The organism is Spirillospora sp. NPDC048819, from assembly GCF_040650055.1.
Taxonomy (GTDB): Bacteria; Actinomycetota; Actinomycetes; order Streptosporangiales; family Streptosporangiaceae; genus Spirillospora.
In genome coordinates, this window is the sequence record NZ_JBEZGN010000004.1 from 1 (window position 1) to 57,064 (window position 57,064).

Annotated in this window: 53 protein-coding genes and 2 pseudogenes (1 of these 55 cut by a window edge); 31 read left to right on the forward strand and 24 right to left on the reverse strand. The window is 69.7% G+C overall.

Annotated features, from left to right (window positions below; all coding sequences use genetic code 11):
* Positions 1-135: 135 nt before the first annotated feature.
* The gene (locus AB0C35_RS07890) at positions 136-1,821 is read right to left on the reverse strand and encodes a hypothetical protein (RefSeq protein WP_358451849.1); all 1,686 of its coding nucleotides are present in this window, start codon (positions 1,819-1,821) and stop codon (positions 136-138) included.
* A 228-nt stretch (positions 1,822-2,049) separates the two neighbouring features.
* Between AB0C35_RS07890 and AB0C35_RS07895 the strand changes: the two genes are divergently transcribed.
* Genes AB0C35_RS07895 through AB0C35_RS07910 form a run of 4 tightly spaced genes read left to right on the forward strand, consistent with a single transcriptional unit; the run spans position 2,050 to position 6,566 of the window.
* Positions 2,050-3,426, forward strand: a complete 1,377-nt coding sequence (locus AB0C35_RS07895; protein WP_358451851.1) for an aminotransferase class V-fold PLP-dependent enzyme — start codon at positions 2,050-2,052, stop codon at positions 3,424-3,426.
* 13 nt (positions 3,427-3,439) lie between these two features.
* Positions 3,440-5,125: a nitrite/sulfite reductase gene (locus tag AB0C35_RS07900; protein WP_358451853.1), complete on the forward strand. Its 1,686-nt coding sequence runs from the start codon at positions 3,440-3,442 to the stop codon at positions 5,123-5,125.
* Positions 5,122-5,829, forward strand: a complete 708-nt coding sequence (locus tag AB0C35_RS07905; protein WP_358451855.1) for a phosphoadenylyl-sulfate reductase — start codon at positions 5,122-5,124, stop codon at positions 5,827-5,829. Before AB0C35_RS07900 ends, AB0C35_RS07905 begins: the two co-directional genes overlap by 4 nt.
* Entirely contained in the window at positions 5,826-6,566 is a 741-nt protein-coding gene (locus AB0C35_RS07910) for a CbiX/SirB N-terminal domain-containing protein (RefSeq protein ID WP_358451857.1), read from the forward strand. The genes AB0C35_RS07905 and AB0C35_RS07910 overlap by 4 nt, the downstream gene beginning before the upstream one ends.
* A gap of 50 nt (positions 6,567-6,616) precedes the next feature.
* Here the strand turns inward: AB0C35_RS07910 and AB0C35_RS07915 are convergent, their stop codons facing one another.
* Complete coding sequence (locus AB0C35_RS07915; protein WP_358451859.1) at positions 6,617-7,345, reverse strand: 2OG-Fe dioxygenase family protein; 729 nt, start codon at positions 7,343-7,345, stop codon at positions 6,617-6,619.
* 241 nt (positions 7,346-7,586) lie between these two features.
* Here AB0C35_RS07915 and AB0C35_RS07920 point away from each other — a divergent pair, with 241 nt between their 5' ends.
* Positions 7,587-8,009, forward strand: coding sequence for a nuclear transport factor 2 family protein (locus AB0C35_RS07920; RefSeq protein ID WP_358451860.1), 423 nt, complete (start codon positions 7,587-7,589; stop codon positions 8,007-8,009).
* Between the two features lie 55 nt (positions 8,010-8,064).
* Here AB0C35_RS07920 and AB0C35_RS07925 read toward each other — a convergent pair whose 3' ends face one another.
* A complete protein-coding gene (locus tag AB0C35_RS07925; RefSeq protein ID WP_358451862.1) occupies positions 8,065-8,670 on the reverse strand; it encodes a TetR/AcrR family transcriptional regulator in 606 nt (201 codons plus the stop codon).
* 161 nt (positions 8,671-8,831) lie between these two features.
* Here AB0C35_RS07925 and AB0C35_RS07930 point away from each other — a divergent pair, with 161 nt between their 5' ends.
* Both AB0C35_RS07930 and AB0C35_RS07935 read left to right on the forward strand, forming a co-directional pair.
* Entirely contained in the window at positions 8,832-10,283 is a 1,452-nt protein-coding gene (locus AB0C35_RS07930) for an MFS transporter (protein WP_358451864.1), read from the forward strand.
* A 378-nt stretch (positions 10,284-10,661) separates the two neighbouring features.
* Positions 10,662-11,405: an AfsR/SARP family transcriptional regulator gene (locus AB0C35_RS07935; protein WP_358451866.1), complete on the forward strand. Its 744-nt coding sequence runs from the start codon at positions 10,662-10,664 to the stop codon at positions 11,403-11,405.
* Positions 11,406-11,487: 82 nt separating this feature from the next.
* Here the strand turns inward: AB0C35_RS07935 and AB0C35_RS07940 are convergent, their stop codons facing one another.
* From AB0C35_RS07940 to AB0C35_RS07950, 3 genes are all read right to left on the reverse strand, one after another.
* Positions 11,488-12,495: a ParB N-terminal domain-containing protein gene (locus AB0C35_RS07940; RefSeq protein ID WP_358451868.1), complete on the reverse strand. Its 1,008-nt coding sequence runs from the start codon at positions 12,493-12,495 to the stop codon at positions 11,488-11,490.
* A gap of 457 nt (positions 12,496-12,952) precedes the next feature.
* Positions 12,953-13,582 carry a ScbR family autoregulator-binding transcription factor gene (locus AB0C35_RS07945; protein ID WP_358451870.1) on the reverse strand — a complete coding sequence of 210 codons (630 nt, stop codon included), beginning with the start codon at positions 13,580-13,582 and terminating at the stop codon, positions 12,953-12,955.
* A gap of 202 nt (positions 13,583-13,784) precedes the next feature.
* Positions 13,785-14,195 (reverse strand): organic hydroperoxide resistance protein, encoded by a 411-nt coding sequence (locus tag AB0C35_RS07950; protein ID WP_358451872.1) that lies wholly within the window; start codon positions 14,193-14,195, stop codon positions 13,785-13,787.
* Positions 14,196-14,277: 82 nt separating this feature from the next.
* Between AB0C35_RS07950 and AB0C35_RS07955 the strand changes: the two genes are divergently transcribed.
* From AB0C35_RS07955 to AB0C35_RS08030, 16 genes are all read left to right on the forward strand, one after another.
* Positions 14,278-14,892, forward strand: coding sequence for a TetR/AcrR family transcriptional regulator (locus AB0C35_RS07955; protein ID WP_358451874.1), 615 nt, complete (start codon positions 14,278-14,280; stop codon positions 14,890-14,892).
* Between the two features lie 139 nt (positions 14,893-15,031).
* Positions 15,032-15,832, forward strand: coding sequence for an SAM-dependent methyltransferase (locus AB0C35_RS07960; RefSeq protein WP_358451876.1), 801 nt, complete (start codon positions 15,032-15,034; stop codon positions 15,830-15,832).
* An 8-nt stretch (positions 15,833-15,840) separates the two neighbouring features.
* Positions 15,841-16,842 (forward strand): sugar ABC transporter substrate-binding protein, encoded by a 1,002-nt coding sequence (locus tag AB0C35_RS07965; protein WP_358451878.1) that lies wholly within the window; start codon positions 15,841-15,843, stop codon positions 16,840-16,842.
* A gap of 33 nt (positions 16,843-16,875) precedes the next feature.
* A complete protein-coding gene (locus AB0C35_RS07970; RefSeq protein ID WP_358451880.1) occupies positions 16,876-17,832 on the forward strand; it encodes an ABC transporter permease in 957 nt (318 codons plus the stop codon).
* A 271-nt stretch (positions 17,833-18,103) separates the two neighbouring features.
* A complete protein-coding gene (locus tag AB0C35_RS07975; protein WP_358451882.1) occupies positions 18,104-19,165 on the forward strand; it encodes an ABC transporter substrate-binding protein in 1,062 nt (353 codons plus the stop codon).
* 71 nt (positions 19,166-19,236) lie between these two features.
* Entirely contained in the window at positions 19,237-20,067 is an 831-nt protein-coding gene (locus tag AB0C35_RS07980) for an ABC transporter permease (protein ID WP_358451884.1), read from the forward strand.
* On the forward strand, positions 20,064-20,891 hold the full coding sequence (locus AB0C35_RS07985) for an ABC transporter permease (RefSeq protein WP_358451886.1): 828 nt from the start codon (positions 20,064-20,066) through the stop codon (positions 20,889-20,891). Before AB0C35_RS07980 ends, AB0C35_RS07985 begins: the two co-directional genes overlap by 4 nt.
* A 1-nt stretch (position 20,892) precedes the next feature.
* The gene (locus AB0C35_RS07990; protein WP_358451888.1) at positions 20,893-21,990 is read left to right on the forward strand and encodes an ABC transporter ATP-binding protein; all 1,098 of its coding nucleotides are present in this window, start codon (positions 20,893-20,895) and stop codon (positions 21,988-21,990) included.
* Between the two features lie 19 nt (positions 21,991-22,009).
* Complete coding sequence (locus AB0C35_RS07995; protein WP_358451890.1) at positions 22,010-23,611, forward strand: thiamine pyrophosphate-binding protein; 1,602 nt, start codon at positions 22,010-22,012, stop codon at positions 23,609-23,611.
* The gene (locus AB0C35_RS08000) at positions 23,608-24,618 is read left to right on the forward strand and encodes a C-terminal binding protein (protein ID WP_358451892.1); all 1,011 of its coding nucleotides are present in this window, start codon (positions 23,608-23,610) and stop codon (positions 24,616-24,618) included. The genes AB0C35_RS07995 and AB0C35_RS08000 overlap by 4 nt, the downstream gene beginning before the upstream one ends.
* A 36-nt stretch (positions 24,619-24,654) precedes the next feature.
* Positions 24,655-25,269: a TetR/AcrR family transcriptional regulator gene (locus AB0C35_RS08005; protein WP_358451894.1), complete on the forward strand. Its 615-nt coding sequence runs from the start codon at positions 24,655-24,657 to the stop codon at positions 25,267-25,269.
* 128 nt (positions 25,270-25,397) lie between these two features.
* A complete protein-coding gene (locus tag AB0C35_RS08010; RefSeq protein ID WP_358451896.1) occupies positions 25,398-26,564 on the forward strand; it encodes an acyl-CoA dehydrogenase family protein in 1,167 nt (388 codons plus the stop codon).
* Positions 26,561-28,666: an acetate--CoA ligase family protein gene (locus tag AB0C35_RS08015; protein WP_358451898.1), complete on the forward strand. Its 2,106-nt coding sequence runs from the start codon at positions 26,561-26,563 to the stop codon at positions 28,664-28,666. The genes AB0C35_RS08010 and AB0C35_RS08015 overlap by 4 nt, the downstream gene beginning before the upstream one ends.
* Positions 28,663-28,851, forward strand: a complete 189-nt coding sequence (locus AB0C35_RS08020; RefSeq protein ID WP_358451900.1) for a hypothetical protein — start codon at positions 28,663-28,665, stop codon at positions 28,849-28,851. Before AB0C35_RS08015 ends, AB0C35_RS08020 begins: the two co-directional genes overlap by 4 nt.
* Positions 28,848-30,317 (forward strand): aldehyde dehydrogenase family protein, encoded by a 1,470-nt coding sequence (locus AB0C35_RS08025; protein WP_358451902.1) that lies wholly within the window; start codon positions 28,848-28,850, stop codon positions 30,315-30,317. The genes AB0C35_RS08020 and AB0C35_RS08025 overlap by 4 nt, the downstream gene beginning before the upstream one ends.
* Positions 30,318-30,323: 6 nt before the next feature.
* Entirely contained in the window at positions 30,324-31,367 is a 1,044-nt protein-coding gene (locus tag AB0C35_RS08030) for a DMT family transporter (RefSeq protein WP_358451904.1), read from the forward strand.
* Positions 31,368-31,541: 174 nt separating this feature from the next.
* Here AB0C35_RS08030 and AB0C35_RS08035 read toward each other — a convergent pair whose 3' ends face one another.
* The 8 genes from AB0C35_RS08035 to AB0C35_RS08070 all read right to left on the reverse strand — a co-directional run bounded on the left by AB0C35_RS08035 (position 31,542) and on the right by AB0C35_RS08070 (position 38,826).
* Complete coding sequence (locus tag AB0C35_RS08035; protein ID WP_358451906.1) at positions 31,542-32,339, reverse strand: tripartite tricarboxylate transporter permease; 798 nt, start codon at positions 32,337-32,339, stop codon at positions 31,542-31,544.
* Positions 32,336-32,878: a tripartite tricarboxylate transporter permease gene (locus AB0C35_RS08040; RefSeq protein WP_358451908.1), complete on the reverse strand. Its 543-nt coding sequence runs from the start codon at positions 32,876-32,878 to the stop codon at positions 32,336-32,338. Before AB0C35_RS08040 ends, AB0C35_RS08035 begins: the two co-directional genes overlap by 4 nt.
* A 414-nt stretch (positions 32,879-33,292) precedes the next feature.
* A complete protein-coding gene (locus tag AB0C35_RS08045) occupies positions 33,293-33,895 on the reverse strand; it encodes a hypothetical protein (RefSeq protein ID WP_358451910.1) in 603 nt (200 codons plus the stop codon).
* The gene (locus AB0C35_RS08050; RefSeq protein WP_358451912.1) at positions 33,892-34,740 is read right to left on the reverse strand and encodes an AAC(3) family N-acetyltransferase; all 849 of its coding nucleotides are present in this window, start codon (positions 34,738-34,740) and stop codon (positions 33,892-33,894) included. Before AB0C35_RS08050 ends, AB0C35_RS08045 begins: the two co-directional genes overlap by 4 nt.
* A gap of 15 nt (positions 34,741-34,755) precedes the next feature.
* On the reverse strand, positions 34,756-36,912 hold the full coding sequence (locus AB0C35_RS08055) for a tetratricopeptide repeat protein (RefSeq protein WP_358451914.1): 2,157 nt from the start codon (positions 36,910-36,912) through the stop codon (positions 34,756-34,758).
* Positions 36,909-37,481: a sigma-70 family RNA polymerase sigma factor gene (locus AB0C35_RS08060; protein WP_358451916.1), complete on the reverse strand. Its 573-nt coding sequence runs from the start codon at positions 37,479-37,481 to the stop codon at positions 36,909-36,911. The genes AB0C35_RS08055 and AB0C35_RS08060 overlap by 4 nt, the downstream gene beginning before the upstream one ends.
* A 1-nt stretch (position 37,482) precedes the next feature.
* The gene (locus tag AB0C35_RS08065; protein WP_358451918.1) at positions 37,483-37,764 is read right to left on the reverse strand and encodes a hypothetical protein; all 282 of its coding nucleotides are present in this window, start codon (positions 37,762-37,764) and stop codon (positions 37,483-37,485) included.
* Between the two features lie 114 nt (positions 37,765-37,878).
* Positions 37,879-38,826, reverse strand: coding sequence for a YafY family protein (locus AB0C35_RS08070; protein WP_358451920.1), 948 nt, complete (start codon positions 38,824-38,826; stop codon positions 37,879-37,881).
* 190 nt (positions 38,827-39,016) lie between these two features.
* Between AB0C35_RS08070 and AB0C35_RS08075 the strand changes: the two genes are divergently transcribed.
* The 3 genes and pseudogenes from AB0C35_RS08075 (at position 39,017) to AB0C35_RS08085 (ending at position 41,249) form a co-directional block, all read left to right on the forward strand.
* Positions 39,017-39,442, forward strand: a complete 426-nt coding sequence (locus tag AB0C35_RS08075; protein WP_358451922.1) for a VOC family protein — start codon at positions 39,017-39,019, stop codon at positions 39,440-39,442.
* Positions 39,443-39,547: 105 nt separating this feature from the next.
* Positions 39,548-40,856: pseudogene (locus tag AB0C35_RS08080) on the forward strand (ISL3 family transposase).
* An 81-nt stretch (positions 40,857-40,937) separates the two neighbouring features.
* A complete protein-coding gene (locus AB0C35_RS08085) occupies positions 40,938-41,249 on the forward strand; it encodes a hypothetical protein (protein WP_358451924.1) in 312 nt (103 codons plus the stop codon).
* 139 nt (positions 41,250-41,388) lie between these two features.
* Here the strand turns inward: AB0C35_RS08085 and AB0C35_RS08090 are convergent, their stop codons facing one another.
* The 3 genes and pseudogenes from AB0C35_RS08090 to AB0C35_RS08100 form a co-directional block, all read right to left on the reverse strand.
* The gene (locus tag AB0C35_RS08090; RefSeq protein WP_358452415.1) at positions 41,389-42,819 is read right to left on the reverse strand and encodes a HEAT repeat domain-containing protein; all 1,431 of its coding nucleotides are present in this window, start codon (positions 42,817-42,819) and stop codon (positions 41,389-41,391) included.
* 27 nt (positions 42,820-42,846) lie between these two features.
* Positions 42,847-43,170: pseudogene (locus tag AB0C35_RS08095) on the reverse strand (ADP-ribosylation/crystallin J1); the annotation flags it as partial.
* A gap of 296 nt (positions 43,171-43,466) precedes the next feature.
* On the reverse strand, positions 43,467-45,050 hold the full coding sequence (locus tag AB0C35_RS08100; RefSeq protein ID WP_358451926.1) for a hypothetical protein: 1,584 nt from the start codon (positions 45,048-45,050) through the stop codon (positions 43,467-43,469).
* A gap of 416 nt (positions 45,051-45,466) precedes the next feature.
* Between AB0C35_RS08100 and AB0C35_RS08105 the strand changes: the two genes are divergently transcribed.
* Positions 45,467-45,973: a hypothetical protein gene (locus AB0C35_RS08105; protein WP_358451928.1), complete on the forward strand. Its 507-nt coding sequence runs from the start codon at positions 45,467-45,469 to the stop codon at positions 45,971-45,973.
* Between the two features lie 651 nt (positions 45,974-46,624).
* On the opposite strand, the gene AB0C35_RS08110 is transcribed toward AB0C35_RS08105, so the two are convergent.
* On the reverse strand, positions 46,625-48,250 hold the full coding sequence (locus tag AB0C35_RS08110) for an acyl-CoA dehydrogenase family protein (RefSeq protein WP_358451930.1): 1,626 nt from the start codon (positions 48,248-48,250) through the stop codon (positions 46,625-46,627).
* Between the two features lie 184 nt (positions 48,251-48,434).
* Here AB0C35_RS08110 and AB0C35_RS08115 point away from each other — a divergent pair, with 184 nt between their 5' ends.
* On the forward strand, positions 48,435-49,139 hold the full coding sequence (locus AB0C35_RS08115) for a DUF1707 domain-containing protein (RefSeq protein ID WP_358451932.1): 705 nt from the start codon (positions 48,435-48,437) through the stop codon (positions 49,137-49,139).
* On the opposite strand, the gene AB0C35_RS08120 is transcribed toward AB0C35_RS08115, so the two are convergent.
* From AB0C35_RS08120 to AB0C35_RS08140, 5 genes are all read right to left on the reverse strand, one after another.
* Positions 49,140-49,361: a hypothetical protein gene (locus tag AB0C35_RS08120; RefSeq protein WP_358451934.1), complete on the reverse strand. Its 222-nt coding sequence runs from the start codon at positions 49,359-49,361 to the stop codon at positions 49,140-49,142.
* Positions 49,362-49,402: 41 nt separating this feature from the next.
* On the reverse strand, positions 49,403-50,266 hold the full coding sequence (locus tag AB0C35_RS08125; RefSeq protein WP_358451936.1) for a sirohydrochlorin chelatase: 864 nt from the start codon (positions 50,264-50,266) through the stop codon (positions 49,403-49,405).
* A gap of 8 nt (positions 50,267-50,274) precedes the next feature.
* On the reverse strand, positions 50,275-50,985 hold the full coding sequence (locus AB0C35_RS08130) for a phosphoadenylyl-sulfate reductase (RefSeq protein ID WP_358451938.1): 711 nt from the start codon (positions 50,983-50,985) through the stop codon (positions 50,275-50,277).
* Between the two features lie 205 nt (positions 50,986-51,190).
* Positions 51,191-52,843: a nitrite/sulfite reductase gene (locus AB0C35_RS08135; protein ID WP_358451940.1), complete on the reverse strand. Its 1,653-nt coding sequence runs from the start codon at positions 52,841-52,843 to the stop codon at positions 51,191-51,193.
* A 287-nt stretch (positions 52,844-53,130) separates the two neighbouring features.
* On the reverse strand, positions 53,131-53,292 hold the full coding sequence (locus tag AB0C35_RS08140) for a hypothetical protein (RefSeq protein WP_358451942.1): 162 nt from the start codon (positions 53,290-53,292) through the stop codon (positions 53,131-53,133).
* Positions 53,293-53,533: 241 nt separating this feature from the next.
* Here AB0C35_RS08140 and AB0C35_RS08145 point away from each other — a divergent pair, with 241 nt between their 5' ends.
* The 3 genes from AB0C35_RS08145 (at position 53,534) to AB0C35_RS08155 (ending at position 56,709) form a co-directional block, all read left to right on the forward strand.
* On the forward strand, positions 53,534-54,721 hold the full coding sequence (locus AB0C35_RS08145; RefSeq protein ID WP_358451944.1) for a YhjD/YihY/BrkB family envelope integrity protein: 1,188 nt from the start codon (positions 53,534-53,536) through the stop codon (positions 54,719-54,721).
* A gap of 39 nt (positions 54,722-54,760) precedes the next feature.
* The gene (locus AB0C35_RS08150) at positions 54,761-55,879 is read left to right on the forward strand and encodes an aryldialkylphosphatase (protein ID WP_358451946.1); all 1,119 of its coding nucleotides are present in this window, start codon (positions 54,761-54,763) and stop codon (positions 55,877-55,879) included.
* 125 nt (positions 55,880-56,004) lie between these two features.
* Entirely contained in the window at positions 56,005-56,709 is a 705-nt protein-coding gene (locus AB0C35_RS08155) for a phosphoribosyltransferase family protein (protein ID WP_358451948.1), read from the forward strand.
* A 286-nt stretch (positions 56,710-56,995) separates the two neighbouring features.
* Here the strand turns inward: AB0C35_RS08155 and AB0C35_RS08160 are convergent, their stop codons facing one another.
* On the reverse strand, positions 56,996-57,064 hold the 3' portion of the coding sequence (locus tag AB0C35_RS08160) for a WhiB family transcriptional regulator (RefSeq protein ID WP_021600082.1). 228 nt of this gene lie beyond the right edge of the window; the window shows 69 of its 297 coding nt (coding positions 229-297); its start codon lies beyond the right edge, outside the window; its stop codon occupies positions 56,996-56,998.

Consider the following 57,064-nt stretch of genomic DNA (forward strand, 5'->3'; position numbering starts at 1 on the left):
CGATTCCAGGGGGTGCCCTCGGAATGGGGGTCCCGAGCTCAGAGGTGAAGAGCACGCGCATTCCCGTGGATGCGGACGTCACCGTGACGGCCAAGGCCGGGGCCCGCACGAGCACGGCGGCGGCAGGCGATGCGGTCATCGCAGAACTCTGTCGCTGACCGCGAACAGGACGCCGTGCGGACGGGCGTCACCGAAGTCGCCGTGCGGCCAGGACCGGCGGTTGAACTCCACGCACGGACGGCCGGTGTTCTCGTCGCGGAACCGGCTGTCGAGCCTCACGCCGCCCCACCGGCTCAGGTCGTGCATGCACACCTTGTGGTTGCCGTCGCCGCCGAACGCCCCGGCGATGAAGTAGTTGGCCGTCGCGATCCGGCGGATGTGCTCGGTCTCGCGGTAGAAGCCGCGGGGGTCGCGGCGGAAGTTGTCCATCGCGCCCCAGTGCGTGCCGCCGTCGGTGGTGTCCCGGATCATCTGGACGCCCACCACGGCGGGACAGTCCCGCTCGATCCCGCCGGAGTAGACCTCGGAGAGCCTGTCGACCTCGCACCGGGGATCGTCGCCGGCGGCCAGCAGCTTCCGGATGTCGAGGACGTAGAGCATGCCGCGGGTCTTGTCCAGCGGCTTGCCGTAGGCCTTCGGATATCCCATGACCGTGTGGAACAGGAAGCGGTCGTCCGGGCTGACCATCAGCCAGCTGCCGTTGTCCCCGCCGCCGGTCAGATCATCGGCGCCTGCCTTGCGATAGGCGGTCGTGTCGTCGAAGACCTCCCGCCACCTCGGCTTCTTCGCCGTGATGTCCGGAGTGTAGAAGACGGAGCCGCCGGTCATCGACGACACGAAGGCGCCCTTGTGGTGGCGCTTGTGGGGCAGCGCCGGTTCCATGATCACGCGGGACTCGGCCCAGATCGGGTCGTTCTCCAACTGCGCCCGGGGGCCGTCGTGCACCTTGGAGACCGACAGCAGCTTCGGGTTATTGCGGTTCTCGATGTCCCAGACACGTACGGTCTGGCGTGTCAGGTCCTCCCGCAGGGCCACGTCCGGGGACCCCCAGTGCCTCCCCTCCAGGAAGTCACTGGCCACCATGATGTTGCGTTCCTCGTTTACCATGATGCCGTGCGGGTTCGCGCAGGTCGCCTTCTCCAGCGCGGGCTCATTGGCGCACTGCTCGGGGTCCTCGCCCTCCGCGGTGGCCGCGGGGATCTCCGCCAGGACCTTGCCGTTCTCGTCGAACCGGACGATTTCTCCGGGCGAGCCGGTGGCCCCGTTGCCGACCCGCACCTCGCCGTTGGTGTAGGTGCACGGGCCGGGCACGGGGCCGGAGCCGAGGAAGGTGCCGTAGGCGGTGCCGTCCCGCAGCACCTGGAAGGCATCGGGCGCCGTGCCGCACGGGGTGTCTCCGGGAGCGGCGACGCCGACGAGCTTCAGCTCGGGAAGCGCGCGGGCGTCGAGGACGAACACCGTGTCCGAGAACAGGCCGCCGGCGTAGATCCGGTCGCCCTTGTGCCAGACGTACTGCATGTGGTGCGCCTCATTGCCGAGGCCCGGCCCCATCGTGACGGTGTTGACGACCTTGCCGTACGACCGAGACTCTCGGGTGGCGTCGATGACGGCCATGAAGTCGGGCTTGGTCGGGTCCGCCGAACCCGCCCAGGTGAGCAGCCATTCGCGGCCCCTGCCGCGGCCTTCCCGGACGAGATGGTTCGTCGCCGTGTAGGTGACGCCGTCCGAGCCGGTGACCGAGGTGGTGGACTCGGCGACGGCGTCGGCCATGGGACTCGCCGCGGTGAAAGTGGCGGCGGCCAGCGCCACCGCGGACAGCACGGAGATCCAGCGTATTACCGGTCTTTGTGGTCGAAGTCTCGGCAGTCTCATACCGCTACGCCCTCTCGTGGAGCGATCTTTTGAGCCTTCGGCTCAGATGGGTGCCAGAACATTTTGACCAGCCCCCGCTGACAATGGACTGACGCCCGGCAATGCGCGGTCAGCCTGTTGTCAGCGGCGCTGAGCTAGCTTCATGCCATGACCAATGCGGATGCATATAAAGCACCGTTGAATCTCGCCTATAGACAGGCCATTGATTATCTGACGACCCTGCGGGAACGGCCGGTGGGCGCCACCGCGGATTCGGACCGGCTCCTGAAACTCTTCGACGGCCCGATGCCCGCCCGCCCGAGCCCGGCGGCCGGCACCGTCGAACTGCTCGGACGGGCCGTGGCCGAGGGCGGCGTGCCCGCGGCCTCCGGGCCCCGCTTCTTCGGGTACGTCACCGGCGGGACGCTGCCCGTCGCGATCGCCGCGGACTGGCTCGTCGCCGCCTGGGACCAGACCGCCAGCCTGTACGACCTCGCGCCCGCCATCTCGGTCGCCGAGCACGTCGCGGGGCGATGGCTGGTCGAGCTCTTCGGGCTGCCCCCGGACACGTCCGTGGGCTTCCCCACCGGTTGCACGATGGCTCACCTGACCGCCCTCGCGGCGGCGCGGCACCGCCTGCTCGCCGGGGTGGGCTGGGACGTCGAGCGCGACGGCCTGCGGGACGCGCCGCCGGTACGGATCATCGCCGGAGCGCAACGGCACATGACGATCGATCTGGCGCTGCGCTACCTGGGGTTCGGATCGGGCGGGACGCATCTGGTCAGCGTCGACGGCCGTGGCCGGATGAACGTCGACGCGCTCGAGGAGATGATGGCCGGCCACGAGGGCCCCACGATCGTCTGCACCCAGGCCGGGGACGTCAATTCCGGAGCCATCGACCCGGTCGGCGAGATCTGCGACGTCGCGCATCAGCACGACGCATGGGTTCATGTCGACGGCGCGTTCGGGTTGTGGGCGGCGGCGAGCCCGTCGCTCCGCGAGCTGCTCTCGGGCGTGGAGAAGGCGGATTCTTGGGCGACCGATGCCCACAAATGGCTCAATGTGCCGTACGACTGCGGCATCGTGCTGGTCGCGCACGCCGACGCGCATCGGGCCGCGATGCTCAACGAGCGCGCCGGTTACCTGCCCGCCGGGACGCCGGGTGAGCGCGACGCCATCGAGTGGGTACCGGACTTCTCGCGCCGGGCCCGCAGCCTGCCGGTCTGGGCCGCGCTCCGGACCCTCGGCCGCGAGGGCGTGGCGGACCTGGTCGAGCGGTGCTGCGCGCTGACCCGGCGGTTCGCCCGGCTGATCGCGGCGATACCGGGCGCCGAGCTGCTCAACGAGGTCGTCCTCAATCAGGTGATGGTGCGCTTCGCCGATGACGACGCGGCCACCAGGGACGTGATCGCCCGGGTGCAGGCCAGCGGTGTCTGCTGGTTCGGCGGGACGAACTGGTACGGCAAGGCGGCCATGCGGGTCTCGGTGGTCTCGTGGCAGACCACCGAGGAGGACGTGGATCGCTCCGTCGAGGTCATCCGGGCGGCCGCGGCGTCGGCCGGGCGGCCCTCATGAGGAGGTCACCGAGATGACGAGTGGAACGGTGCGCCCGGCGGCGACCGGGCGGCGGACCGGCCGCAGCGAAGGGCAGTGGGCCCGCGGACAGCTCGCGCCGCTCAACCCCAATGAGGAGTTCAAGCAGGAGGAGGACCCGCTCCGGGTACGCGAGCGGATCGAACAGGTCTATGCGCGCGGAGGCTTCGCCAGCATCGACCCGACCGACCTTCGGGGCCGTTTCCGCTGGTGGGGGCTCTACACCCAGCGCAGACCCGGCATTGACGGCGGCCGGACCGCGACGCTGGAGCCCGAAGAGCTCGACGACGAGTTCTTCATGCTCCGTGTTCGCGTCGACGGCGGCCAGCTCGACCTCGCGCAGCTCCGCACCATTGCGGGCATCTCGACCCGCTTCGCGCGCGGCACCGCCGACATCACCGACCGGCAGAACATCCAGCTCCACTGGGTGCGCATCGAGGACATGCCGGAGATCTGGCGCCGCCTGGAGGCGGTCGGGCTGGCCACGACGGAGGCCTGCGGCGACTGCCCGAGGGTGATCGTCGGGAGTCCCGTCGCCGGCGTCTCGGCGGACGAGATCATCGATGCGACCCCTGCGATCAGGGAGATCGCCGCCCGATTCGTCGGCGACCCCTCCCTGTCCAACCTGCCGCGCAAGTTCAAGACGGCCGTCGCCTGGCTTCCCGATGTGCCGTACGAGGCCAACGACGTCGCGTTCATGGGGGCCGTCCATCCCGAGCACGGCCCGGGCTTCGACCTGTGGGTCGGCGGCGGCCTGTCCACCTCGCCGATGCTCGCCCAGCGCGTGGGCGCCTGGGTGCCGGCCGCCGAGGTCCCGGACGTGTGGGTCGCCACGACCAGGCTCTTCCGCGACTACGGCTACCGTCGGCTGCGCAGCCGCGCGCGCCTGAAGTTCCTGGTGGCCGACTGGGGCGTCGAACGCTTCCGCGCCGTGCTGGAGGAGGAGTACCTCTACCGTCCGCTCATCGACGGACCGGCGCTCGAACTGCCGGCAGCGCCCATCGACCACATCGGCGTCCACCGGCAGAAGGACGGGCGCCACTACGTGGGCGCCGCACCCGTCGTGGGGAGGCTCTCCGGCTCCCGGCTGGCCGCCCTCGCCGACATCGCCGAGGCCCACGGCTCCGGCCGGATCCGGCTCACCCCGTACCAGAAGCTGCTGGTGCTGGACGTCGCGGATCCGGAGCCGCTGGTGCGGGACCTGCAGAAAATCGACCTGGCGGCGAACCCGTCGCCGTGGCGGCGCAACACGATGGCCTGCACCGGCATCGAGTACTGCAAGCTGGCGATCGTCGAGACCAAGGAGCGCGCCGCGGCCCTGGTGGCGGAACTGGAGTGGCGGCTCGGCGACGAGGCGGCGGGGCTGAGCATCAACGTCAACGGCTGTCCCAACGCCTGCGCCCGCACCCAGGTGGCCGATATCGGGCTCAAGGGGCTGATAGTGACCGATTCGAACGGCCGGGGCGTGGAGGGATTCCAGGTTCATCTCGGCGGCGGGCTGGCGCTCGCCGACGACGAGACCGGAACGTTCGGAAGGAAGTTGCGCGGATTGAAGATCACGGCGGACGAACTGCCCGGCTACGTTGAGCGCTTGACCCGGCGCTACCGTGCGGGCCGCGAAGGTGAGAACGAGTCGTTCGCGCGGTGGGTGCTGCGAGCAGATGAGGAGGAGCTGAGATGACGTGGGCGCGGACACCGGCCGAACTGGCCGAACTCGCCGCCGAGGCGGGACACGACCTCGAAGGGGCGGCCGCCGAGGCCGTCGTGGAGTGGGCCGCGGAGACCTTCGGCCGGCGGTTCTGCGTGACCAGTTCCTTCGCCGACGCGGTGCTGGTGCACCTCGCCTCCCGCGTCGTCCCGGACGTGGACGTCGTGTTCCTCGACACCGAGCTGCACTTCCCCGAGACGCTGGCGGTGCGTGCCCGGGTCGAGGCCACGATGCCGGTCCGCGTGCGGTCGATTCGCGCGGAACAGACGATGATCGAGCAGGACCGCGAGCACGGCCCCGAGCTGTACGCGCGCGATCCGGACCTGTGCTGCTCGCTGCGCAAGGTCATGCCGCTGGCGGGCGCGCTCGCGGACTACGACGCCTGGGCCGCGGGCCTGCGCCGGGACGAGTCGCCCGCCCGTGCCGGCACACCGGTGGTGCATTTCGAGGCCGCCCGCGACAAGGTCAAGGTGAACCCGCTGGCCCAGTGGACGCGGGTCGACGTGGCGGAGTACATCGCGCGCCACGACGTGCCGGTCAACGAGCTGGTCCACCGGGGGTACGCGTCGATCGGCTGCCGGCCGTGCACCTCGCCGGCGGAGCGGGTCGGGGACTCCCGCTCCGGTAGGTGGCCCATGTTCGACAAGACCGAGTGCGGGCTGCACACCGGCGGATGATTCCCCTCGTCCTGGTGGCGCACGGGAGCCGCGATCCGCGCGGTAAGGCCGCGACCGGTGCGCTCGCGCGGGAGGTCGCGGCGCTGCGGCCGCATTCCGACGTCCGGCTGACCTATCTGGGCCACAACGCGCCGGCGCTCGGCGCCGGCCTCCGCGCGGTGTCCGCCGCCGGGCACGGGTCCGCGGTCCTTGCGCCGCTGCTGCTTACCGAGGCCTACCACGACCGGGTCGACATCACGGCCGCGCTCGCCGAGCTCAGGGCCGCCGGGACGGCGCCGCTGGTGCACCGCGCCCCGGTTCTCGGTCCACGGTCGGCCGGCCCGGTGGACGACCATCTGCTCGCGGCGCTGTGCCGTCGTCTCACCGAGATGGCCGTGCCGTACGACGCGATCGTGCTCGCCGCGGCCGGCAGCCGGTTCGAGGCCGCCCGGTCGTCGGTGGCGACGGCGGCCGCCGCGCTCGGTGACCGCCTCGGAGTCCCCTGCACGGCCGGGTACACGGCGTCGGCGCCGACCGTCTCGGCGGCGGTCTCGGCCCTGCGCCGGTCGGCGGGGAGGCGGCGGCGAATCGCCCTCGCGTCGTACTTCCTCGCCCCCGGGGTGCTGCACGACCGGGCGCGCATAGCCGGGTTCGGGGCCGGCGCCGTGGCGGCTTCGGCACCCCTCGGCGGCACGCCGGAAATGGCCCGCCTGGTCCTTGCTCGCGCCGACGCGGCCGTCGGCGAACCGGCCGGCTGAGCCGGACCGTTCAGAGTGCGCGGGGCGCGGGGCCGGGTGGCCGGCGGTGCTCAGTCTCCCTCCCGCAGCCCCGGTGAGCATTTGTAGCCGAGGATCAGTACATCCCTGATCGCCGGCAGGCCCGGGTACAGGGGAGTGATGGGCGTCACCGCGTGGAGGACCTTCTGGTCCGCCCAGTACATCGTGTCCATCGGTTCGATGAGGCAGAACTCGTCCAGGAGCCGTGTCGGGTCGCGGTACGCCTGTGAGCGCCCGCCTTCCGCGTTCGTCCGCGACATCAGGTGTATCGCGCCGAAGTCGACCTCGTCGCGGTGCGGGCCCTCCGGAGTCGGTTCACCGACCTCGGACGGGACGCCGAGGATGCGGAACTGGTGACACTGAACATCCCAGGGCAGGCCGACCCGGTCCGGTGTCACCGGGAATCGGGCGAAGTTGAATTCGATGAGGAATTCGAGGAGCGGGTTGTTCAGGACGGCTGCGGTCAACGGCGCGATCTCGCGCGCGATACCGCCGGCGTATTCGTTCGCGTCCGTGGACTGGAAGTACGCCTGGTGCGGTCGCAGCTGGATCCGATGGTCCCTGGGAAGGTAGTAGAAGCGGTCGTAGCGGCGTTCCCGGAAGCGGGCGCCGTCCTTCAGATACGGGTCGGTGACGAGGTTCTCCCAGGTTGCGGCGAGCGCGCCTGCATGCCGCCGCATGGGTTCGTCGATCGGCAGGTCAACGCCACGTACCAGCGAGTATCCCTTGGTGTGCAGGTCATCTCGAACTGCGGTCGGCATCGCCTGGTCCTCCGGTGGTCGCGGTCGGAAGGCAGTCTGAACCTCAATGTTCCCGCATGCCCGCTGATACGTAACTGATGTCCTGCGTCAGGTGCCTGTCAGCAGATCATCAACGACTCGATGCTTGACTCGGACCGATGACCGACATTTCAAGTGAACACTTTTCATCCCCGGTGGTTCGCACCGGGTGACGGATCCGGCGGCGGGCCGGAGGAGATGTTCAGTCCTCGCCGGAGGGGATATGCGGTTCGAGTCCAGTGAGCTGGTGGCTCGGCATATGGCGATCTGGAACGAGCCCGATGCCTCGTTGCGGCGGCGGGGGGTCGTGGCGATCTACGCGCCGGACGCGGTCCTCGCCTGCCATCCGCTGGACCCGGTCTGCGGTCATGCCGCCATCGTCGAGCGGATGGCCGGTCTCCGGGGACCGAGCGGGCCGGTCGCGGCGGAGCGCCGGTCGCTGTACACCGCGGACGGCCGCTACGACATCATCAGGCTCGACTGGGTGACGACGCGGGGCGCACCCGCTGGGACGGCGGTCGCGGGCCACGGCGTCCTGGTGCTCGACGCCGACGGGCGGATCAAGGTGGAGTACCGGTCGTTCGACCGGGGCCGGGGGCCGTCCGGCCGCGACCCGGGAGACGGGGAGAACGGCGGCCCTGTCTGAGCCACGCGAATCGGCCCCCGGGTGCGGCCGCGTCCCGGCGGGCCCGGATCGCTCGTCAGCGGGGGAGACGGGAATCGCCGGCCGGAGCCTGACAGTGCGCCTCGATGAGTGTTCTCGCGCTGGCGAGCGCGGCGGCGGCCGGGCCGGTGGGACCGAGGACGGACGTGCTGACGTAGACGCCGCCCATCAGCAGCATGAGCGCGTCCGCGAGTTCCTCCGGCGCCTCGGCCCCGGCGGCACGTGCGAGCGAGCGGAGCCGTTCCCTCATGCGTTCCAGATGCGCCCGCGCCTCGCGCCGGCCGGGATGCTCCGCGTCACGGAACTCGCTGGCGGTGTTGTAGAAGACGCATCCGTGGAAGTCGGGGGACCGGGCGATCTCCAGGGTCAACTCGACGATGGCGAGCATCTGCCGCGCGGGATCGCCGTCGTGCCGGCGCAGTTCGGCCTCGACCTTCGTCCACCACGCGGCGTCGCTCGCCCGAAGCCAGGCGCCGACGAGCTCGTCCTTGCTGGAGAACTCCCGGTAGAGAAGGCTCTTCCCGAGGCCCGTCTCGTCGATGACCTGTTGCAGCCCGATGGCCCTGACGCCATGCCTCTGGAAAAGGCCGGACGCCACCCGCAGGATCCGGTCCCTGGTGCCGGGCGCCGGTCGTCGTGCCACCCCGGGTGCTCCTCTCTTCGGTCGGCGGACACGCCCATTGTTGCACGAGAACGTTTGACCGCCGGTAGGTCGCTGCGATATAGCTGGACCAATCAGTCCGGGACTGGTCGGTCCGGGACTGACTGGTCCACATTCGCGAACCCCCGAGTCGGAGCGTGATCATGACCGAAGCGTCTTCTCCGCCCGCGGCCGGGCCGGACCCCGTCAAGACCGGTCTCGGCGCCTCCGCGGGCACGGGACGGGTCAGGAACGCGGCCCTGCTGCTCTTCGTCGTCTGCGCGGTGCAGTTCCTCGATGCCATGGACATCGCGAGCATGGGCCCGGCGCTGCCGCAGATCCAGGCCGACCTGCGCATGTCACCGGACGCGCTGCAATGGGTGGTGAGCGCCTACACGCTGGGCTTCGGAAGCGTCCTGCTGCTGGGCGGCCGGCTGGCCGACCTGTTCGGCCGCAAGAAGCTGCTGGTCGGCTGGCTGGCGGTCTTCGTGGTGGCCAGCCTGGTCGGCGGGCTGACCGACGGGAGCTTCGTCCTCGTGGTCGCACGCCTGCTCAAGGGCATCAGCGCGGGGTTCACGGCCCCGGTCGCGATGGCCATCCTGCTCGATGCGTTCCGCGACGAGCAGTCGCGCAACCGCGCCCTCGGCACCTTCCTCGCCATCACCACGGTCGGCTACTCGATCGGGCTCGTGATCGGCGGCCTTCTCGCGGAGGTCACCTGGAGGCTCGTGATGTTCCTCCCCGCCGCCGCCGGCGCGATCGTGGTCGTCCTGGCACTGGTGGCGGTGCCGCGCGACCCGGGCCGCGAGGAACGAGGCCGGCAGCGACTCGACGTCCTGGGCGCGGTCCTGGTGACGGGGAGCGCGATCGCGCTCGTCTACGGGGTCAGCCGGGCCGCGGAGGTGGGCTGGGGCGATGCCGTCATCGTCGGCACGCTCGTGGCCGCGGCCCTGCTGCTCGCCGCGTTCATCCTGGTGGAGCGGTCGCACGAGAGTCCCCTTGTCCCGTTCGCCATCTTCACCCGGCCCCAGCTCACCCGCGCCAACATCTGCATTCTCATGTTCGGCGCCTATGTCAGCTTCCAGTTCGTCCTGACGCTCTACTACCAGAACACGCTCGGCTGGTCGCCGATCGAGGCCGGGCTGGCGTTCCTCCTCGGCGCGGCGCTCACGGGAGTCACCGCCCGGTTCGGGGCCGCCGCCGTGACGAAGTACGGAGCGTGGCCGGTCGCCACGGTGGGCCTGCTGATGCTGACCGCGGGCTACCTGGCCTGGGCCGTTCTCATCGGCCACACCAGTCCGCTCGTCGTCCTCCTCATGCAGCAGCTGCTCGGCGGCATCGGGTTCGCGGCCGCCTACCCGGCGCTCAACATCGCGGCCGTCGGACATGCCAGGGAGGACGAGCAGGGACTGGCGTCGGGTCTGTTCAACGCCTCCAGCCAGATCGGGGCCGGGATCGTGCTCGCCGTGACCGCCACATTGCTGGCCACGTACACCGACCAGGGACTCGGCGGCTATCGGGCGGGCCTGTGGACGATCACCTGCCTCTCCGTGGCGATCACGCTGCTGGCCGGCGCGGGCATCCTGCGCGGCCGGCCGGGGACACGTCCCTCCTGACCCCGCTCGGTGACGGGGGCCGGCGCGGCCCCCGTCACGGCGCGGCCCGTCACGGTCCGGCCTCGAATGCCCGGTGACGACACCCGTCGTCGCCGGGCATTCTCGCGCGCCCAGGGGCGAGCCACAAAGGGCTGACCCGCCTCCTTCGGTCGCCAATTCGGCCGCCATTTATATGACACTTCCAGTGAGTGTTGGAGAACTGATGGTAAGTGTCCATCTCCTTAATTCTTGAACATGGACGATCATGTCGGCCTGATGTTAGCCTGACATCAGAAACGGGGAATTACCTGGCCAACAGGGGGAATGTTGCTAGCCTTTTCCGTACTCGGTGCCGTGGAAGTGTCCCGGAACAACGGCGTTTTCAGGATCGGCGGGGTCATGCAGCAGACGCTGCTCTCGTCGTTACTGGTCTGCGGCGGGTCGGTGGTCACCGTCGACTCGCTGATGGAGGAGCTCTGGGGCACCACGCCCCCGGTGAAGGCGGAGAACGCGCTCCAGGCGCAGATCAGCCGGCTGCGGCGCCGGCTGGCGCAGCTCGAGCCCGGCCGCGCCGAGCCGCGCCTGACCACGCGCGCCGCCGGATACCTCTTCGAGGTGGACCGGGCCGAACTCGACGCCTGGATCTTCCTCGACACGGTCGACGCCGTTCGCGGCAGAATGCCGGAGGACAAGAGCGAAGCCGCGTCTCAGGCGGACATCGCACGTCTGCGAACGGCGCTCGGTCTCTGGCGCGGCCCCGCGCTCGGGGGCCTGACCGGCGGTCCGATGTGCCAGACGGCGGTCAACAAGCTCAACGAGGCGCGGAACGCGGCGCTCTGCCTGCTCTATGAGATCGAATTGAAATTCGGGGGGCATATGAGAATAATTCCCGAGCTGTCGGAGGTGTGCACACAGAATCCGATGCAGGAACAGTTCTGCCTGCTCTCGATGATCGCGCTGTATCGCTCGGGACGCCAGACCGACGCGCTGGAGGTCTATCGGCGGTTCCGGCGGCGTCTTGCCGAGCAATTGGGCATAGAACCCTCCCCGGCATTGGCCAGGTACGAACGGGCGATCCTGACGCACGACCCGCTGATGCTGACGGACGAACCGTCTCTCAGCATCTACTCAACGGTCGGCTGAACGCCGGGACTTCGTCCGCGCCCGGCGGGAAGCCGGAACGCGACTGCGCCGCCCCGGCCGTGCGGGGCGGCGCAATCCGCCGTCACAGGCCGTCCGCGGTGCCGGCCGGCCGTGCGATCACCTCATCCGCGGGGTAGACGCCCCCGGCGCGGTTCTCGAGCTCCAGCGCCAACTCGTTCCACGTCGTCGCGCAGGCTCTGGCCAGCTCGGCGACCATGCCCGCGCAATGGCTGGGAATGGCGCTGACCAGGCCGGACCAGTCACCGGTGAAAACGGCTCGTCCGTGCAGCCAGCGAAGCAGCTCGCGTCCCACATCGCTGTGGCGCAAGGACGGGTCCTTCTTCAGCTTGCGCAACAGCACCGCATGCTGCGGCTCGCCCGCGCCGAAGGCGCCTCCCGGGCGTCTCGCAGTCTCACCACGCGATTCCCGGGCCCGGCCGGAAGGAGACGCGACCCGCGGCTTGCTCTTTGCGGCCCTTCCACCGGTGAGGACCGGATCCTCGCCTCGGTGCATCCGCTTGCGCACGTCGTGTGCGGTGCCCACGGAGATCGCGGCGGTTCTGGCGATCTCCCGAAGCGACGCGTCCGGCTGCGCCATGATCACATCGGCGGCGCGACGCCGCCCGTCGGTGCCGTTCAGCGGACGGACCCGGTTGTCGGCACCGATCCTGACGTTCGACTGGGGCTGTTCCCCATTTGAGCGCCGTCGCAGGGTCCTGACCGTCTTGGGCGAGAGCCCCGTCCATCTGCCGATCGCCCGATCGGAGGACTCTGGGCGGGATCGGATGATCCGGGCGGCCGCCGACCTGCGTTCGGCGAGCGAGAGCGGCAGGCCGTGCGACACGTTCTCCTTGACCGCGCGGACGAAGGCCTCGTCCTCGCTTCCGTCGAAGAAGATCACTTTGATCTCGGTCTGGTTCCGCAGCATCGCCGCCCCGAGGCGATGCGTCCCGTCGATGACCCGCATGGTGCGCCGGTGCACGAGTATCGGCGGAAGGTCGGTCTCGGCTTCGGCGAGCTTGCGAATGTGGTCCTCGTCCTCGCCGGTGAGCCGCGGCGTGTCCGCCGGCCGCAGCAGTTCGATCGCCACGTGACTCACCTTGCCGGCCACGTGGCGCGGCGGCGGGTCGGAAGTGAGTCTCGAGGGTGGGCTGTGGTGCGTGGCCATCGCAATTACCCCCTGGATCATCAACGTCTGGCACGGTCCACGATTCGAAGGGCTGCCCGGTACCTTCTTCGTCCGGCCCCCGGGCATGGCTTTCTCGCCCTGGTAAAGAATACCGGGGGGTCAGTTTCCGGCAACATTGTAAGTCAAGTCTGACTTGCCGAGCGGTACACGGCTCTGTTAACCTGATCTTGGAGTATCCTGGACGAAGGCCGTTGACATTTAAAATGAACATTCATCGTTGATCAGCGGTGACTGTGAGTCAGTCGCGCAACCGGCGAAATGACTCAGCGAAGGCCGCGGCCACTATCCGTATCGGGAACCGGGCCGGCCGTCGCCGCGGTGGGCGACTGGGGGACGGCCGTGTTGCCGATAGCGGCCATTAGGCCTCGTGGTCCCTCGTGGCGATTCCGGCCATGTCCGTGACGCACCCGGTGTTGACGAGACGCGGCAGCACGCAACGCCATGCCGCCGTCACCCGCCGGGGAAGATCGCATCGCTCGATGCCGCGGTCCAGGACGATGTGCAGGCCGCTGAACGCCGCGACGAGGAGTTCGGCGGTCTCCCGAGCGTTCACGTCCGGCAGCAGATCCCCCTGGTCCCGCGCATCCTTCAGCAGCGACTCGACGGTATCGGTCCAGTAGGTCAGCGGTGACGGCGCGGGCTGGCTGATGGCATCGCGTTCGAACATGAGCCGGATGCCCGCCCGCATCTTCACATCCGTGCAAATCAAGCGCGCGACCTGCCACGACAGTTCCATCAGGAGATGTATCGCCCGGGGATGGAACTCCCGGAGCCGGGCGACCATGGGAGGCCAGGAATCGCGCTGCTCCTGGATGATGGCGACGGCCAGGGCCTCCTTGGACTGAAAGTGGAAATACAGCGCGCCCTTGCTGATATCGCGCCGCTTCACAATGTCCTGAAGGCTGGTGCCCAGGTATCCGTGATCGTCGAAACTTTCCGCCGCGGCCCGGAGGATGGCATGCCGGGTCCGGTTAGCTCGGTCCTGCATTTCCGACGCCAGTCATATTCGTGGAATGTCGTTTCAGAGGCCGGCCATTGTTCGGCCGTCGGGCGGCGGCGCGCGGAACCCGGCCCACGGCTGGTCGAGCGGTGGACCGGGTGTTCGCCGGAGTCGTGCACCGGAGTCGTGATGACGAGCGGTCGGGCCGCCTGTCAGCGGTGTACCGCCCGGTCCACGCGCCGTCCGGCTGTCACACGATGGTCAGTTCGACCGGGATGTTGCCGCGGGTGGCGTTGGAGTAGGGGCACACCTGGTGGGTGGCATTGATGAGTTCGCGTCCGGCCTCGGCGGAGAGGCTGTCCGGCAGCTTGGCCCGCAGGGTCACATCGAGCTGGAAACCGCCCGCGCCGTTGGGGCTGAGGCCGACTTCCGCGGTGATCGACATGCCGGAGACGTCGATCGCCTTCTTCTGCGCCACCAGCTGCATGGAGGTGGCGAAGCAGGCGGCGTAGCCGGCCGCGAACAGCTGCTCGGGGTTGGTGCCGTCGCCGTCGCCCCCGAGTTCCTTCTGCAGGGCGAGCTGGACGTCCAGCCGGCCGTCCGAGCTGAAGGCGCGCCCGTCCCGCCCGGTGGAGGTGGCGATGGCCGTGTACTGCCTCATGTTCTGCCCTTCGATAGGTAGACAGACAGATCTGTACGGATGCTCCCCGAGCGTAGACAGGTCTGTCTGGTAACGTCAAGGCGTGACCACGAGACCGCCGGCGCCTCGCCGGCAGGGTGCGGCCTGGACCCGCGTCTTCGAGGCCGCCACGCGCCTGTTCTACGCCGAGGGCGTGCACGCGGTGGGCGTCGACCGGATCATCGCCGAGGCCGGTGTGGCGAAAGCGACCTTCTACCACCACTTCCCGGGCAAGGACGACCTGGTCCGCGCCTACATCGTCGAGCAGAGCCGGCTCCAGCGCGCCATCGCCGATCAGCCCGGCTCCGCGTCGCCCCGCGAGGTGATCGTCGCCGCGTTCGAGCGGATGTGCCGGTTCGGCGCCGACCCCGGCTACCGCGGCTGCCCGTTCGTCAACACGGCGGCCGAGTACCCCGACGCCGCCCACCCCGTCCGCCGGGCCATCGACGAGCACCGGAACTGGTGCCGCCGCCTGTTCCGCGACCTGCTGATCGCCGACGGCCACCCCGACCCGGACCGCACCGCCCAGACGCTCCTCCTGCTCAAGGACGGCCTCGGGGTCGGCTTCGATCTCGACGACCCCGCCGTCGTCGGCGCCGCGGTCCGCGAGGCCGTCACCAGGCTCCTGGACGCCGGGGCCCACTCCGCCGAAGTCCGCGCCGGCGACGGCGCACGCTGACCGGCCCCGACCGAAACCCGCAAAGGGGTCGTGCGGTAAATCCCCTTATTCAGTGCTTTCCCGTAAGAGTTGCTTGCTTGTGATCTTGTGGGTAATACGCTCGCGTGGCACGCGTCGTCGGCCATGCGAAGGGGCATCGGTGACAGGAGAGGAATTCACGCCGTACGAACCCGACGTGGAAACGCCCAACGCCGCCCGGATGTACGACTACTACCTGGGCGGAAAGGACAACTATCCGGCCGACCGCGAGGCGGCCGAGAAGATCATGGCGCTGGGCCCGAGCCGGGACATCTGCATCGCCAACCGCCGGTTTCTCGGACGCGCCGTCCGGCTCGCCGCCGAGAACGGCATCACCCAGTTCCTCGACCTGGGCACGGGCCTGCCGACCCAGGAGAACGTGCACGAGGTGGCCAAGCGGGTCCTGCCCGACGCGCGGGTCGTCTACGTCGACTACGACCCGGTCGTGCTGGCCCATGCCCGCGCGCTCCGCGCCATCGACGCAACCACCACCGTCGTGCAGCGGGACGTCCGCCGACCCCGCGAGATCCTGGAGGATCCCGAGGTCCTGCGGCTGATCGACTTCTCCCGGCCGGTCGCGGTGCTGTTCGTGGCCATCCTGCACTGCCTCACCGACGACGAGGATCCGTGGGGCGTGGTGCGGAGCTTCGCCGGACGGATGGCGCCGGGCAGCCACCTGATCGTCACGCACCTGACCGACGACGCCCACCCGGAGGTCGGCGCGGCGGCCAGGGAGGTCTACGACGACGCCACCGCCCCGCTGATCCACCGCGACCACGCGGCGATCTCCCGGTTCTTCGAGGGATTCGAACTGCTGGAACCCGGGGTCACGGTGGTCAACGAATGGCGCCCGGACGACGACGAGGACCGGGAGCGCCCCGGCGGTGAATGGTTCTACGTGGGAGTAGGGCGAAAGGCATGAAAAGGCGAATGGTGAGAGGACACTGGGTCTTGGCCGCGGCGGCGCTCGCCCTCCTGACGTCGTGCGCGGACCCGGACGACGGCGGCGCATCCGGCGGTGCCGGCGGCGACGCCAAGAGCATCGCGTTCTTCGGCTTCGCCAAGGCCAACTCGTTTTCGCAGGCCACATTCGAAGGCGTGAAGGAACAGGCGGCCAAGGAAGGCGGGAAGGCGGAGTTCTTCGACTCCAATTTCGACGCCCCGACTCAGGTCCGCCAACTCCAGGACGCGATCACCTCCAAGCGCTTCGGCGTGTTCGTCCTTCAGGCCAACGACGGCGCCGCCGTCGTCCCCGCCGTGCGCGAGGCCGTCCGGAACGGCATCGCGGTGGTGGTCCAGTTCACCCCGGTCGGGACGCGCTACGACACCGCCGAGCCGCAGGTGCCGGGCACGATCTCGCTGGTGGACGTCCCGACCCGCAACGGCGAGCGCCTCGGCCGCCTCGGCGCCGGCGCCTGCGAGACCGTCGAGGCCGAGCCCTGCCAGGTCGCCTACCTGGAGGGCCTCAAGACGCTGCCGCTCGACAACGCGCGCACGAAGGCCGTCGTGAAGACCCTGGAGAACGCGCCCGGCGTGAAGGTCGTCGCGCAGATCGAAGGCGGCTACACCCGGGACTCGGGCCGCAAGGCGATGCAGGACCTTCTGCAGGCCCACCCCGACGTGGACGTCGTCATCGGATCGTCGCAGGCCCTCTTCGGCGCGGAGAACGTGGCCAAGGGCAAGGACATCCTCTACGTCGGGAACGGGGCGTCGCGGCAGGCGGTGTCCGCCGTCCGCGAAGGCCGCTGGTACGGCATCCCCTACCTGCCGGTGCGCACTGCCGGAGCGAAGGCGGCCGAGCTCGGGCTGGCCGAGGCGCGCGGCGAGAACGTTCCCGCGTCGACCGAGATGTCCTCCCTCGCCCCGAACGACGGCGTGCTCACCAAGGACCTGATCGTCTCGTCCGGAATCACCGGCGAGTACGACGAGTAGACGCGTGGACGTCCTGACGCCGGCGGGCCCGCGGTGAGGTACGGCGCGGTCCGCGACCACGGCATCGTCGTGGCCCTCGCCGGCATCGTCGTGGCCCTGTCCCTTTCGACCGGGACGTTCCTCACCACGGGCAACCTCGTCAACGTCCTCGACCAGGCCGTCGTCGTCGGACTGCTGGCGTGCGGCATGACACTGTGCATCATCTGCGGCGTGTTCGACCTGTCGGTCAGCGCCGTCCTGGCCGTCAGCGCGGTCGTGGCCGTCCTGGTCACCCGGTCCGCGGGGGCGCCCGCCGGATACGCGGCGGGCATCGCGACCGGCACGCTGATGGGCACCGTCACCGGCCTCGTCGTCGCGCTGTCGCGGGTGCACTCCTTCATCGCGACGCTGGCGCTCAGCATCGTGTACCGCGGGCTCGCCGTCGTCATCACCGGCGGCGCCATCGTCTACCCGCACGCGCGCCAGCTGGACGCGTTCCAGACCCTGAGCCTGCCGACCGTGCTCGGCGGCGTCACCGCGCCCACGCTGATCCTGGCGGGCGTCGCCGCCGCCTGCTGGCTGCTCCTCGCCAGGACGACGTTCGGCCGCGCCGTCCACGCCGTCGGCGGCAACCCCGAGGCCGCCCGCCTGTCCGGCATCAGGATCGCGCCGGTCCGCGTCGCCGTGTTCGCGATCAGCGGGGCGTGCGCCGGGACGGCCGGCCTCGTCCTGACGACCCGCGCCGGCTCCGCGCAGGCCGGCCTCGGCACCCTCCTGGAGCTGACCGCGATCGCCGCGGTCGTCATCGGCGGGACGAGCATCCTCGGCGGCGAGGGCGCCGTGTGGCGCTGCCTCGTCGGGGTCGCGATCCTGACCCTCATCTCCAACGGGTTCAACCTGCTGGGCTGGGACCCCACCTACAAGCAGGTGATCGAGGGCCTGCTGATCCTGGCCGCCGTCACCCTCGACCGGCTGCCGCGGCGCCGGGCTTGGACGTCTCCCGGCCGATGACGAGCCGAGGCCCACACCGACGGGCAGGTGCCGAAGGCGGCGACTGAGCGTCTCAACGAATACCCACATGACCGCTTGACCTGCATGGACGGGCGCTTTCGGTGTGCGCGGCACCGGCCTGGAACGCCCCTCGCCGGCGCCGTGGGCCTGACGTGACGGAGCGCGTCCGGTGGTGGGGAAGTTGCTCGGGAGCTCTTGACAGCGAGCGTGCGGCCGGTCACGGTGTACCCCATTAACTGACGCATCAGTCAAGAATCGCACTGGAGGGGCATTGAAGATCACGAAGTCGCTCGCCATCGCCTCGGCGGCGGGGCTGGCCGTCACGTTGAGCTCCTGTGGCGGCAGCGGTTCGGGTGCATCAGAGTCGTCGCTCACCGTGACCATGTGGGGCGGCGCCGCTCAGAAGGCGCACGTCGACTCCTACTTCACCCCCTGGGCCAAGACCAAGGGCGTCACCATCAAGGAGGGCTCACCGACCGACTACGCCAAGATCAAGGCACAGGTGGAGGCCGGCAAGGTCACCTGGGGACCCACCGAGGTGGAGCCGAACTTCGCGAACACGGCCTGCGAGGCGGGCCTGCTCGAGAAGCTTCCGCAGGACATTCTCGACAAGGCCAAGGCGACCGGCGTCGCCGAGGAGCAGATCGGCCCATGCGCCATCCCGATCCTGCAGTACTCCTTCACGATCGCCTACAACTCCGGCGCCTTCTCGGGGACGCACCCGACGACGTGGGCCGAGTTCTTCGACACGAAGAAGTTCCCCGGCAAGCGAGGGTTGTGGAAGTACGCGACCGGCGGCATGTTCGAGGCCGCGCTCCTCGCCGACGGCGTTGCGCCGGACCAGCTCTACCCGCTCGACATCGACCGGGCCTTCAAGAAGCTCGACTCGATCAAGAGCGACATCGTCTTCTTCGACACCGGCGACCAGATGACCCAGATGCTGGCCAGCGGCGAGGCCCCCCTCGTCCAGGCCTGGAGCGGCCGGATCTTCCAAGCCCAGCAGGCGGGGGAGAAGGTCGCCAACGAGTGGAACGACAACCTCGTGTCGTACGACCAGATCGTGGTGCCCAAGGGATATCCGAACAAGAACCTCGCCTTCGACTGGATGCGCTGGTTCCTCGACAACCTCAAGGCGCAGGCCGCGGACGCCGAGGCCTCGATCTACGGCCCGGCCAGTGCCAAGGCGCTCGAGTTCGTGCCCGAGAACGTCCGCAAGGAACTGCCCGGCTTCCCGGCCAACGAGGAGCGCTCCGCAGGCCTTGTCGACTACGGCTACTGGGCCGAGAACTACGACGGCGTCACCGAGCGTCTTAACGCGTGGATCGCTCAGTGACCTCGGCCACCGCAGACTCTCCGACGGGCGGACTGCGGGGCCGGCTCCATCTGTCTCGGCTGTCCCGTTGGATGCGTTTCGACGGATGGGGCGCCTTGATCCTGCCGCTCCTCGTCTTCCTCGTCCTCGTCTTCGGGCTGCCGCTCGTCGTCATGCTGTCCCGCAGCCTGACGGACCCGAGTCTCGGCCTGCAGAACTACCGCGACATCTTCGCGAACGCCGTCTACCCGCGCGTTCTCGGCAACACGTTCCTCATCGCGGTGATCGTCACAGCGGTGACCCTCGCGCTCGCCTACCCCTACGCCTACCTCATGACCCTCGTCGGCCCCGTCTGGCGAATGATCATGCTCGGGCTCGTGCTCGTCCCGTTCTGGACGAGCATCCTCGTGCGCAGCTTCGCGCTCGTCCTCTTCCTCCGGGACACCGGCGCCTTCAACTCCACGCTCGAGACGGCCGGCGTGATCGACCAGCCGATCCCGCTGATCCGCACGCTCACCGGTGTCGTCTTCGGCATGGTCCAGGTCGCGCTGCCCTTCGCGGTCCTGCCCATGTACGCGACCATGCAGGGCATCGACCGCCGACTGCTCCAGGCGGCCGAGTCCCTCGGCGACCGTCCCGCCGGCGCCTTCTGGAGAATCTTCGTCCCCCTCAGCGCTCCCGGGGTCGCGGCGGCGGCCCTGCTCACGTTCATCCAGGCGCTCGGGTACTACATCACTCCGGCGCTTCTCGGCGGTCCGAAGAACACGATGATCGGCGAGTTGATCGTGCAGCAGGTCAGCACCGTGCTCCGTTTCGGCTTCGCCGCGGCCCTCGCGACCCTGCTCCTCCTCACGACCCTTCTCCTGCTCGTGATCGCCGGCAGGTTCGTGGACCTCCAGAAACACCTGATGAGGCGGCCATGACCAAGACCCTCACCCGCACTGGGCTCGTGGCCCTCGCCGTCATCATCGGCGCCTACCTCATCCTGCCGGTCCTCATCGTCGTTCCGATGTCCTTCTCGGACAGTTCCTTCCTCACCTTCCCGCCCGGCGAGATGTCGCTCCGGTGGTTCCATAACATCCTGGACGAGCCGGTCTGGCTCGACTCGGCGCTGGCGAGCCTCCAGGTGGCACTCCTGTCGGCGGCGTGCGCGGTCGTCCTGGGCGTCCTCGCTGCTCTCGCCTTGGTGCGCGGCCGCATTCCGTTCCGCAACACGATCACCGCGGTCCTGCTGGCTCCGCTCATCGTCCCCTACGTCATCATCGGCCTGGCGTCCTATATCGCCTTCCTCCAGCTCGGCCTCACCCAGACGACACTCGGGTTCGTCCTGGTCCACACGTGCCTGGCCGTGCCCTACGTCGTCATCAACGTCGCGGCGGGGCTGGTCTCGGTCGACCGGCGGCTCGAAATGGCCGCGATGAGTCTCGGCGCGGGACCGGTCACGACCTTCTTCAAGGTGACCCTCCCGCTCATCCTCCCGAGCGTCCTCGCCGGCGGACTGTTCGCCTTCTTCATCAGCTGGGACGAGGTCGTGACCGCGATCTTCCTCTCCGGCCCGGACATGACGACCCTCCCGGTGCAGATGTGGTCCGGCATCAGGGTCCAGATCGATCCCACGGTCGCGGCCATCTCGACGCTCGTGCTGCTCGTCATCTTCGGCTCGTTCATCGTCCTCGGCCTGACCCGGCTGATCCAACGACTCGTCCGCCGCCGCATGGCAGATCCCGCAACGAACACAGGTGCATGACATGACCGCAGCCCTCGAGACGCCCGCCCAGACGTCGACCGGCGCCCCGATCTCCATCAACGCAGTGAGCAAGAAGTACGGCGACAACACCGTGCTCGAGGCGGTCGACCTCGACGTCCGCGCGGGCGAGTTCCTCACCCTGCTCGGCGCCTCCGGCTCGGGCAAGTCCACCCTGCTGAACATCATCGCCGGCTTCACGCAACCCACGGGCGGCACCGTCACGGTGGACGGCCGGGACATCACCTCTCGGCCGCCGCACAAGCGCGGCTTCGGGATGGTGTCCCAGCACTACGCGCTCTTCCCGCACATGTCGGTCGCCGACAACGTCGCGTTCCCCCTCAAACGGCAGAAGGTCGCCAAGGGGGAGATCCGGCGACGGGTGGCCGAGGCCCTCGAACTGGTCGAGCTCGGCCACCTCGGCGGCCGGCGTCCGTCCGAACTCTCGGGCGGTCAGCAGCAGCGCGTGGCCCTCGCCCGGGCCATCGTCTTCCGCCCCCGTGTCCTGCTCATGGACGAGCCCCTCGGGGCCCTCGACAAGCTGCTGCGCGAGCAGCTCCAGCTGGAGATCCGGCGGCTCCACCAGGAGATGGGCATCACCTTCGTCTTCGTGACGCACGACCAGGACGAAGCGCTGACGATGTCCGACCGGATCGCTCTGCTGCGCCATGGGCGCATCGTCCAGCTCGGCACACCCGAGCAGCTCTATGCCGAGCCGAACTGCCGCTACAGCGCGGAGTTCGTCGGGGTCTCGAACATCTTCACCGGCACGGTCCAGGGAAGGACCTTCGTCGACGGCGTCAGCGGGCGGAGCTATCGGCTCGAGGGGGCCGCCGGCCAGCACGGCAGTTCCCTCATGGTCCGGCCGGAGCGCCTCAACATCGCCACCGTGAGCGCCCCCGTCCCCGACGACATGGACCATGTCGAGGCGACCGTGGACGACTGCATCTACCTTGGCAGCAGCCGCACCGTGCAGCTGTCCACCGACGCCGGCCTGCATCTGGTCGCGCGCACTGAAGTGCCCCGCTCCCCGGACGGGGTCGTTCCCGGAGCGCGAGTGAACGCGTACTGGGACGTCCGCGACGCATGCGTCCTCGACTGACCCGGAAGGACGGAGCAGCATGGCAACGATGACAGGCGGCGAGGCGCTCGTCGCCGCACTGGCCGCCCATGGCGTGGACACGATCTTCGGGATTCCCGGCACGCACAACCTCACGGTCTACGCGGCCATGGACCGGCACGGGATCCGGCACGTCTCGCCTCGGCACGAACAGGGCGCCGGTTACGCCGCGGACGGCTACGCCCGGTCTTCCGGACGGCCGGGCGTCTGCCTGACCACGACCGGCCCGGCGATCCTCAACGCGGCCGCGGCCGCGGCACAGGCGTACTCGGACTCGGTGCCGGTCCTCTTCGTGTCACCCGGCATGCCGCTGCGTCATCCGGGGCGGGGCAACGGACTGCTCCACGAGATCAAGGACCAGAGCGGCGCCATGGCGGCCATCCTCGGCCTGAGCCACCGGGTGACGAGCGTCGAGGAGATCCCCCTCGCGGTGGCCCAGGCATGGACCGACCTGACCTCCGGACGACCGCGTCCGGTCCATCTGGAGATCCCGCTCGACCTGCTTGAAGAGCAGGCGGACGTGACCGTGGTCGGCCCCGTCCCCGCCGCGGCCCGCACTCCCGCGTCAGAGCCGGTCACGGAGGGCGCGGCGGCCTGCGCCGCCGCGCGGCGGCCGGTCCTCCTCGTCGGCGGGGGAGCGGCGCGGGCCGGCGGCGAGGCGGTCTCGCTGGCGGAGACCGTCGGCGCCCCGATCGTCTCCACCGCCAACGGAAAGGGGATCATTCCCGAGGACCACCCGCTCTTCGTGGGCGCGGGCCTCCAGCACCAGTGCGTCCTCGACCTCATGACCGACAGCGACCTGGTCATCGCGGTGGGAACCGAGTTCGCCCCCTCCGACTGGTGGATCGGCCTGCCCGACCTCTCCGGCAAGGTGCTGCGCGTGGACGTCGACCCGGCGGCGATCATCACCAATGTGGTGCCGGAGGTGTCCCTCGTGGGAGACGCCGCCATCACGCTCCGAGCTTTGCGGGCGCAACTCGATCTCTCGACGCCGCCTGACGGAGCGCGACGGGCCGCGCGGTGGCGGGACCTGCACCGGGCGGCCGCCCGGGCCGAGGGCGCACCCTGGCTGCAGATCATGTCCGCGATCGCGGAGGCGCTGCCCCGCGACGCGATCGTGGCGACCGACAGCGCGATGGCGTGTTACTACGGCGCACTGTCGAACCTCCCCCTCTACCGGCCCGGCGCCTTCCTCTACCCGACCGGGGGCGGCACGCTCGGCTTCGCCCTGCCGGCGGGCATCGGAGCCAAGATCGCACACCCCGACATCGCCGTGATCGCCGTCCAGGGCGACGGAGGCGCCATGTTCACCGTCGCCGAGCTCGCCTCGGCGGCCGAACTCGGAATCGCGCTGCCCGTCATCGTCGTCGACAACGGGGGCTACGGCGAGATCCGCAACGAGATGGCGGACAGGAACGAACCGGTCCACGCCGTGGCTCTCGGCCGAGCCGACTTCCCCTCGCTCGCCCGCTCGCTGGGCTGTCACGGCGTCCGGGTCGAAGTCGCTGAACTGACCGGCGAGATCAAGGTCGCCTTGGAAGCGGACCGGCCCACGCTGATCCACATCCACGAGGAGAGCCGAGCCGCGGAGGGCATGTCATGAGGAAGCCCGTCGCGGTTTACACCGACCTTGTGGACACGGACCCGGCTCCGGGCGTCGAGCTGCTGGAGCAGGCCGGATTCACGGTGCGGTTCGCGCGCAGTCCTGCACCCGCGGACATCGTGACCGTCGCCGAGGATGCCGTCGCGCTCCTGCTCGGCTACGCCGAGGTCGGCCGGGCGCTCCTGGACGCCCTCCCCAGGGTGCGCCTCGTCGCCGCGCAGTCGGCGGGTTACGACATGGTGGATCTCGACGCTTGCCGGGAACGCGGCATCTGGGTCACCAATGTTCCGGGAGCCGCGACCGAAGAAGTCGCGTCGCACGCACTCGCCATGACGCTCGCGCTCCTCCGGGGACTGCCTCAGCTGCATCACGACGTCCGGGCGGGTGTGTGGGACGGGACCAGGCACGAGCTGCGTCGGCTCTCGGAGGTGACCGTCGGTGTCATCGGGCTCGGACGGATCGGACGGCGCTACGCGGACTGCGTTCGCCCGCTCGTCGGCCGCGTCGTCGGTCATGACCCCGTCGTCACCACCGTGGACGGCGTCGAATCGCTCGGGCTCGACACGTTGCTGGCGTGCAGTGACGTCGTCAGCCTGCACCTGCCCCTCACCGACGCCACCTGGGGCCTGCTGGACTCGCGGCGACTCGGCTTGATGCGCAAGGGCGCGTCGATCGTGAACGTGTCACGCGCCGGCCTCGTCGACCATCGCGGGCTCATGCAGTGCCTGGAGGAGGGGCGCATGTCCGGTGCGGCCCTCGATGTGCTGCCGCAGGAGCCCCCGGAGCCGGACGACCCGCTCGTTCGGCACCCGCGAGTGCTGGCTACGCCGCACGTGGCGTACCTGTCGGCGGCCAGCAGCCTCGATTATGTACTCGAACAGGCTCGAAACGTCGCCGAATGGCACATCCATGGCCGGCCCGTCTCCGTCGTCATCGAGGGAAAGCCGACGGTGACGGGCGGACATTCCCTAACGAAGCCGGTGCTGGACCGAGCCAAGGCGCTCTGACAACCTGACCACTACAGCCACACGAGGTGAGAACGGATGCCACGACCGAGCGTCGAAGCCGAGCGCCGCGAACAGATTCTGCGGGCGGCTTGCGCGGTTGTCAGTGAGAAGGGCTACAAGGCGCTGCGCGTGACTGACGTGGCCAGGCACGCCAAGATCAGCACCGGCTCGGTTCACTATTACTTCGAGACCAAACGCGACCTCGTGCACGCGGCATTCGAATGGAACTTCTCCCGATCACTGGAACGGCGTAAGTCGATCCTGGCCAGGCACGACAACGCCCGGGACCGGCTGCACGCTTTCGTCGACTCCTATCTTCCGCACGACGAGGAGACCGCGGCCGCCTGGCGTGTCTGGGCCGAAACCTGGGTCGAGGCACTGCACGTCCCCGATCTTCGCGAACTCAACGAGCGGATCTACGGCGAATGGCGCGGCGTCATCGCCGAGATCATCCGCGCCGGCCAAGCCGAAGGACTGATCATCTCCGGGGACCCGATCGTGCTCGCCAACACCCTGGTCAGCATGATCGACGGCCTCGCGATCCAAGCCCTCGTCGGTTCGCGGCACATGACGATCCGCCGGATGCGGAGCGTCTGCGACCACCTGCTCGAGATGATGTCCGCCGAGCCGGCTCAAGCCGCCATCGGCTGAGCACTTCGTCCGACCGGGGGGCCGAGCAAACCGGCCCTTGAATCCCTTGACAGCGTATTGAGCGCTGTCACATGATCATCAATATATAACTGACGGGTCAATCAAATATTCGGATTGGGAGCCCAATCGTGTCCTACGACCTCACCGACGGGATCGAGCTGAGCGACGAACAACGCGAGTTCGTCGCCCTCGCCCGCGACTTCGCCCGGAACGAGATCCGCCCGCGCTCGCGCGCCATCGACGAGGCGGACACAGAGGCGCCCATGGACCTGTGGGCCAAGGCCGCCGAGATCGGCCTCGCCGCCTACATGCTGCCCACCGAGTACGGGGGCGGAGGCGTGACCGACCTCGTGACCCAGTGCCTCGTCCAGGAGGAGCTGTGCCACGGTGACATCGGCATCGCCAACTTCCTCACGTCGAGCTCGTTCTTCGCCGACCCGATTCTCTCCTTGGGCACCGACGAGCAGAAGAAGAAGTGGATCACCCCCCTCACGGGATCCACACCGCCGGTGACCAGCGTCGCCGTAACGGAGCCGGACGTGGGGTCAGACGCGGCCGGCCTGCAGACGCGCGCGGTCCGCGACGGAGACCACTACGTCCTCAACGGGCTGAAGACGTGGATCTCGAACGCCCCCCTGTCGCAGTACTTCGTCGTTTTCGCCACCTTCGACCCCGGCCTGCGCTCCCGCGGGGTGACCGCGTTCGTGGTCGAGCGCGACCGCGAGGGCGTCACCGTCGGCGCCCCCATGAAGAAGTACGGCCAACGGGGCACCCTCAATGCGGAGGTCTTCCTCGAGAACGTCCGTGTGCCGGTCGAGAACCGGCTCGGTGAGGAGGGCAAGGGCTTCTACGGGCTCATGCACACCTTCGACGCGTCCCGGATCCTCATCGGCGCGGCCGCGACGGGCCTGTCCCGGGCGATCCTCGAGGACGCGGTGCAGTACGCGCGGGAGCGCACCCAGTTCGGCAAGCCGATCATCGAGCACCAGGCCGTGGCCTTCCGGCTCGCCGACATGGCCGCGAAGACCGACATCTCCCACGTCGTCACCATGCGGGCCGCCCGTCTGCACGACGCGGGCAAGCCGGCCACCGCCGCCTCGGCGATCGCGAAGCTGACGGCGTCGGAGAACACGACGTGGGTGGCCAACGCGGGACTGATGACGCACGGCGGCTGGGGCTACTCGCGGGAGTTCCTCGTCGAGAAGTGGCTGCGGGACGCCAAGCTCGAGGAGATCGAGGAGGGCACCTCCGACATCCAGCGCCTCATCATCTCGCGGGCCGTGGCCGCGCGATGAGCGACTCCCTGTCGGTCTTCTCCGACCCGAAGTCGGTCGCCGTCGTCGGCGCCTCGCCCGATCCCGCCAAGTGGGGCTATTGGATCGCCCGCGGGGCCCTCCGCGGCGCCCACCGCCGGGACGTGCACCTCGTCAACGCGAAGGGCGCCGTCATCGACGGCGTCCAGTCGGCGCGCTCGCTCGCCGACCTGCCCTCCGTGCCCGAGCTCGTCGTCCTGACCGCCCCGGCGAGAACGATCCCCGCCGTCGTCGACGGGGCACTCGCCCTGGGGGTCAAGGGCTTCCTCGGGATCACCGCCCACATCGATCTCGCCAACGGCGAGCCCGGGCTGGAGGAGCGGCTCGCCGGCCGGATCCGCCGGGCCGGCGCCCGCATCGTCGGGCCGAACTGCCTCGGCTTGTATGACGCGGAATCCGAGCTCGAGCTCGCCTGGGGCTCCTTCGTCCCGGGCAGCATCGCGATCGTGTCGCAGTCCGGCCAGCTCGGTCTCGAACTGGCCGGGCTCGCGGCCCACGCGGGACTCGGCGTCTCCCGGTTCGTCTCGATCGGCAACCAGATCGACGTCACCGCGGCCGACCTGCTCGCCGACCTCCTCTCACACGACGCGACCCGGACCGTCGTCCTCTACCTTGAGAGCTTCAGCGCGGGCCGCGAACTCGTGGACGTCATGACCCGGCTCCGCGCTGCGGACAAGCGGGTCATCGTCCTCACGGTGGGCGCCAGCGACGCCAGCCGCGCCGCGGCCCGATCCCACACCGGGGCGCTCACGGCGTCGACGGACGTCGTCGCGGCGGCCTGCCGGGCCGCCGGCGCGGTCCTCGTCGAGACCCCGGCCCAGGCGATCGACCTCGCGCACATGCTGGCCGGCAGCCCCCTCCCGGCCGGCGGCCGCGTCGCGATCGTCAGCGACAGCGGTGGCCAGGGAGCCATCGCCGCGGACACGATGGCCCGCCACCGGCTCGCCGTTCCCCGGCTCTCGGACCCGACCCGGGCCGCCGTCTCCGCCCTGCTGCCCGAAGGCGCCGGGGCCGCCAACCCCATCGACCTGGCCGGAGCGGGGGAGCAGGACCTCGACACGTACGCGCGGATCGTCGACGCGCTCGTGCGCAGCGGCGAAGTCGACGCGGTCGTGCTGTCGGGCTATTTCGGCTGCTACGGCGCGGACACCCCGACGCTCGTGGAGCGGGAGCTCGAAGTCGCCGCGGGCCTGGCGTTGTCCGTCGCCGAGCACGGGTGTCCCGTGATCGTCCACAGCATGAGCCACGATTCCGAAGTGGTGCGGGAGCTGCGCGCCCGCGCCGTCCCCGCGCTCTTCACGATCGACGCGGTGGCCCGGTCCCTCGGGCTCGCGGTCGATCTCGTACGCTCTGCCCCGCCGGACACTCCGCAGCCCCCCGTCCCCGCCATACCGCTCAGCGAGGTCGGTGAGGCACTTCCCTACCTTGCGGGTCGCGACATCCTCGCCGGCGCGGGCCTCAACTACCCGCGCGCCGTCCCGGTCCGGACTCCCGAGGACGCCGGCGCCGCGGTGCGAGCCATGTCGGGTCCCTTCGTCCTGAAGGCCGGCTGGCTGGAGCACAAGACGGACGTCGGCGGCGTGGCGGTCGGCCTGTCCAGCCCGGAAGCCGTCGGCGCCGCCCTCTCCGACATGGTCGCCCGGCTGGGGGAGGGCGACTACGTCCTCGAGGAAATGGACGCCCGCGCGGACGCCGTCGAGCTCATCGTCGGCGCCCGGCGCGACAGCGCTTTCGGGCCCGTCGTCCTCGTCGGGATCGGCGGCGTGCAGGCCGAGCTCTACCGGGACGTCGCTCTCGCACTCGCGCCCGTCGGCGTGGGCGAGGCCCGCCGCCTCGTGGAGTCGCTCGTCGGCCTGCCCCTGCTCACTGGATTCCGTGGGCGCCAGGCCGTCGACCTCGATGCGGTCGCCGAGAGCATCGCGGCCGTGTCCCGTCTCATCGCAGAGGACGCCGGCGTCGTCGAGTGCGAGGTCAATCCGCTCCGAGCCGGCCCCGAGGGCGCGATCGCCGTCGACGCCCTCGTCCTGGCCGCCGCGCCGAACCCGCACAAGCCCACCGGCCCAGTGAAGGAAGTCGACCCGTGATCGAGAAGTCCCCGCTCGCCGAGTTCACCGACCGGGTCGCCGTCGTCACGGGAGGCGGCTCGGGCATCGGCCGTGCCATCGCCGTACGCTACGCCGCCGGGGGAGGGAACGTCGACGTGCTCTCGGTCGACGGCGGCCAGTGGCTCGGCAAGGCCGTCTACTCCGGCTCCTCGGGCCGGGCGTGAGCACCCGGCGGCAAGACGCCGGGGCGGTCGACGGTGACCGCCGCCCCGAGTGGGCCCGATCGGCGGTGTACGTCGACGGCCGGTGGCGTGAGACAGCGGGCGGCCGGATCCTGGAGGTCGAGAACCCGGCGACCGAAACCATGATCGGGGCCGCCGCGGACGCCGGCGCCGAGGACGCCGAGGCGGCGATCTCCGCGGCGGGGGCGGCCTTTCCCTCCTGGTCGGCCATGCCGTTGCCCGAACGGCTGGCCGTGCTCGAGCGGGTCCGCACCGGACTCGAACGCCGACGGGACCTGCTCCTGGAGACGATCGTCGCCGAGATCGGCGCACCCGTCCGCGTGGCCCGAGAAGCGCACGTCGACCCAGGTCTGGCCGTTCTGCGCGCCTATCTCGACGCCGCCGAGAGCCTGGCGTGGGAGGAGCGCGTCGGGAACTCCCTCGTCCTGCGCGAGGGCATCGGCGTCGCCGCCTGCATCACGCCGTGGAACTACCCCTTCTACCAAGTCCTCGCCAAGATCGGCGGCGCCCTCGTCGCCGGCGCCACCGTCGTGCTCAAACCGGCCGAGTTGACGCCGCTGTCCGCATACCTGATCACCGACGCGATCGACGAAGCGGGCGTCCCCGCAGGGGTCTTCAATCTCATCCCCGGTCCGGGACGGGTCGTCGGAGAGGCACTCGCCGGCCATCCGGCCGTCGACGCGATCTCCTTCACCGGCTCCACCCTGGTCGGCGCCCGCGTCGCGGCCCTCGCCGCAGCGAGCATCAAGCGCGTCAGCCTCGAACTCGGCGGCAAGTCCGCGAGCGTGATCCTCCCCGGAACCGATCTGGAGCCGGCCGTACACGCGTCCGTCGAAGCGGCCATGCTCAACTCCGGCCAGACCTGCACAGCATGGACTCGGCTCCTCGTGCCGCGCACAGACCTCGAAGCCGCAACGCAGCTTGCCGCAGCGCGTGCCGGTGCGCTCGTCGTGGGTGACCCGACCCAGCCCGAGACGGACCTCGGGCCCGTCGTGTCGCCGGCCCAGCGGCACACCGTCACGGGCTTCATCGAGCGAGCCGTGGCCGATGGCGCCCGGATCGTCACCGGCGGGACGGAGCGCCCCGCAGGCCTGACCCGCGGCCACTACGTGTGGCCGACCGTCGTCACCGACGTCGCGCCCGACGCGGAGATCGTCCAAGAGGAGGTGTTCGGACCCGTTCTGACCATCCAGCCTTACGACAGCATCGAGGAGGCGGTCGCACTCGCCAACGCCACGCCCTACGGACTGGCCGGCGCCGTATGGGGACCGGACCAGGAGGCGGCCCTGGCGATCGCTCGCCGCCTTCGCACCGGCCAGGTCGACGTCAACGGCGGCGCCTTCAACCCGGCCGCCCCCTTCGGCGGCTACGGACGTTCCGGGAACGGCCGCGAGCTGGGGCGCTGGGGCATCGAGGAGTTCCTGGAGACCAAGGCTCTGCAGCTGTGACCGCCCATGTCCGCCCGACGTGACCTCCGTCTGGCCCTGGCGGTCGGTGCGCTTGTGGCCGTCACCGCGGTGTGGGGCTCGACCTTCCCCGTTTCCAAGGACCTGCTCACCCGGCTGCCGGTCCCGGATTTCCTGGCGCTCCGGTTTCTCACGGCCGCGCTCGTCGTCGGGCTCGTGCGACCGGCGGCGCTCCTGCGCGCGGGATGGCGCGTGGTCGGCTTGGGTGTCGGTCTCGGGTTCATGTACTTCACCGGCCAGTACCTTCAGTTCGTCGGCCTGCAGCACACCGCCCCGACGGTGTCCGCCTTCGTCGTGTCCATGTATGTGGTGTTCACCCCTCTCCTGGTCTGCCTGTTCGCTCGCAAACTGCCGTCCCGCCCAACCGCCATCGCGACGGTCCTCGCAACCGCAGGCGTCGCAGTCATGTCTCTGCGAGGGTTCTCCGTCGGATGGGGCGAGATGCTCACGCTCTTCGCGGCCTCGCTGTACGCCGCCCACATTCTCGCCCTCGGACGCTGGTCACGAGCGCGGACCGCCTACGCGCTCGCCGTCGTCCAACTGGGGACCATGGGGCTCGCCTTCCTCGCCGTCGCATCCATCGACGGCGTCCAACTGCCGGAGGCCCGTGACGTCCCCGCCTTTCTCTATCTGGCGATCCTCGCCGGAGGCATCGCACTGCTCGGGCAGACCTGGGCCCAAGCCCACCTGCCGGCGCCGACGGCCTCGATCATCATGGTCCTCGAGCCGGTCTGGGCCGCCATCATCGGTGTATCCGTCTTCGGCGAACGACTCGATGCGCGGATCGTCCTCGGCGGGACGTTCATCCTCTTCGCGCTAATCGTCATTACCGATCCCGGCCGGGGCGCATATGTGGACAGCGGTCGGCGTCACAGGTGGCGAAGGCGGCCGACCGGTGCCGCAGCCGGGGCTTCCGTGGTCAGCGCCGACCTCGACCCCCAGGCCGTCGCGCCGAACACGGAGGATGGCCAGGAAGTAGCCGGGCCGCCGCCTCCCGACAAAGCCCAAGATGAACCCTGCGCGCCACGCTGAAATAAGGCCGTCCAGGAACTGCCTGGGCGTACCTGCCACAGCAGAAAGTAGCCCCCGGCTGCTTGGTCGGCCGCGGCGCGTCTCCACTGACCTGCCACTGGACGGTCGGCGGGAGCAGGACACCGGAGGCCTAGCAGTTTCAGGAACCGGCGTCCTGAGCCCCGTCGATCTGTCTTATGGATCGTCCGGCTGACCCGGCCTGGGGCGGACCGGCGCCCGCCGCAATGCCGAGCGCAGCAGCGGCCAGGTCACCAGCAGCAGGACGAGTCCGTAGACGGTCACCGAGAACGGAGTGTCCACGAGTCCGGACAGCGCACCGTCACTGATCTGCAAGGCGCGCCGGAGTTCCTGGTCGGCACGCGGGCCGAGGATCACGCCGATGATCGCGGGGACCATGGGAAGGCCGTAGCGGCGCATCATCAGGCCGAGGCCGCCGAGCGCGAGGAGGACGACGAGGTCGACGGCCGAGCCGTTGACCGCGTACGCGCCCAGGCCGGCGAAGCAGAGGATGCCCGCGTACAGGTACGGGCGGGGCAGCCGCAGCAGCCTCGCCCAGGCGGGGGCCAGCGGCAGATTGAGGGCCAGCAGCAGCGTGTTGCCGATGAAGAGACTGGCGATCAGGCCCCACACCAGCTCGGGCTCTCGCTGCAGCAGCAGCGGACCCGGCTGGATGCCGTACTGCTGCAGGGCGGCCAGCATGACCGCCGCCGTCGCCGTGGTGGGCAGCCCGAGCGCGAGCATCGGCATCAGCGTGCCCGCGGCCGAGGCGTTGTTGGCGGCCTCCGGTCCCGCGACGCCTTCGATGGCACCGTGGCCGAACTCCTCGGGCTTGCGGGAGAGCCTCTTCTCCGTGACGTAGGACAGGAACGTGGGGATCTCGGCGCCGCCGGCCGGGACGGCGCCGAACGGAAAGCCGATCGCGGTTCCACGCAGCCAGGGGCCGATGGAACGGCGCCAGTCGTCCCGGCTCATCCAGGGCCGGCCGACCGGCACCACGAGGCGAGGCCGCGGATCCGGGAGGCGCCGAGCACGGTGGCCGACGCGACGAAGGCCAGCACCATGATCGCGAAATGGTCCTGGGCCCCGATGTCCAACGCCACCTTGACGATCTGCGGGGCGGCGAAGGCCAGCAGCGCGGTGGCGATGGCGCCCGCCACGAACGAGCCGATCGCGGCGGTGGCCAGGGCCTGCGCGGCGCGTCCCGCTCGGGCCATCCGGTTGCCCTCGATCGCGGTGATCACCGAGGCGCTCTCGCCGGGGGTGTTGAGCAGGATGGACGTGGTGGAACCGCCGTACATGCCGCCGTAGTAGATGCCGGCGAACATGATGAACGCGCCCGTGGGGTCCAGGCTGTAGGTGAGGGGCAGCAGCGGGGCGACGGTCATCGCGGGTCCGATGCCGGGAAGCACCCCCACCGCGGTGCCGAGGGCCACGCCGATCAGGGCGTACAACAGGTTGACCGGCGTGGCGGCGGTGGCGAAGCCGCCGAGCAGGTCGCCGACGGCTCCCATTACGGCAGGATCCCTTCCAGGACGCCGGCCGGCAGGGCAAGCCCGAGCCCGCGGTCGAAGGCGTAGTAGGTGGACATGGACAGGCCCACGGCCAGCGCGGGGTCCCGCACCGGGTGCCGGCTGCCCAGCGCGTACGCGGACCTCGGGCCCTGGCCGAGGAAAGTGAGGCCGCAGCAACCACGATGAACGTGCTTCTGGGCTACGAGACAAGGTATGTCCCGACGCCTCGGTCGACAGGGTGGACTGCAGGGGTCGCGTACTGGTCAATGGGCACGTGTGGACGTGCCTGGACATCGCTGATCTTGCTACGGGTCAGAAGGCGCGTCCTCGCCCTGCTTCTCCGTAGGCCTGCTCGCAAGTATTGAGCTAACGTCGCGTGGACGCGGCGGAGATGAGCGGGCACGTCTGGCGGGATCAGGTGCGCCGGCGGGGCACCGTCGAGCAGGACGGGAAGCCTTGGCCCGTCTCATCTAGTGCGACGCCGACCCGTTCGAGATCGAACTGTACGAGCTGGCAGCCGACCCGCGAACGTTGCTCATCGACCGCGCCCAGCGACACCGCGCCGGCCAGCACGAGCGGCGCGTCCGGCGGTTGAAAGGCCGAGGTCGACGGGCCGGAGGGTGACGACAGCCCTGACGACAACGATGGCAGCCAACGCCCACCACGGGCGCACGTCGGGCGCCGTCTGACCTTGGTCGACGGGATGGCCGCAGAGTGCTGGCACTTCTGAAAGCGGAAGGTCGGCGGTTCGACCCCACCCCTGCCCACCTCCAAGCCTCTGACCAGCAAGAACATGGTCAGAGGCGCTTCGGTTTCCGGCCCCGGAGCGGCCTCAAGCGGATGCACGCCGCTCGAACGCCTTCCGCCTATCGCAAACCCGAAATCGAACATCTCACTCGTTGGCCAATGTTGTCGGAAAGCTGCGGCCGGCTCGCGCTCGCCGCCACCACAGGGCTGCAAGGCCGCGTCGGGGCAGGGGTATCTAGATCGCCCGGTTTTCGGATGTTCGGCGCTCATCTTTCGGGGGCACGGTCTGGTTCCTGGGCCTCCGGGCCTCCGGCGATTGCATCGCGACAGAGCACGCACTCGGTGTCCGGACAGCGGGTGATGTCCTGGTCAGCGGCGATCGCGGCGGTCGCGGCGGTGAGCACCTGCCGGGCGGGGAAGGCGCGCCAGCGGGAGGCGCCGACGATGGCGGTCCGGGCGAGCGGATTGAGGACCGGTTCCAGTCGCGGGAAGCCTTCGGAGCAGGAGCCGACCTCGACCATGCGGATCACGCCCTCCTCGTCGCGCGCCCACCTGCGGAACAGGCGGCGGCCTGACCGCTGCTCGGCAAGGTGCAGCGCCGTCATGCGGTTGAGGCCAACGCCGACGAGCAGGATCACGCCGCGGCGGCCGGCCAGTTCACGGATGGGCCCGTACACATCGTCAGGGCTTTGGGCGCCGATGAGCCGGGCCGCGTTTGGGCCGATGGCGGCGAAGGAATTGAGCGGATGCCTGCCGCGTACAGCACCGACACGCCCGATGAGCAATGCGGGAAGCGCGCCCAGTTGGGGGTTGATACGCCCGCAGTCGACGCTGTAGGCGGGCCCTGTCGGAATGTCGGGCCCAGGGGGTACGGCGGTGTAGTCGAGGCCGTTGCAGGCCGGCCGCATATCAGCGGGGGCGGGTACAGAGAAGTGGGGCTCGGTGAAGGTCGGTGCCATTACGGTGCCTCCACGCTTGAGCAGTGCGTCCAGCAGAGTGTCGGCACCGCCGTCGATCGCAGCTCCAAAGGACCGCAGCGATGCATGCACCATGACCGGATGATCCGCCAACTGCAGGGCGTCGATGGCGGAGATGAGGTGTTCGGCGCGGATCATGTGGACTCCACACGGTTAGGCGAGGTGGCTGGCGTGGGCGATTCGTCCCTGCCGGAGTTCGCTCAGCGTCCAGCGGGTGGTCTCGGTGTCAGGGTGGTCGCTGCCCAGCGTTCTGCTGCGGCGGTCCAGAACGTGCCGGTAGAGGGACTCCGCCTCGGTCCGGCGACCCTGGCACGCAATCGTCCAAGCTAGTTCGTGCTGGGTTAGCAGGACGTCGGGATGGTCGCTCTCAAGCACTTGTTGGCGCAGGTCGAGGAGGTGACGGTACATGGCCTCGGCCTTCTCCCAGTCGCCCCGCTTGGCAGTGATCCAGGCAAGCTCGTGCCGGGTCTGCAGGGTTTGACGGTGATCGTCGCCGAGGACGCGCTGCCGGTCCCGCAGTATGTCCCGGAAAGCGGAGAGAGCCGCATCGAGGCGGCCCTGCCGAGCGATCGCGCAGGCGAGCTCGTGGCGGGTGGTCAGGGTTGCCGGCGCGTCGGGACCCAGGTAGGTCAGCTTGTCGCGAAGCGCATCCCGGTAGCGCTGCTCAGCCTCCGCCCACCTGCCCAAGCAAGTGGCGATCCACGCGAACTCGTGGCGGCTCGCGAGGGTGTCAGGGTGAGAGTCGCCGAGGAGCCGCACCCGGACATCAAGGACGTCCCGGTAGATGGCCTCCGCCTGGGCCGGATCGCCCCCGTCAGCGACCGCCCAGGCGAGCTGGTGCCGAGCGCGTAGCACCGCTGGATGCTCCTTGCCCAGCGCGGCGCTGCGCGCCAGGGTGGTCCGGCACAGGGTGCTGGCGGCCGTCCCGGCACCGCTGCAGTTGAAGGCTTCGGCCGCATCGGCCGCGGCGTCCACAAGCAAGGCGAGATGCTCACGGTCCACGTGCTCGCCGGCGGTGGCCAGCAACTGGAGCAGGTGCTGGGCGAGCAGCCGGTACCGGGGCCAGTGATCCGGAAGGTCGAAGCGGAGCTTCCCCAGCGCGCCCACCAGAGACTCGACCGCGGTGTGCCAGACATCCGGCCCCTGGAGGTCGGCACGGTTGGCGGCGGCGACAACGGGGTGGAGCGTGACCGCGGCGAAGTCCCTCTGGATCAGGCCGACGTCTCTCAGCCCGACCACCGCCTCCTCCAGGCCAGTCATGGCGAGGAGGTGCGTCGGGATCGACGTGGGCGCATAGCAGCTGGCCAGCCGCAGCAGCTTCCGGGCGTGGGGGATGCCGTGGCGGGCCAGGCCGTCCAGGGAGATCTCCGCGGTGCGGGCCACCGTGGACCCCTCGACGTTGCCGAGGTTGTGGTCGTAGGCGGCGAAGCTGGGCTTCTGCTCGACCCCGGAGCGCAGATATGTCCCAGCCAGGTGGAGGGCGAGCGGGAGCCCGTCGAGGCGATGTGCCAGGGCTCGGGCCTCTCGCTCGCCTCCCGCCTCCGGCGCGAGATCGCGTAGGACCTGGGCAGCGTCGGCCATCCCCAGGTGGCCGACCGTGAAGAGTCGGGCCCCCTCCCACATGCGTGGATCGGTCTCTCGGCTGGTCACCACGACCAACCCGCGACGCGACGTGCGTACCCAGCCCAGCCTGTCCTGCACCCCGGCGGATGAGTCCACTACGGCAAGCACCCAGGGGTCATCAGCGCCGTCGAGGACAAGCAGCCACTCCCGGGGCGCGTTCTCCAGCAGGCGCCAGAACCGGTCCGGAGCGTCAACCGCCCCCTTGACGATCGAGTCCATATCGGCATGGGTCCCACCAAGCTCCCGAGCCACCCCTGCCAAGCCCATCGCGAATCCGGTCGGCTCGGCGGCGGAGACCCACCAGACGTGCCGGTCCCAGCCCTGCGCCTGCTCAGCCAGGGCCGCGGCCAGCGTGGACTTCCCCGCGCCCCCCTCCCCGACGAGCACTGCGGGGCCGTCCCCGGGCCGGCGCGCCAGTGTCACCAACTCCTCCAGCAGACCGTGGCGCCCTCGAAGCTCCTTCCGAGGGCCCCGCACCACGGCAGGGACGAAATCCCACGCCATCTCTTCCGCACTTCCGACGTCGCGGTTCTCCTCCAAGATGTCGACTTCCCGATCCACCCACGCCCTCAGGTCGTCCAGACCACGCCGGAGGTCGAAGGGCGGGAAGGCTCGGGTTCCGGCGGCGCGGGCGCGCAAGTAGACCTCGGCGAAAGTGAGCGAAATCCGCTCCTCCTTGTTGCTCACGGAGCAGGCTCCTGTTCTTCCTCGTCATCGATAAACGGAATCAGATGGCCGACTGCGCCTCTCAGCTGCTCGCGAGCCTTCAGCAGATGGCCGCGGACGGTGCTAGGTGCCACCCCTAAGTGCTCGGCGACACGCTCGGGGGACCACGACGCGCCCCAGACCAGCGACGCGACCCTCTGCCGTATCGGCGGCATTTGTTCGATCTCCTCCCAGCAACCCGCCAGGGCGATCACAAATTCAACGCGCTCGCCAGGGTCGTCGGACCGAGAGTGCGAGTGGGGGATGTCGGCGGCCAGGTCGATCACGTGCTGCTTCCTCCAAACGTCGACCGCCTTGTTGCGCAACACCCGGCGCAGCCACTTCCTGCGCTCGTCAGGGCCGTATTGGCCGACTTTCGACCACGCGCGAATCGCCTCGTGAAAGGTCGTCTGCACCAGATCCCACGACTCCGACGCCCGTGAGATCGAACAGGCGTACTTATGGAGGTCGCCCGCCTCCTGCCGGTAGAAGTCCTCTACCTCTTCGAGTTGCCTCTTGGTGAGGTTCGGCCGGGGCTCGTAGGACCCCACGTCATGTCCTTGAATGCCATCGGCGCTGATCGGAGCCGACACCCCAGACCACCCGGAAGGCGCGCCCTCTCGAGGTGTCCTGGTGAATCACGATCCGGCCGGCGGGGGCCGTGCGAGCCAAGGCGACCAGAGTACGCCGCAGTTGCCACTCGGCGAGCACGTCCATCGCGGACCAGGCCGTCAGCAAGCCCACCACCAGCACTGTCGACTGCCAGGTCACGGTGCCCACGGCCAGGGGGATCAACGCCGCCCATGTATCGGGCTTGGGGGAAGTCAGCAGCATCACAATTCACTGTCGCGTGACCGGCCCCCGACGTTTGGTCACTCCATGAATTCTCCGTGACCGGCGTCGGCAGATCAGCCGGTAGTCCCGGCCCAACCAGGGGTTGCGACGGCATCATGGGCGGGTTCGTTCGTGGATCCAGTCGAGATGTGCGCGGAGCGCAGGTGGGTCGTGGACGACGAAGTGGCAGTTCAGCGCGAGCAGGCGCAGCGCCAGCCATTCCAAGGTGTCGGACGCGCTGTGCCATCGGGTGTCCTCCCCATCCGGAGTGAGCTCGCCGTCGCCGAGGTGGTCACGAAGACGCTCATTGGCGACCCCGAGGGGTACGCGCAGCGTGACATCGGCTCGATACGTCGGCGCCATCGCTCGCTCGGCCTGCTGGAGATGCGTCAGTACATCCGGGTCCGGCAGGTCGTGACGCGCCGGCGCTCCGGTGGCATGCGGAGCGCTGATCCGATCGGCGCGGAAAGTGCGCCACCCGTCGCGATCGATGTCGAATGCCACCAGGTACCAGCGCTGACGGACGCTGACGAGCTGCTGCGGTTCGACGTGTCTGGCACCATGTTCGCCGTTGCGGCGCTCGTACGCCATGCGCACTCGCTCCCGGCTCGCGATCGCAGCGGCCAGGACGGTGAGGACGTCGGGGTCGACGGTGTTGCCGACTGGATAACTCCAGCTCATGACACTCCCGCCCAGCGCACGGACGCGGTGTCGCAGCCGAGCCGGGAGTGACTGGCCCAGCTTCGTGAGCGCGCGGATGCCCGCATCCTCGAGTTCCGGAAGGCCATGGACGGCGATCGTGCGCAGGCCGAGGGCGACCGCGACCCACTCGTCGTCCTCCAGCAGCAGCGGCGGCATCGACGCACCCGCGCCCAGGCGGTATCCACCGTGGACGCCGAGGTCTGCCTCGACGGGATAACCCATCTCCCGCAGACGGTCGATGTCGCGCCGGACCGTGCGGTGAGTGACATCCAGCCGCTCAGCGAGTTCGCTCCCCGACCATGTGCGCGGTGTCTGCAGCAGCGACAGCAGGGTGAGGAGGCGCGACGTGGGTCCGACCATGATTCGATCTTCCTGCCTATCTAGGACATGATCCGTCCTACTTTGCTTCTACCGTGGCCGACGACACCGCAAATAGCCCGAGAGGAACGAATCATGTCCGAGCCGCAAGAGGCCGTGCCTGCTGGCTACACCAACGTCGCCCTGGGTCGTCACCGACGACACCGGAGCCTTCCTCGACTTCGTCACCCAGGTGTTCGACGGCGAAGAACTCGCCCGCGTGAGGATCGAGGACGGATCGGTCGGCCACGGTGAGACCCGGGTCGGCGACACCGTCGTACTGGCCTTCGACCGCCGTCCCGAGTGGCCGATCATGCCGAGCTTGCTACGCGTGTTCGTGCCGAACGCCGACGAGACCTTCGCCAGGGCGGCCGCGGCCGGCGCCAAGGTGGTGACCGAGCTGGCAAACAGCGCCTTCGGTCAACGTGGGGGCCGCATCAAGGATCCGTTCGGCAACATCTGGTGGGTCGTCAGCAACGTCGAGGACGTGCCCGAGGACGTGATGTGGCAGCGTCTACAGGATCCGGTATACGCCGAGCAGATGCGCGTCGCACAAGAGACGCTCGACGCCGAGCTGAGCGGCCGAGCACGTGGACGCAGCAGCGCTCCGGTCCGCTGAACCGCCCTACCTGCCGACCGACAGGTCAGTCACGGCGGACGACGAACAACGACGGCGGGAGTCGCCCAGACATCGGGCCGGACGTCCAGGGCAGAAGACCTCGACGTGCCTCACGCTACCCCGGCTGCTGGGTTCGATAGCCCAGACTTGTCCACGTTCTGCCGCCCCGATGGCCTCGGCCTTGAAGTCGTCGGGCAGCGACTCGATCGCGACCGTGCCGTGCTGGCCTGTCGGGCCATCGAGCCCGACCAGTGGTGTCACCGATGTGGCTGCGAAGGCATGCCGCGTGACACCGTGGTCCGACGGCTGGCGTGCCACCGTTCTGGAAGTCACCGTCCGCCGCTACCGGTGCCCGGCTGCGCTCATGTGTGGCGCCAAGACACTAGCCGGGCGGCCGAGCCACGAGCGAAGCTGTCGCGCCGCGGCCTGCGATGGGCCTTGGAAGCCATCGTCGTCGAGCACCTGACCGTCGCCCGGGTCGCCGAAGGACTCGGGGTCGCCTGGAACACCGCCAACGACGCCATCCTGACCGACGGCAGGCGCGTCCTGATCGATGATCCTGGCCGGTCTAACAGCGTGGCCGTGATCGGAGTCGACGAGCTTGTCTGGCGACACACCAGGCGTGGCGACAAGTACGTCACCGTGATCATCGACCTGACTCCCATCCGCGACGGCACCGGACCGGCCAGACTGCCGGACATGGTCGAGGGCCGCTCCAAGCAAGCGTTCAAGACCTGGCTCGCCGAGCAGCAGGAGTCCTGGCGCGACGGAGTCGAGGTGGTCGCGATGGACGGCTTCACAGGCTTCAAGACCGCCGCCGCCGAGGAACTGCCCGGCGCCGTGGCGGTCATGGATCCCTTTCACGTCGCCCGCCTGGCCAGCGAAGCCCTCGACCAGTGCCGCCGCCGAGTCCAGCAGTCCATCCACGGTCGTCGTGGCCGCACCGGCGACCCGCTCTACTCGGCACGCTGGATGCTGCACACCGGCGGCGACCTGCTCACCGACAAGCAAGCACAACAACTTACCGACATGTTCGCAGTCGACATCCACGGCGATGCTCACGTCGAGGTCGAAGCGACTTGGGGCATCCACCAACGCGTCGTCGCGGCCTACCGCGAACCCGACCGGACCCGTGGCAAGAACCTGATGCAGCAGCTCATCCCCGCGATCAGCCACGGCGTCCGGCCGAGCTGACCGAGACCATCAGCCTCGGACGGACGCTGAAGAAGCGTGCCGCTGACGTGTTGGCATACTTCGACCGCCCCGGCACGTCCAACGGTCCCACCGAGGCCATCAACGGACGACTCGAACACCTCCGCGGCTCGGCCCTTGGGTTCCGCAACCTCACCAACTACATCGCCAGATCGCGCTCGAGACCGGCGGTTTCAGACCCCTACTACACCCTCGTCTGTGACGAACCCCTTTCACTGGTTCTCGGGGCGAGAGCTTCGGCCTGATCGTCGAGGACCTGCTGCGTCTGCCGGCGGACACCGGTGTGATCGCCGAGGGCTTCCGACTGCTGCCCCACCTGGTCAAGCCGCTGCTGACCGACCCCTCCCGCGCGGTCTGGCTGCTGCCGACGCCCGAGTTTCGCCGGGCGGTGTTCGAGGGCCGCGGCTGGGAGATTCCACGCAAGACGAGCAGCCCTGAACTGGCCCGGCGCAATCTGCTTGAGCGCGACCGGATGTTCACCGACCGCCTCTTCGAGGACACCAAGCATCTCGAACTGCCCGTCATCGAAATCGACACCACAATGAACCAGGATGAGTCGACCAGGCGAGTGACGCAGGCCTTCGGGCTGGGCTGATTTACACAGACCGCGAAGCCGCACCCTGTCCGCACCCTGTCCGCGGCATGTGAGGACGTCGGTAATCTCGCGGTGATCGCCCTCGGCGTCGTAATGGAGCGTGGCGGACCTGCACTGGGTGGCGATTGTCGTCGCCGCTCTACGAGGAGTGCTCTCGGTTGATGCCGAGAATCCAGCGCAGCTGGTGAGCGTGCTGGGCGCCGATCAGCGCCTCGGCTGTGTCGATGAGTTGACCGAGTCGCAGCGCCATTTCCCTGGTCGGCGTGCGGTAGGCGGTTGCGGCGCTGTGGCGTGACCAGTCGGTCAGGTCAGCGTGTGCTCGGTTGCTGAGTTCTCGGTCGCGGGCGGCCACGAGGTGGAGGTCGACGTGGACGCGGGTCCAGGTGTCCTTCATGCGCAGTTGGTCGTAGGCCCCTAGTCGAACATGCGGAAGTGAATCGGCGTCCAGCAAGGCCCACAGCTGCGCGGCCGGTACCGCGTAGGGCTCGTTGCGCAGTGCCTGCTTGACCGCCCGGACGACCACCGGGGCCGGATCGGCGAGCATGCCGGAAATCCGGAGGACGGATCCGCCCAGGCGGCGGACGGCTCGTACCGCTTCGGCCCGCACCCGGGGACTCGGGTGCTCCAGGAAAGGCAGAAGCACCTGCACATCCTGACGTGTGCCGCATTCACCGAGCCCGGCGACCAGCGCACGGGCCCGGCCCGGCGGCCGATCGCCGGCCAGGGCATCGCGGTAGATCGCGGCAGAACTGCGGTCGGCGCGGCGGACGGCCCACTGCGCGGTGGCGCGCATCATCGCCGACCGATCCGGCAGATGAGCCACACCCGCTTCAGGACGGCCGAGCCTCACCAGTGCGGTGAGCGCCTCGACCCCGACCTTCGCGCTTCCCTGTTCCAACAGCCGTTCCAGGACGTCGACACGCCGGTCTTGGACCGCATCGGACACCAGCCACTGCGCACACCGCAGCGCGCAGACCCCATCGTGTTCACCCAGGGCGGCGCGCATGACCTCCTCGTGCCGGGAACGGCCCGAGGACAGCCACGACCGGTACGCCAACCGCCGCACCCCGATGTCAGGGTGCCTGCGGGCCGACGCCAGCACCTCATCCGGGGCCGTGCACAGCGCCCCGGCGACGGCCTGCAGCGCATGTCCGCCGCGCGCCCACGATCCGATCGCCACCGCCACACTCGCCGCCGCCGACAACGCCGCAGGACCCGCCGACCGCAACGCGGCAGCCAACGTGGGGCGCGCACGCTCACGCACCTGCGGCACCCAGTCGGCGGTCCGCAGCACCAGAACGGGCAACAGCAACCCATCGGCGCACATCACCGGATCCGCGACCGCCGACTCCCGTCGGCGGCCGTCCGGGGAGCAGGCCGCCACCAGTTGGGACAGCCGCTCGTCGGCCGGCGGCCGGTCCATGGTCTGGACCGGCCTCCCGTCGTGCACCACGGCCGGGGTGCGCAGTGCCCGGTCGAGCCCGATCCAGGTCTTTGCGCCGGCGACCGCCAACATCGCCGCGACCTCATCCGAGCGTTGGTTACTAGTGACCGCTTCGATGACCCGCATCGCCAGCGGGCCGTAACCGGGAGCGTGGAACTCGCGGACAACGCGGATCGGACCGGCCAGATGAGCGTTGAACTCCTCCAGCTCCTCGGCCGGAACCCACAGCTCCAGGATCGTCCGCCCGCCCGCCTGCCGCACCGGATAACGGCGCGCGAAGTCCGCGTCGACCTCGAAACGCGTCACGAAACCGGCGCCCGACGCCGGCACGTTCCAGTCCCGCGCGATCTTCACCGCATATGCCTCGTTCAACACCGGATAGAAGATCGGCTGATCCGGCAGCCGGGACGGCCAGACCCGCCACCCCGACGCACACACCAACGACAACTCCGCCGGCCCGACCGGACGCCACAACATCACCGTGGCCCGCCCGCCGCCCCGCGCCTCGCTCCGTCCGTCGGTCACGAAAACCGAGTCTGACGATCCTGCCGAACTCCGACAACCGGATAACCGCTCCAACGCTGCCTCGAGCTGGCAGACCCCGGCCACCTCCCTGAAACGAACGCACAGCATCAGCGGCATGAGAGGACATCGTGAATCGATGAATGGGAAAAATCGAGAGAGGCGATTTACTGGCATCCGCCAGCCCATCGGGGTCACGAAGACTTGGATCCCGACTGAGCTCCTGTCTCGTCCTTTGCCGTAAGCCAGGCTCAACTCGGTAGGTGGATCATTGTTCGGTTGGCGTTCACAGAGTTGCGGATGTAGCCGGGCAACGAGTTCCACCAGCGGCATTCATCGCGGACAGCGAGTACCTGATCGCGATCTTCTGCCAACATGTGGAGCACCTCCCTACGGTCTGCTCGTCCGCATGCGGCCACCGAAGCGCGTAAGGCTGTGGTTGCCTGCGTGCCGAACGAGCGGGCACGGCAGAGTTCCAGCATCGTGTCGAGCACGCCCGGAGGCATGCGCGGAGCCGAGTTGGCCAGCGCCCAGCACGCTTGGACGCGTGTGTCGAGGTCGATGCGTTCTGCGCCGATGATGCCGAGAAGGGCCCAGCCGTCCCGTGTTCCCTCAGCGATCTTGCCGAGCAGCCGGATCACGGCCCGCAGAAGTATGGTCTCGTGCCGATCGGCTTCTTCGTACAACAGCCGGACGAGTGACAGCCGCAGCGCATCGCGGTACCCCGAGTTGACCAGCAGTGTTGTATACACCGACCGGGTGATGTCGTTCCGACCGATCAGGCTCTGTGTCAGAACATTCCCGAGCAGCGGATCCTCTCCTTGATCCCACTTTGTCTGCCAGACCAGGCCGATGTCTTGGATCTCGGCGGCCAGACGCAGGCAGGCGCCCTGGTACCGGCTGGTCTGCGCGTCCGGAGGAGCAGCGGGCTTGGCGAGGTAGACCAGTTCGGGGCCGGCCGCCCTGTCCAGCCCCAGGTACGGGGCCGGATCGAAGCGGCGCAAGAGCTGGATGGCTGCCCGGCGGACCTCCATCTCGACCTGCACGTCTTGGATCGTCGCCCGGCACTCTCGCTGCAGAGCGTCTAACTGATGCACGGAAGGATTCCAGGTCCCAGTGTCGACCAGTGCCGCCACAGTGGTGAACAATTCGCGCAGCAGCCATCGGTCGGGCGGATCGAAGAGCGCCCGCGCCACCCAACTGACAGGGGCCCGGCCAGGAGCACGCTGGTAGATCTTCAGAGGCTGGAAAGACGCCGGATTGCCCCGCTGGCTCATGGTGCCGATGGAAATCTCCCCGGTCAGCCCGGCCACGATCTCGGTCCGTCCGATCCGCAGCAACGCCTCGGCCCGCAAGTCCTGGTCGAGCCCCTGCGATGCGCAGATCTCCAGCATCAACCGATCCACCAGGGTGCCCCAGGTACGCCTGCCGAGTTTGCGCCCGGTGGCCAGTAGATGCCCAGACAGCAGGTCCCAGTCGGCGGCGGTTACCGCGTCGGCCCCCAAGACGGCATCGATGATGTCGGCTGCCCGCTGCTCGGCCTCGGCCGCCGACCGCAGCCAGTACGGGTCCTCGCTGCGGCCACGCGGGTCCCATGTTCGCAGCACCTTGTGCGCGGGCCCTGCAAGCCGTCCTTCGGGGAGGCCCAGGGCCCGTTCGTAGGAGGCCAGGTGATGCGGTTGCCAGGACGCGGTTCCGTGTTCCAGCCGCGAGATCATGGCCGGGCCGATGCCACGGGAGGCGCTCCGCGCAGTCGTGCGGGCGGCGAACGTGGCCGCGGTGGCCGATTCGGTGTCGGGCGCGTTGAAGCGATGTGTGCGGGCCAGCCAGCCCACTAGAACGTCAGCGCCGGTACGGGATGAGTCCGTCGGCTTGGCCGGCCGTCCGAGCCTTGAGCCCATGGTTGCCGCCCTACGCACGGCCGCGGGAACGCCGAGACCGGACATATTTACCATCTGCGCCACCGATTAAAGCATCGGCCTCGGCGGACCGGTACGTACCACACTCGACACATCACGCTCACGACGCAGCCACCGAGAAACGGTCGGCACTGCGACCAAGGAGGTGCGCTATGCCCGCCCCAGGACCCGATGCCACGACTCCACTCTGGAGTGTTACAGCGTCACGACCGGCGCCCTGGCACCCTATCTTCGGCGTCGACATTGCCGGATTCGGCTGTTCCGAGCGTGACGACGAGGCGCAGGTGGCCGTCAGGGGGCGGCTCTACCAGGTCCTACGAGAAGCCTGGGACATGGCGGGCCTGTGCTGGACTGAGGCGATCCGAGAAGATCGCGGTGACGGAGTACTACTCATCGCCTCCTCAAATGAGCCACCCGCCCTGCTCATCGATCCACTGCTCGAACTTATCCGAGCCCGCCTCCAACGCCACAACAAATTGGCCAGCGCAGCGGGGCGGATCCGACTAAGAGTCGCTCTGCACCTCGGCTCAGTCGTCTGCGATGACCACGGTGTCATCGGAACGGCGGTCAACCATATGTTCCGCCTGCTGGACGCTCCACAGCTACGCGAGGCACTGGACGAACCCAACGTTGACCTGGCCTTCATTGCCTCCCAGCAAATCTATGAAAGCGTCATCCGCACTCACGGGTCACTGACCCCCGACAACTACCTTCCGGTGGAATGCCAGGTGAAGGAGACCGTCGCGCCAGCCTGGATCACCATCCCTGTTCGCTACCGCCGTCCTCGGCTGACACGCCCACACGCCAGCATCACAAGTCTCGTTTCCCTCGAAGGGTGAAATTGCTGTCGACGGCCCCCAAGACCATCCTGTCAGCCGAGCGGTGGCCACAGCTCACAGCCCAGCATCCGCACATCGGCATGAGCGGATGTTTGCCGTGTTCGTCGAGCTGACCTGCTGGGTGCGGAGCCGCGGACACGTTCCGGGGCGAGAGCGCGGGAGGGGTTCGCTGGACCGGACGATATCTGCGAACGAGGGACCGTGGCTTGGTCGCAGACCATCCCGAGATAAGAGGCCTCACGGCTCGCCACATCTGTCGCCTCGCTGAAGGCTGCCGCACGAGTTCGTTCCCCGAAGCGAGTACCTGCCCAGGAGCGGGGACTATCCCGCACATGCGCCTATGAACTCGCCAAACGCGGCGACTTCCCATGCCGCGTCATCCGAATCGGCAGCACCTACCGAGTGCTGACAGAAGAACTCCGCAAGCTGCTCGGCGTGACATAGGCCGACCGGGAGCCGCACTCCCCGGGATGCCGACGATGAGACTCGGCATCCCGGGGACCGGTGCCTCACCTCAGTGCCTGGCATCCGAACCTGGCGTTGCGACGAGCTACTAACGGGCACGTTAGCGGATGATCTTGCTCGGATCGGTCTTGGACGGGCCGGTAGGCCGGCTCAGCAGGCTCCTGGGGCTTGAGCTTCAGTGCGGGCTCAGCCGGCCTTCGGGGTGGTGCGGTCGATGATCGGGGCTAGGTCCAAGCCCGGTGGGAGGGTGCCGAAGGCGGAGCCCCAGTCGCCGTTGAGGCGGGTGGCGCAGAAGGCGTCGGCGACCGCCGGGTGGCCGTGTCTGACCAGCAACGATGCTTGGAGAACGAGTGCCAGGCGCTCGGCTATGCGGCGGGCGCGGTACTCGATCGTCGCGGTGTCGGTGAAGCTTTCCTTGGCGTCCGCGATGGCCGCGTCCAGGCGCTTGTCGGCTCCTTGGGCTAGCTCGACCTCGCCGAAGAACGCGTCCAGCGTCTGCGGCTCGCGTAGGATCGCGCGGAGGAGATCGAGTGCCGCGACATTGCCGGAGCCCTCCCAGATCGAGTTCAGCGGCGACTCCCGGAAGAGGCGGGGCATGCCCGAGTCCTCCACGTAGCCGTTGCCGCCCAGGCATTCGAGGGCCTCGGCGGCGTGCGCGGGCCACCGCTTGGTGATCCAGTACTTGCTGACCGCGAGGCCGAGCCGCTTGAACGCCGACTCCGTCTCGTCCCCGCGGACCGAGCGGTCCGTGGCGCCCGCCAGCCGCAGCATCGTGATCGTGGCGGCCTCCGACTCGATCGCCAGGTCCGCCAGGACGTTGCGCATCAGCGGCTGGTCGATGAGGTACGCGCCGAACGCCTTGCGGTGCGCCGCGTGGTGGACGGCGGTCGTGACGCCCAGCCGCATCCCCGACGCCGCGCCGATCACGCAGTCCAGCCGGGTCATGTTGACCATCTCGATGATGGTGCGGACGCCGCGGCCCTCGTCCCCGACCCGCCAGGCGAGGGCGTTCTCGTACTCCACCTCCGAGGACGCGTTGGACCTGTTGCCGAGCTTGTCCTTGAGCCGCATCAGCCGCAGCGGGTTCAGCTCACCGTCCGGCAGGACGCGCGGGACCAGGAAGCACGTGAGGCCGTCGGGCGCCTGGGCCAGTGTCAGGAAGACGTCGCACATCGGGGCGCTGGTGAACCACTTGTGGCCGACGAGGCGGTACGTCCCGTCCGGCTGCGGGGCCGCCTGCGTGGTGTTGGCCCGCACGTCCGACCCGCCCTGCTTCTCCGTCATCGACATGCCGGCGATCAGCGCGTCCTTCGTGAGCGGGGCGCGCAGGCCGAAGTCGTACTCCCGCTTGGCCAGCAGCGGCTCGTACTGCGCCGCCAGCTCGGGGGACTGCCGCAGCGCCGGGACGGCGGCGTAGGTCATCGAGATCGGGCAGCCGTGACCCGCGTCCACCCGCCAGGTGTAGAACTTGGCGGCCCGCGCGACATGGGCGCCCGCACGCGGGTCGGTCCAGGCGGAACCGTGCAGCCCGTGCGTCACCGCGACGGTCATCAGCTCGTGCCACGCCGGGTGGAACTCGACCTCGTCGATCCGGTGCCCGTACCGGTCGTGGGTGCGCAGGACCGGCGGATTCTCGTTCGCGAGGCGCCCCCACTCCTGCGCCTGCCCGGTGCCCGCCAGCCTGCCGAGCTCGCGCACCTCGGCCTCGGCCCACCCGGCGCCCTCGCGCTCCAGCCCGTCCAGCAGGACCGCCTCGTCGGCCACGTCGTGCCCGGCGAGCGGGGGGACCTGATTGAACACCTCGTGCGTCACCGTGCCGCTCCCACGTGCTGCTCCACCAACGTTCACGTCATTGCCACGCAGGATACAGAACCCCGTTCGGGCAACCATTGATCCTGCCGTCAACGTGCCCGGGCGTCCATCCTCCTGAAGTGGTGGGGCGATCTCGTCCGCGCGGCGGATTGTCCCGCGGCCGCGGGGGCATACCTTCGAAATCATGAGTCAGTCCAGTCCGCAGCCTGAGCGGCCCTCCTCGTGCCGCCCGCGGGACCGGCGGCAGGACCTGCACCCCGACCGGCCCATCACCGACCCTCTCGAGCCGGGCCCCGACGCGATACGGGCGTCCGACGCCGAGCGGGAGGCCGTCGTCGAGCGGCTGCGGATCGCCTCCGTCGAGGGGCGGCTCACCTTCGAGGAACTGACCGAGCGCAGCGAGGCGGCCTACGCGGCCGTCACCCGCGGCGACCTGGAGCACATCACCGACGACCTGCCCGGCATGGGCGCCCCCGGCGCCAACCCCGCGCCGCGCCAGGTCAAGCGCAAGTTCAGCGCCGTGATGGGCGACTGCAAGGAGAGCATCGTCGGCCGCATCGACGGGCCGCTGGAGGCCGTGTCGGTGATGGGCGACGTCGTGCTCGACCTGCGCCGTGCGCAGGTCCCCACCGGCGAGATCCACATCTCCGCCACCGCCGTGATGGGCGACGTCAAGATCATCGTCCCGGACGGCGTCAGCGTCGAACTGTCCGGGCACGCCTTCCTCGGCGACCGCAAGATCGCCGTCCGCGAACCGCAGCCCGGCGCCCCGGTCCCCGTCGTCCACGTCACCGCCCACGCCGTGATGGGCGACGTCAAGATCGTCGACGACGAGCACCACGCCCCGCTCCGCCGCGCCATCGCCTCCTGGTGGCGCGACAAGAAGTAGCTACCGGCGGCGGGAGTCGTCGTGGCGTTCGGCCTCCTCGACGCCCTCGTCGTCGGACGGCAGCGTGTCGGGATGCTCGATCCGCACGCCGGGCGTGCCCGTGCCGCTGGTCTCCTCCCCGTCGGGGACCGTCCCTCCCCGGGCGTTGGCGCGCCGGTTGATCGGGGCGAAGTCGCGGTCGTGCGTCTCCTTTGGCTCGTGCCCGAGATCCTCACGCTCCATGACGGCCGCCATACCCGGAAGCCCGGACGTCGAACGCTCGATCAGACGGCGGTGGCCGTCCGGACGGCCGGCTCCAGGGCCTCGTCGTAGCGGCGGACGATCAGGTCGGCGACCTCTGGGGCCGCGCCGAGGACGGGGGAGACCGCGGCGGCGCCGGCGGCCAGCGCCGCCGTCCGGACCTTGTCGGCGAAGTACCCCGGGGCCAGGAAGTAGGACGCCACCGCCACCCGCGGGGCGCCCGCGTCCAGCAGCGCCGCCACCGCCTCGGCCGGCCCGGGACGGGCCGCCGACGCGTAGGCCGGGACCACGTCCCGCCAGCCGCGCCGCCGCCACCCGCGGGCGAGCCGCGCGATGGTGGCGTTGGCGGAGGCATGGCTGGAGCCCGCCGACACCAGCACGACCGCCGTGTCCGGGTCGCCGGGTTCCACGCCGGCGTCGGACAGGCGGCGTTCCAGCGCGTCCATCAGCAGCGGGTGCGGGCCGAGCGTCTCGGCCGTGCGCAGGCGCATCCGGGGATGCCGGGCGCGCACCCGGTTCAGGACGCCCGGGATGTCGGTCTTGCTGTGGTACGCGGCAGTGAGCAGCAGCGGCAACACGACCGCCCCGCTCGGCGCACCGTCCTCCAGCCCCCGCCCGCCGCCAGTCAATCGACGAGCTCCGCTCGGCCCACCGTCCTCCAGCCCCCGCCCGCCGCCATTCAATCGACGAGCTCCGCTCGGCGCCCCGGCTTGGGCGAGGCCGTCCAGGACGCGGTCGGGCGTCGGCGGCGCGTGGTCCAGGAACGAGGCGTGGACGGGGACGTCCGGGCGGCGGTCCCGCACGGCGTCGAGCAGCCCGGCGACGGTCGCGGCGGCGCGCGGGTCACGGCTCCCGTGCGCCACCGCGATCATCGGCACAGGCGCCATCGGCCTGCTCACAGGTGGATGCCGCATTCGGTCTTGCCCGATCCGGCCCAGCGGCCGCTGCGCGGGTCCTCGCCGGGCGCGACGGGGCGGGTGCACGGCGCGCAGCCGATCGAGGGATAGCCGTCGTAGTGCAGCGGGTTGACGAGCACCCCGTTGTCCTCGATGTAGTTGTCCATGTCCTCCTGGGACCAGTCCAGGATCGGGTTCACCTTGACCATGCCGCGCTTGCGGTCCCATTCGACGACGCGGCGGTCGCGGCGGCTCGCGGTCTCGTCCCGGCGGATGCCGCTGAACCAGGCCATGTAGCCCTCCAGCGCGCGGCCGAGCGGCTCCACCTTGCGCAGGTGGCAGCACAGGTCCGGGTTGCGGCCGAACAGCCGGGGGCCGAGCGCGGCCTCCTGCTCCTCGACCGTGCGGGACGGGGTGACGTTGATGACGTTCACCGGGTAGACGGCCTCGACTGCGTCCCGGGTGCCGATCGTCTCGGCGAAGTGGTAGCCGGTGTCGACGAACAGCACGTCGATGCCGGGCTTCACCTTCGACACCAGGTGGATCAGCGCCGCGTCCGACATGGACGAGGTGAGGCAGATGCGGTCGCCGAACGTGGCGGCGGCCCAGCGGATGACCTCCAGCGTGGGTGCGCCGTCCAGCGCGACGGCGGCGGATTCGACGATGTCTTCAAGGTCAAGGTTAGGTCTGTCGGTCTCCAGAAGAGTCACCGAGGGATCTCCTTGCTCGCGGTGTTGGGAGCGCCGACACCGAGGAACTTCAACGTGAACGACCGGACGCAGTCGGGGCAGAACCACGAACCGTGCGCTTCGCGCGGTTCAAGATTCTCTTCCCCGCAATAGGGACAATAGAACGGCGCCATCCGTTCGCCGCCGCCTCCGTGCGGGGGGCCGGCCCCCGTGTTCGCTTCGCTCATCACTTGAGGTCCGCTTCGTCCGCGCGATGCACCCACTCGGCGAAGGTCTCGCCGTCGCTGCGCTGCTTGTCGTAGTTGCGGACGATCCGCTCGACATAGTCGGTCAGCCCCGCCGAGGTGGTCTTCAGCCCGCGGACCTTCTTGCCGAACGTGGCGCCGAGTTGTCCGCCCAGGTGGATCTGGAACCCCTCCACCTGGTCGCCGTTCTCGTCCACGACGAGCTGGCCCTTCAGGCCGATGTCGCCGACCTGGATGCGGGCGCAGGCGTTCGGGCAGCCGTTGACGTTGATCGTGAGCGGCTGGTCGAAGTCCGGGAGCCGCTTCTCCAGCTCGTCGATCAGGTCCATCGAGCGCTGCTTGGTGTCGACGATGGCGAGCTTGCAGTACTCGATGCCGGTGCACGCCATCGTCTGGCGCCGGAACGTGGACGGACGGACCTGCAGGTCGTGCTCGGCCAGCGCGTCGGCGAGCGCCTCGGTGTTCTCCTCCGGGACGTCGAGGATCACCATCTTCTGCTCGATGGTCGTCCTGACCCGGCCGGAGCCGTAGCGGTCGGCCAGCTCGCCGATGACGCCGAGAAGCTCGCCGTTCACGCGGCCCACACGCGGGGCGAACCCGACGTAGAAGCCGCCGCCCTTCTGCGGGTGGATCCCGACGTGGTCGCGGCGGGCGAGCGGCGCGGCCGGCTCCGGGCCGTCCGGCAGCGCGTACCCGAGGTACTCCTTCTCCAGCACCTCGCGGAACTTCTCCACGCCCCAGTCCTTCACCAGGAACTTCATCCGGGCGCGGCTGCGCAGCCGCCGGTAGCCGTAGTCGCGGAAGATCGAGGTGACTCCGTGCCAGACCTCCGTGGCCTGCTCCGGCTTGACGAACACGCCGAGGCTCTGCGCGAACATCGGGTTGGTGGACAGCCCGCCGCCGACGAACACCTGGTAGCCGGTCTCGCCCAGCTCGTTCACCACGCCCACGTACGCGATGTCGTTGATCTCGTGGACGGTGCAGTGCGAGGTGCAGCCCGACAGGGCCGTCTTGTACTTGCGCGGCAGGTTGGAGAACTCGGGGGAGCCGATGTAGCGGTCGTGGATGTCGCGCAGCTGCGGCGTCGCGTCGATCACCTCGTCGGCGGCGATCCCGGCGAGCGGGCAGCCGATGATGGTGCGCGGGACGTCCCCGCACGCCTCCATCGTGTGCAGCCCCACCGCTTCGAGGGCCTCCCAGATCGCCGGGACGTCCTCGATCCGCACCCAGTGCAGCTGGACGTTCTGCCGGTCGGTGATGTCGGCGGTGCCGCGGGCGTACCGGGTGGAGATGTCGGCGATGGTGCGGAGCTGCGGGCCGCTCAGCTGGCCGCCGTCGATGCGCACCCGCATCATGAAGTAGCGGTCTTCGAGCTCCTCGTCCTCCAGCGCGCCGGTCCGGCCGCCGTCGATGCCGGGCCTGCGCTGGGTGTACAGGCCCATCCAGCGGAACCGGCCGCGCAGGTCGGCCGGGTCGATCGAGTCGAAGCCGTACTTGGAGTAGATGTCGACGATGCGGCGGCGGACGTTCAGGCCGTCGTCGTTCTTCTTGTTCTCTTCGTTCTTGTTGAGCGGTTCCCGGTAGCCGAGGGCCCACTGGCCTTCGGCCTTCTTGCGCTTGATCGCGGGTGGCACGGCGCGCGTCCTCATCTGTTGTCGTGAGGGACGCGTAGCGCACCGGCAGTCTGAGGCAGCCGGCTCGACGCTGAGCAGGGTGAAGTCAAAGATGACGCCGATGCACCACGCGGCCCGCTGAGCAGGGGCGTGGTCGGGGCGTCACCGACAGATCGCGCTGCGGACGCGCAGGAAGTCCACGTGCCGGCGCTTCGCCAGCAACGGATCCGCAGCAGTCATACCTGAACTCTGACACGCGGTCTCGCGAGCTGTCCAGTTGCGTCCGGCATATGGACGGGTGAGATGCGTCATCCCTGCCGCTTCCAGTTCACCGGAGGCTCGGTGTCGCCGCCGGTTCCGGGCGGGCGCTCCCGGCCGGGCGTCGCCGTGTCGGGCCGGTGCTGGCAGTCGCACCACGATCCGCCGCGGCACTCCTCGTGGCGGCGTTCTCGGCACGGCCGGCAGATCATGTCTCCATTGTCGCCCATCACGGCCGGTGCCCGCCGCGCGGGTTTGAACGATCATGGGCGGGATGACGTTCCGGGTCGTCAAAGCGGGTATGAGCGAATGGGTGTGGGAGTCAAGGGGACGTGCCACACGCCGACGCGAGATTCGGGCGGGGGAGGCGGTCGGAACGCGACGCGCGGAGCGGACCACTGAAATGGGCGATGCGGCATGTTCCGGACCCGTAACGCTTTACGGTGGGGCGGTGTGACCACCGTCTCCGGCGCCGCGGGCGTCCCCCCGGCCGGGGACTCCGATCCGGACGAGGGCCCCAAAGCCCTCGATCCGAGCCACCCCGACAGCCGCGCGGCCCTCGATCCGAGCGGCGCCTCCGAGCCCGGCGACGCCCCCGAACCGGGCGATGTTCCCGGGCCGGACGGCGCGGAAGGGGACGGCCCTGATCCGGACGATTCCGGCCCGCGCGACCGGGCCCGCCCCTTGCGCGCACGCGTCCGCACGGGCGTGCGCGCGACGCCGAGGGTCGCCTGGACGCTGACCAAGGGCACCGCGGTCGGCGCGTTCCGCTACCGGGTGACGGGGCTGGCCGCCGAGGCCGCGTTCTTCGCGCTGCTGTCGCTGCCGCCGCTGGTGATCGGGCTGATCGGCACGATGGGGCACCTCAGCGGGCTGTTCCAGCCGAGCACGGTCACCGAGGTCCGCACATGGGTGATCGAGCAGGCCCGGACCGTCCTGACGGGACCGGCGGTCGACACGGTCGTCGTCCCGCTGATCGACGACGTGATCCGGGGCGGCAGCCCCGACATCGTGTCGGTCAGCTTCCTGATCTCGCTGTGGGCGGGATCGCGGGCGACGAACGTCTACATCGACACGATCAGCATCGCCTACGGGCTGTCGGGCATCCGCGGCGTGGTCCGCACCCGGCTGCGCGCGTTCTTCCTGTACCTGATCGGGCTGCTGGTCATGCTGCTGGTCATCCCGATGCTGGTGGCGGGGCCGGCGCTGGTGAGGCAGGCGCTGCCGGAGAGCGCCGAGTTCGTCCAGGCGCTGTACTGGCCGGTCGTGGTGGGGCTGTCGATCGTCTTCCTCGCGACGCTGTACCACCTGAGCGTGCCGGTGCGGACGCCCTGGCGGCGTGATCTTCCCGGCGCCGTGCTGGCGCTGCTCATCTGGATCATCGGCAGCTTCGGCCTGCGGCTCTTCCTGGCCGGATCGCTCAGCGGGGTGTCGGTGTACGGATCGCTGTCCGCCGCGATCGCGGTCCTGGCCTGGCTGTATGTCGCGGCGCTCGCGGTGCTGATCGGCGCCGCGCTGAACGCCGAGATCGACCGGCTGTGGCCGACCGCCGACACCGCGCGGGCGCGGGCCGTCCGCGACGCGCAGGCAGGGGAGCCGCAGGCGGACGGGGACACCGACAGTAAAAACAACCCCGGATGAGGTCCTGATAAGGCAAAACATGTCGTAACCTCGCCTGACATGACCCCCCGTGAGGAGACCGGCCGGCTCCGGACCGTGACCGGCATGATCGCGACGTCCGACATCACCGGGCCGGTGCTCTCCCACGAGCACCTGCAGATGGATCTGCGCTGGCCGCAGCGTCCGCAGCTGGTCGAGTCCGACCCGGGCCGCTGGCTGGACGAGGAGAAGGCCGTCCAGCGTGAGCTGACCGGGCTGCGCAAGGAGCACGGCCTCGGCCTGGTCGTCGACCTCACCTGCTCCGGCATGGGACGCAACGCCGCCGCGCTCGCCCGGATCAGCGCTGGCGCCCGGGTGGCCGTGGTCGCCGGGACGGGCGTGTTCACCGAGCCGTTCCATCCCCCGTTCGTCCGCGAGACCCTCGCGGCGGAGACGGCGAATCAGTCCGGGGGGACGACCTCCCAGACCCCCTGGCAAGAGGCGGATCGTTCTGGGGGGACGACCCCCCAGGCCCCCCGGCAAGAGGCGAGTCATTCTGGGGGGACGACCCCCCAGGCCCCCCGGCAAGAGCCTTATGGGCCGACCGGAGTCGAGCGGCTCGCCGAGCGGCTGCTCGCCGAGGTCGGCTTCGGCATGGACGGCACCAACTCCCTGCCGGGCGTCATCGGCGAGATCGGCACCTGGGGCGAGGCGCCCACCGAGACCGAGGAGCTGTGCCTGCGCGCCGCCGCCCGGGCCGCCCGCTACTCCGGGCTGTCGGTCGCCACCTACGGCCGCGCGGGCCTCGCCCAGCTGGAGATCCTCACCGCCGCCGGGCTGTCCCCCGACCGTGTCGCGGTCGGCCAGCAGGACCGGGTGAACGACCCCGGCCAGCACCGCAAGATCGCCGAGACGGGCGGCTACGTCTCGTTCGGCACGCTCGGTCTCGCGGGGGACGACCACGCGGCCATCGGCGCGCGCGTCCGCTGCGTCATGGACCTGCTGGAGGCCGGGCACGGCTCCCGGGTGCTGCTGAGCACCGGCGTCTCCCGGATGGCCCAGGTCACCCGGTACGGCGGGGCCGGCTTCGGGTACCTGTTCGACACGTTCCTGCCCGCGCTGCGCGCCGCCGGGGCCGACGACGCCACCCTCGGAGCGATCCTGCACGACAACCCGCTGCGCTGGCTCACCGGCGCCTGAACTCGCTCACCCGCCGCGTCCGCCTCGCGGGCGCACTTGGGGGCAATACGCCGCAAGTCGGCCGCTGCGGGGGTCTGTGGGCGCGGCGGGAGTGGGTAGGGATCACCCCGGAAGGGGGTGAGCCGATGTCCTGGAACAGATCCGCACGCGAAGAACTCCAGCAGACCGAGACCGTCCGGCTCCCCTATGCCGACCGCGCCGAGGCGGGCCGGGTGCTCGCCGAACGGCTCGCGCCGATGGGGCTGGAGGGCGCGGCCGTCCTCGCGCTGCCGAGGGGCGGTGTCCCCGTCGGGCACGAGGTCGCGCGGCGGCTGCGGTCCCGGCTCGACGTCCTGGTGACCCGCAAGATCGGATACCCGCCGCAGCCGGAGCTGGGCGTCGGCGCGATCGCCGAGGGCGGCGTGCCCGTGTTCGACGCCGGCCTGCTGCGCCGCCTGGGGCTGCGCGAGGAGGACCTGGAGGCCACGGTGGCGGCCGAGCGCGCCGAGCTGGGCCGCCGGGTCGAGGTCTACCGGCGCGGCCGGCCGCTGCCGGAGACCGCGGGCCGCCCGGTGATCGTCGTGGACGACGGGCTCGCCACCGGCGGGACCGCGCGGGCGGCCGTGCGGGCGCTGCGCGAGCGCGGGCCGTCCCGGCTGGTCCTCGCGGTGCCGGTGGGCGCCGCCGAGACAGTCCGCGGCCTGGAGACCGAGGTGGACGACATGGTCGTGCCCGCCGCGCCGTGGGAGTTCCGCGCGGTCGGCCAGTGGTACCGCGACTTCGAGCAGCTCACCGACGACGACGTGATCGCCTTGCTGGACCGGGCGGCGCGCGACCGGGAGACGGGCTGACCCGGTCGCCCAGCCGGGCCCAGGCCGGGCCGCCCGCGAAAAATGGTGCGGCGACTTTCTGAAAAATGGCCGCGCGGCGGGGACGGTTGCGGTAAAAGCACGCTTCCGCGGAAAGTCGGGTGCGATGTGACTCACATGTGACGCACATGTGACGAAGCACCCGGACCCGGTCCGCGTGGACCGGGCCCGGGCAACGCAAACGGCCCCGCGGGGCGGGGCCGTGTCGTTTTTTCGGTGGCGTGCCGGGGTTTCGCGATGGGAGCGTTCAGGCGGCCTGCGTACTCGGCTAGGCGGCGTTGGCGCGACGCATCCGGCGGCGGCGCTCGGAAGCGCGCTCGTCTTCGTTCAGACCGCC

Bases quoted from the DNA above. Each gene is read 5' to 3' on its own strand.
- AB0C35_RS07900 (WP_358451853.1), top strand. From the start codon at position 3,440: ATGACGAGTGGAACGGTGCGCCCGGCGGCGACCGGGCGGCGGACCGGC.
- AB0C35_RS07905 (WP_358451855.1), top strand. From the start codon at position 5,122: ATGACGTGGGCGCGGACACCGGCCGAACTGGCCGAACTCGCCGCCGAG.
- AB0C35_RS07910 (WP_358451857.1), top strand. From the start codon at position 5,826: ATGATTCCCCTCGTCCTGGTGGCGCACGGGAGCCGCGATCCGCGCGGT.
- AB0C35_RS07915 (WP_358451859.1), bottom strand. From the start codon at position 7,345: ATGCCGACCGCAGTTCGAGATGACCTGCACACCAAGGGATACTCGCTG.
- AB0C35_RS07920 (WP_358451860.1), top strand. From the start codon at position 7,587: ATGCGGTTCGAGTCCAGTGAGCTGGTGGCTCGGCATATGGCGATCTGG.
- AB0C35_RS07930 (WP_358451864.1), top strand. From the start codon at position 8,832: ATGACCGAAGCGTCTTCTCCGCCCGCGGCCGGGCCGGACCCCGTCAAG.
- AB0C35_RS07935 (WP_358451866.1), top strand. From the start codon at position 10,662: ATGCAGCAGACGCTGCTCTCGTCGTTACTGGTCTGCGGCGGGTCGGTG.
- AB0C35_RS07945 (WP_358451870.1), bottom strand. From the start codon at position 13,582: ATGCAGGACCGAGCTAACCGGACCCGGCATGCCATCCTCCGGGCCGCG.
- AB0C35_RS07950 (WP_358451872.1), bottom strand. From the start codon at position 14,195: ATGAGGCAGTACACGGCCATCGCCACCTCCACCGGGCGGGACGGGCGC.
- AB0C35_RS07965 (WP_358451878.1), top strand. From the start codon at position 15,841: ATGGTGAGAGGACACTGGGTCTTGGCCGCGGCGGCGCTCGCCCTCCTG.
- AB0C35_RS07980 (WP_358451884.1), top strand. From the start codon at position 19,237: ATGCGTTTCGACGGATGGGGCGCCTTGATCCTGCCGCTCCTCGTCTTC.
- AB0C35_RS07985 (WP_358451886.1), top strand. From the start codon at position 20,064: ATGACCAAGACCCTCACCCGCACTGGGCTCGTGGCCCTCGCCGTCATC.
- AB0C35_RS07990 (WP_358451888.1), top strand. From the start codon at position 20,893: ATGACCGCAGCCCTCGAGACGCCCGCCCAGACGTCGACCGGCGCCCCG.
- AB0C35_RS07995 (WP_358451890.1), top strand. From the start codon at position 22,010: ATGGCAACGATGACAGGCGGCGAGGCGCTCGTCGCCGCACTGGCCGCC.
- AB0C35_RS08000 (WP_358451892.1), top strand. From the start codon at position 23,608: ATGAGGAAGCCCGTCGCGGTTTACACCGACCTTGTGGACACGGACCCG.
- AB0C35_RS08005 (WP_358451894.1), top strand. From the start codon at position 24,655: ATGCCACGACCGAGCGTCGAAGCCGAGCGCCGCGAACAGATTCTGCGG.
- AB0C35_RS08015 (WP_358451898.1), top strand. From the start codon at position 26,561: ATGAGCGACTCCCTGTCGGTCTTCTCCGACCCGAAGTCGGTCGCCGTC.
- AB0C35_RS08030 (WP_358451904.1), top strand. From the start codon at position 30,324: ATGTCCGCCCGACGTGACCTCCGTCTGGCCCTGGCGGTCGGTGCGCTT.
- AB0C35_RS08035 (WP_358451906.1), bottom strand. From the start codon at position 32,339: ATGAGCCGGGACGACTGGCGCCGTTCCATCGGCCCCTGGCTGCGTGGA.
- AB0C35_RS08040 (WP_358451908.1), bottom strand. From the start codon at position 32,878: ATGGGAGCCGTCGGCGACCTGCTCGGCGGCTTCGCCACCGCCGCCACG.
- AB0C35_RS08045 (WP_358451910.1), bottom strand. From the start codon at position 33,895: ATGAGCGCCGAACATCCGAAAACCGGGCGATCTAGATACCCCTGCCCC.
- AB0C35_RS08050 (WP_358451912.1), bottom strand. From the start codon at position 34,740: ATGATCCGCGCCGAACACCTCATCTCCGCCATCGACGCCCTGCAGTTG.
- AB0C35_RS08065 (WP_358451918.1), bottom strand. From the start codon at position 37,764: ATGCTGCTGACTTCCCCCAAGCCCGATACATGGGCGGCGTTGATCCCC.
- AB0C35_RS08070 (WP_358451920.1), bottom strand. From the start codon at position 38,826: ATGGTCGGACCCACGTCGCGCCTCCTCACCCTGCTGTCGCTGCTGCAG.
- AB0C35_RS08090 (WP_358452415.1), bottom strand. From the start codon at position 42,819: ATGCGGGTCATCGAAGCGGTCACTAGTAACCAACGCTCGGATGAGGTC.
- AB0C35_RS08105 (WP_358451928.1), top strand. From the start codon at position 45,467: ATGGCGGGCCTGTGCTGGACTGAGGCGATCCGAGAAGATCGCGGTGAC.
- AB0C35_RS08115 (WP_358451932.1), top strand. From the start codon at position 48,435: ATGAGTCAGTCCAGTCCGCAGCCTGAGCGGCCCTCCTCGTGCCGCCCG.
- AB0C35_RS08120 (WP_358451934.1), bottom strand. From the start codon at position 49,361: ATGGAGCGTGAGGATCTCGGGCACGAGCCAAAGGAGACGCACGACCGC.
- AB0C35_RS08125 (WP_358451936.1), bottom strand. From the start codon at position 50,266: ATGGCGCCTGTGCCGATGATCGCGGTGGCGCACGGGAGCCGTGACCCG.
- AB0C35_RS08140 (WP_358451942.1), bottom strand. From the start codon at position 53,292: ATGATCTGCCGGCCGTGCCGAGAACGCCGCCACGAGGAGTGCCGCGGC.
- AB0C35_RS08150 (WP_358451946.1), top strand. From the start codon at position 54,761: ATGACCCCCCGTGAGGAGACCGGCCGGCTCCGGACCGTGACCGGCATG.
- AB0C35_RS08155 (WP_358451948.1), top strand. From the start codon at position 56,005: ATGTCCTGGAACAGATCCGCACGCGAAGAACTCCAGCAGACCGAGACC.